This is a genomic window from Amycolatopsis taiwanensis DSM 45107 (assembly GCF_000519205.1).
Lineage (GTDB): Bacteria > Actinomycetota > Actinomycetes > Mycobacteriales > Pseudonocardiaceae > Amycolatopsis_E > Amycolatopsis_E taiwanensis.
Genome location: NZ_JAFB01000029.1, coordinates 1 through 55,804, shown reverse-complemented (window position 1 = coordinate 55,804; position 55,804 = coordinate 1). Strand labels below are relative to the sequence as shown.

Genomic DNA, 55,804 nt, shown 5'->3' with positions numbered 1-55,804 from the left:
GTTCACCGAAGGGCTTGAGTTCGCCGGTGACCGGTTGTACGAGAGCACCGGCCTGCAGGGCCGGTCCTCGCTGCGCGCCGGGCCGCCCGGGCAGCCACCCCAGGTCGATGTGTCGCTGCCGACGCCCTTGTTCGGCGAGGGCATCACCGTGATCGGGCCAAAGCTGTGGCAGCTGACCTGGCAGAACGGGGTCGCGATCGAGCGCGACAGCGCGACGCTTGCCGAGTTGCGGCGGGTCTCCTACCAGGGCGAGGGCTGGGGGCTGTGTCACCAGCCGGGGCGGCTGGTGATGAGCAATGGATCGGACCAGCTCACCTTCCGCGACCCGGTCACCTTCGCCTCGCAGGGCACCGTCACGTGCACGGCGACGGTCGGACCTTTTCGCAGCTCAACGAGCTCGAGTGTGTGGGCGAGGACGTTTATGCGAACGTTTGGCAGACCAACGAGATCCTCCGCATCGACCCGGGTTCCGGCACGGTCACCGGGCGGATCGACGCCTCGGGGCTGCTCACGCCGCAGCAGCGGCAGGATGCGGACGTGCTCAACGGCATCGCCGCGATCCCGGGCACGGACGAGTTCCTCGTCACCGGCAAGCTCTGGCCCACGATGTTCCGGGTCAAGTTCGTAACGGGGCAACTTGGGCAAGACCACGCATAACGCGACATGCGCGCCCGCGGTAACAGCAAACGACATTGGGAGGTAGGCCGCCGTCGTGATTGAGCGGCAGCCGACGACGGGTGTCACGGCCTGTCTACCCGCGCACGTTCGTTGAGGAACAGTGACGCAGACACCAATCACCCGTACACGCGCGGCGCGGTTAAGGCAAGATTGAGTCGTGGGGCGGAAGCGTAAATGGACACCGGAACCGGGTGCCGGCCGAGGGTGGCACCCGGCCGGCCCGCCACAGCGCCCGGTTCCGGCGGCGCATGATCCGTCCCGCCGCCCGCCACCGCCCTCGATGGACCCGGGTCAGGGCCGGACGTCGATGCGCCGGCCCGGGCCGGAACCGCGGCGAGCGGAGCCCTTCCCACCAAACGCCAGGTCCATGCCACCCCGTGGCGCGCGCCCGTATCCGCCGCCGTCACGCCGCACCGAGCCGCTCTACGAGCACTACGACACCAACGGCTACCCGCCGCAGCAGCCACGCGAAGAAAAGCGACCGCGCGAAGAAGAGACGCATTTCCACCGCAGCGAGGCCGCCGCCGGCGCGCTCCCGCGCATGCCGAAGAAGATCACGGTCACGCGAGTGGCCGCGTTGCGCGGCCGCCAACTCGGCGGCCGGGCGGTCAACGCGTTCCGCCGGGCGACCACGGCCGACGGCGCGGACCGTTCGGGGCTCACCAAGCTCACCTACGCGGTGATGCTGAACTACGCCAGCGACGCGGCCATGGCCGTGGCGCTGGCCAACACGCTGTTCTTCGCGGCGACCAGCGGCCAGGGCCGCGGGCGCGTCGCCCTCTACCTGCTCATCACCATCGCCCCGTTCGCGCTGGTCGCACCAGTCATCGGGCCGGCGCTGGACCGGATCCAGCGGGGCCGCCGGCTCGCCATGTGCGTCTCCTCGGTCGGCCAGGCGCTGATGGCCGTGATCATGGCGCTGCACTTCGACGACTGGGGCCTGTATCCGGCGGCGCTGGGCATGATGGTGCTGTCGAAGTCGTTCACCGTGCTGAAATCGGCGATCACGCCCAGAGTCGTGCCTCCCGAGATCACTCTGTCGAAGACCAACGCCCGGCTGACCGTGTTCGGGCTGGCCGCGGGCGGGGTGTTCGGGGCGCTCGCCAGCGGCGTGAGCTCGTTTGCCGGCTCGTCGGGCGCCCTCTGGTTCACCGCGCTGATCTGTGTCGCCGCCGCGTGGCAGTCGATGCGCATCCCCGCCTGGGTGGAGGTCACCGAGGGCGAGGTGCCGACGTCGCTGATGGCTCGGCCCGAGCCCGAGGCGAAGAAGCGGCGGCAGGTGCTGGGCCACGACGTCGTGGTTGCCTTGTGGGGCAACGGAACCGTCCGCGTGCTGACCGGCTTTTTGATGATGTTCGCCGCGTTCGCGGTCAAGGCGCAGGCCGAGGAAAGCGGGGACAGCCCGTTCGTTCAACTGGTGATGCTCGGCGCCATCGGTGCGGCGGCCGGAGCGGGCGGGTTCGTCGGCAACGCGCTCGGCTCGCGGCTGCAGTTCGGCCATCCCACCCAGGTGGTGCTGGCCGCGGTCGCCGCGGCCGTCGCGTCCACCATCCTCGCGGCGATCTTCGCCGGGATCGTCACCGCGGCCGTGGTCGGGCTGGTGGGCTCCACGGCGAGCGCGCTGGCGAAGGTCAGCCTGGACGCGGTCATCCAGGCGGACCTGCCGGAGGAATCGCGGGCGTCGGCGTTCGGGCGCTCGGAAACCGTGCTTCAGCTGGCCTGGTGCTTCGGCGGTGCGGTCGGCCTGCTGCTCCCGCCGGTCTACTGGGTCGGCTTCCTGGTGGTCTCGCTACTGCTGGTGATCGGGCTGGCGCAGACCTTCCAGGTGCAGCGCGGCGGTTCCCTGTTGCCCCGCCTGCGCGGTCGGTACCCAGCCCGCGCCGCCGAAGAGTAGTGCTCGTAGGGTTCTTCTCATGCGGCGAAGCGGGAAACTGTGGCGGGATCGTGGCGTGCTGGGCAGGAGGTCCTGGCGCGGGGTCCTGCTCCTCGCCGGCGCCACCCTCGCGTTGAGCGCATGCGCGCCCGCGGGCCCACCGGAGGTCACGTTCTACTCGGACGGGCACACGGTCAACGCCAAGCCGCTCGTCAACTGCGACGCCCTGGTGCGCGACTGCAGCAAGGACCCGAACGCCGCGGTCAACCTCAAGGTCCGGCCCGGCAAACCGGTGCAGGTGTCGGTGCCGGTGGAAGTCAGTGACACGCCATGGCTGGTGATCACCCAGTTCACCGACGCGAACGGCGCGCTGCAGGCCAAGCAGCAGTATTTCCCGCGCAACAGCAAGCTCGCCTACACCGCGACGCCGGACGCACCGGCCGACCAGATCGTCGTCGTCGAGGTCCAGCAACTCGGCGCCGCGTTCGCTGCGGACGCCTCGGGCAACCCGATTCTCGACGAGAGCGGCAACCCGCAACTTGTCGCGCGCGCCTACTGGTCGCTGCAGGTCCAGCCCGGCTGAGCGGTTTACGGGTCGAGGTCGCGGGCGATGGCGCGCAGGGCCTCGGCGATCGGCTTGCTGCTGCGGCGGTCCGGGTAACGCCCACGGCGCAGGTTCGGCTGCACCTTCATCTCCAACAGTTTGATCAAATCCTCGATCACACCGTGCAACTCCTCGGCGGGACGGCGGCGCGCCTCCGCCACCGACGGCGGGGCGTCGAGCAGCCGGACGGACAGCGCTTGCGGCCCGCGCCGGCCGTCGGCGACGCCGAACTCCAGCCGCTGACCTGCCTTGAGTGCCTCGACGCCCTGCGGTAGCGCGGTCTTGCGGATGTACACGTCCTCGCCACCGTCCTGGGTGACGAAACCGAACCCCTTTTCCGCGTCGTACCACTTGACCTTGCCGGTCGGCACTGCCCTCACCCAATTCCTTCACTCTGCTACACGACGAACGCGCCCTGGGCGTACCCAGGACGCGTGCCCTTCAGCCTATCCCGGTAGGCACCCTCGGGAGAAGTAGATACAGGATTTCTGACTGCGGTGCGCAGCCTTTCCGTTGCGGGCGGGGGTGGGTGACGGGTGGGGCTAACCTTTGTCTCATGGAAACATCGCCGAAGGCATACCTGCGTCAACCCTGGCTCATGCGGCTGGGCATAGGGGTGTTCGCCGTCGGTGTGCTCGCCGTGCTGACCGTGTTCATCATGTTCGCCGCGGGCCTGCGCGAGCTGCCGGTGTGGCTCAGCGCGGCCGCCGGGGTGGCCACGCCGCTGGGCCTGGTGCTGGGCTTCATCGCCCTGGTCCGCGAGCACCGGTCGCGCTGAGCGAGGTATCAGAGCCCGTTCGCCAGCCGCGTTTCCAGCCAGGCGGGGAACGCATCGAGGCTGTCGAAGACGACCTCGGCCCCGGCCGCGACGAGTTCGTCACGGCCGCACGGTCCGGTGGCGACGCCGACGGGAACGGCGTCCGCGGCCAGCGCGCCCCGGATGTCGCCGAGGTGGTCGCCCACGTAGACCACCGCGCCATGCTCCCGTAGCGCCACGGCCTTCTGGTGGGCCCACAACTCCCCGACCAACAGGTCGACCTCGAACTCGAGCGCCTTGACGTGCAGCGCGGCGTTCGGCGCGTACTTCCCGGTGACCACCAGCGTGCGGCCGCCTGCCCGGCGCACCGCCTCGAGCGCCGCGTGCGCGCCGGGCAGCGCCACCGTCCCGGCCACCACCATTTCCGGGTACAGCTCGCGAAACCGGGTCACCAGCTCGGGAATCCGTTCCTCGGGTGCGCCGCAGTCCCGCAGCACGTGATCCAGCGGCGGACCGAGGTTCGCCGCGAAGTGCTCGCCGTCCAGCGACAGCCCCGCCTCCACGCCGAGCGTGTTCAGCACCGCGGCCATGCCGGGCCGCGGATCGATGAGTGTCATGTCGAGGTCGAACCCGATCGTGATCGCCACGGCACCAAGGTATCGGGCTTTACAAAGTAACGGCTTGGGTCAAGCGTCTTGACATTGAGCGAGATGATGTCAAGCTCAGGTTCGTGACTGAGATCACCTTCTCGGAGCGAACGAAGGCGTCGTTGCGGGAAGCCCTGCTCGACGCGGCGGCGAACCTGCTCGCGACCCACGGCTACGCGGGGCTGCGGATGGCCGATGTCGCAGCGGCGGCCGGGGTGAGCCGGCAGACGGTCTACAACGAGTTCGGCACCAAGACCGACCTCGTGCAGGCCGTCACCCTGCGGACGACGTCGGAGTTCCTGGACGGCATCCACCGCCGACTGGAATCCGCCGGTGACCTGCTCACCGGCATCCGTTCCGCGGTCATCTACACGATCCGGCACGCCAGGGAGAACACGCTGGTGGCCTCGGCCCTGGGCACCCAGGCCGGGGAGGATCTGCTCCCCCTGCTCACCACGCGCGGTGAACCCGTGCTCACCGCGGCCACCAGCTTGGCCGCGATGCACTACCGGGAGTTGGTGCCCGGCCTCGACGCCGACGCCGCCGCGCTGCTCTCGGAGACCGTCGTCCGGTTGGCGCTGAGCCACCTGGTGCTGCAAACCCACACGGCCGCGGAAGCCGCGGACATGATCTGCGCCGCGGTCGCGCCCTTCCTCGCCCACCATCTGTCCAAAGTGGAGAACGCTGTTCAACAGGAGGACAAGTGACCGACACCCTGAGCCACCGCCGCACCGGCTTCACCTCCCTTCGAGAGGGCGGGCTGAACTGGGACTCGTTCCCGCTGCGCCTGTTCGTCAAGGGCAACCGCAAGTTCTGGAACCCGGCCGACATCGACTTCGGCGCGGACCCGGCGGGGTGGGAAAGTCTCACCGCGGAGGAGCAGCGTTCCGCGACCTACCTGTGCGCTCAGTTCATCGCCGGCGAGGAGGCCGTCACCCAGGACATCCAGCCGTTCATGAAGGCGATGGCGGCCGAGGGCCGGTTCGGTGACGAGATGTACCTGACCCAGTTCTGCTTCGAGGAGGCCAAGCACACCGAGGTGTTCCGCCGGTGGATGGACGCGGTCGGCCTGACCGGCGACCTCACGCCGTTCGTCTCCGAAAACCCGTACTACCGCAAGCTTTTCTACGAAGAGCTGCCCGAGTCGTTGAGCGTGCTGGAACGCGACCCGAGCCCGTTGAACCAGATCCGCGCGAGCGTCACCTACAACCACGTGATCGAAGGAAGCCTCGCGCTCACCGGGTACTACAGCTGGCAACTGATCTGCACCGAGAAGCAGATCATGCCGGGCATGCAGGAGCTGGTGCGGCGGATCGGTGACGACGAGCGCCGGCACATGGCCTGGGGAACGTTCACCTGCCGCCGCCACATCGCCGCCGACGACTCCCTCTGGGCTGCGGTCGAGCAGCGGATGGGCGAGTTGCTGCCGCAGGCGCTCGGCATGATCGAGTGGGTCCAGGACCAGTTCGAGGAACCGCCGTTCAGCCGCGACCCGCAGGAATTCATCACCTACGCCGCCGATCGCGCGAAGCGGCGCCTTGGTGCCATCGAGTCCGCGCGGGGCGTCCCGGTCGAGCGGATCGATCTTGACTACTCACCGGAACAGCTCGAGGACACCTTCGGAGAGGAAGACGCGAAGGCCTTCGCCGAAGCCGCGAGCTAGCTTTAGACTCGCCGTCGTCGACGCTGACGATTTCTCTGGGAGGCACCATGGCCGCCGCGCCCGCGGTTCCGAGCTACTCGTCGGGAACCTCGCAGGTGCCCCTGCTGGGAGACACGATCGGCGACAACTTCGACCGCACCGTGGCCGCCTTCGGCGACCGGGACGCGCTCGTGGACCGGCCGTCCGGGCGGCGGTGGACCTACCGGGAACTGGCGGCCGAGGTGGACGCGCTCGCGCTGGGGCTGCTCGAGGGCGGCATCGCCAAGGGCGACCGGGTCGGGATCTGGGCGCCGAACCGTGCGGAATGGACGCTCATCCAGTATGCCACCGCGAAGATCGGCGCCATCCTGGTCAACATCAACCCGGCCTACCGCTCGCACGAACTGGAATACGTGCTCAACCAGGCCGGCATCCGGTTGCTGGTGGCCGCGGACAAATTCAAGACCTCCGACTACGCCGGCATGATCGACGAAGTCCGGCCGCGCTGCCCGGATCTCACGCACGTGGTGCTGCTCGGCGGCGAGGAATGGAATTCGCTGCTACGGAACGGCCGCAACGGCGACGCCGAGCAGTTGGCCGGCATCGCCGTGACACTGAGCGCGGACGACCCGATAAACATCCAGTACACCTCGGGCACCACCGGGTTCCCCAAGGGCGCGACCCTGTCGCATCACAACATTCTCAACAACGGCTTCTTCGTCGGCGAGCTGTGCAATTACACCGAGGCCGACCGGATCTGCATTCCGGTGCCCTTCTACCACTGTTTCGGCATGGTCATGGGCAATCTCGCGGCGACCAGCCACGGTTCCTGCATGGTGATTCCGGCACCCGCGTTCGACCCGAAGGCGACGCTGCAGGCGGTGGCGGAGGAGCGGTGCACGGCGCTCTACGGCGTGCCAACGATGTTCATCGCGGAGCTCGCCGAGCCGGATTTCGACTCCTACGACCTGTCGTCGTTGCGGACCGGCATCATGGCCGGATCGCCGTGCCCGGTCGAGGTGATGAAGCAGGTCATCGAGCGGATGGGGATGGCCGAGGTGTCCATCTGCTACGGCATGACCGAGACTTCGCCGGTGTCCACCCAGACCCGCGCCGACGACTCCGTCGAACGCCGCGTGTCGACCGTCGGCCGGGTGGGACCGCACCTGGAGGTCAAGGTCGTCGACCCGGCGACCGGGCTCACCGTGCCCCGCGACACCCCGGGCGAGCTGTGCACCCGCGGATATTCGGTGATGCTCGGCTACTGGGAACAACCGGACAAGACCGCCGAAGTGATCGACGCCGCGCGGTGGATGCACACCGGAGACCTGGCCATGATGGACGGCGAGGGCTATGTGAACATCACCGGCCGGATCAAGGACATGGTGATCCGCGGCGGGGAGAACGTCTATCCGCGGGAGATCGAGGAATTCCTCTACACCCATCCCGACATTCTCGACGCCCAGGTGATCGGCGTGCCGGACGCGAAATACGGCGAAGAGCTCATGGCGTGGATCCGCATGCGGGCCGGCGCGACCCCGCTGACCGCCGAAGGCCTGCGCGCGTTCTGCTCCGGAAAGCTCGCGCACTACAAGATTCCGCGCTATGTGCACATCGTCGACGAGTTCCCGATGACGGTCACCGGAAAGATCCGCAAGGTGGAGATGCGCGAGCGTGCCGTCGAGTTGCTGGAGCTGGGTGACGTCGCCGGCATCCGGCATGCCTGAGCAAATTTGATCTTCGACGGTGGCGGCGGAGGGCTATCGTGAAGTCATGCGGATGTTCGTCGTCGATTCCTTCACTGGCAACGCGTTCCGGGGCAATCCGGCGGGTGTGGTGCTCCTCGACGCGCCGGCCGATGAAGCATGGATGCAGTCGGTAGCCGCCGAGCTGAAGCACTCGGAGACGGCGTTCGTGGAAACGGGCGGCGAAGGCCCGAAGCCGCTGCGCTGGTTCACCCCAACCGTCGAGGTCGACCTGTGCGGGCACGCCACCCTGGCCACCGGGCACGCGCTCGGCGGCGAGCAGATCTTCACCACGCGCAGCGGCGAGCTGCGCACCCGGGCGGAGAACGGCCGGGTCAGCATGGACTTTCCCGCCGACCCGCCGTCCACCGCCGAGGTGGACCTGGCGGCGGCGTTGCCCGGCGTCGGTGTCGAGGAACTCGTCCGCGGCCGGGACGACCTGCTGGCGGTGGTGGCCGACGCGGCCGAAGTACGCACGCTGAAGCCGGATCTGGACGCGATCGCCGGACTCCCCATGCGCGCCCTGATCGTCTCCGCGCCCGGCGACCGGCCCGGGATCGACTTCGTCAGCCGCGTGTTCGCGCCCGGGGTCGGCGTGCCCGAGGACCCGGTGACCGGATCCGCGCACTGCCTCCTCTCGCCGTACTGGTCCGCCCGGCTCGGCCGGCCGGAACTGACCGGTGAACAGGCTTCGCCGCGCGGTGGCGTGGTCGGGACCAGGCTCGAGGAGGGCCGGGTCACGCTGACGGGCCAGGCGGTGACCGTGTTGGAAGGCGAGTTGCTCGTCTGATGCGCCTTCTGTTGAACGTTATCTGGCTGGTGTTGTCGGGGTTCTGGATGGCGCTCGGCTATACCCTGGCCGGGGTCATCTGCTGCATCCTGATCATCACGATCCCGTTCGGCATCGCGTCGTTTCGGATCGCGAACTACGCGCTGTGGCCGTTCGGCCGCACCGTGGTGGACCGGCGCGATGCCGGCGCCGGCTCGTTGCTCGGCAACATCATCTGGCTCGTGTTCGCCGGGTTCTGGCTCGCCATCGGGCATGTGGTGACCGGGATCGCGCTCTGCGTCACGATCATCGGCATCCCGTTGGGCATCGCGAACTTCAAGATGATCCCGGTGTCCCTGCTCCCGCTCGGCCGGGAAATCGTGCGCGTCCCCTGACACCGCAACCCGTGTCCCCGCCCCAGGCACCCGAGTTCCCGCTCCAGACACCCGAGTTCCGGGTTCGGGCACCCGAGTTCCGGGTCCAGGCACCCGATTTCCCGCTCCAGGCACCCGAGTTCCGGGTTCGGGCATCCGTGTCGCCTGTTGGTTGAACCGAATCCCTGGGCCGCGAGCCCTGAACCCGGGACACAGCTTCCCGAACCGGGAACACAGCGGACTGAACCGGGAACATGGCGGACTGAACCGGGAACTCGGGCGCCTGAACCGGGGACACAGCGGCCTGAGGCGGGAAGTCGGTGGCCTGAGGCGGGGACACGGCAGGCTGGGCGGGGGCGGATTGGGCGGGCGTGGTTAGTCTTCGGGCTGCCACGGTAGGGGGACGACCAGGCAGGGACCGCCCGCGAACAGGCCGCCGTCGACGCCGAGCACCTTGCCGTCCGCGTACAGGAACGGCCCGTCGATCTGGGCGGGGTGGATGCCGAGCTGGTCGGCGATGACGCTGTGCCCGTGCACGATCCGCTCGCCCCCGAGCTGCGCGAGCAGCTCCTCGGCCACGTCCGGCCCGTCGGGACCGCGGAAGGCGTAGCGGGTGGTCATCCGCCGCCACACCTCCCACCACTCCTTGATGTCGTCGCCGGCCAGGATCTCGTGGACCGCCCGGTTGATCTGCCCGGCGTCCTCACCCCATCCGAGGTATTCGAGGGTGTCGGAATGCAGCAGCAGATGGTCCGCCGCGTGCGCCACCAGCGGCCGGGTGCTCAGCCATTCGACGTGCTCGAACGTGAGTTCGTCCTGGTCCTCCGGCTGCCCACCGTTGATCAGCCAGCTACGGGCGAAGCTGCGGGGCCCGAACCCTTCGGCCTCCCTGGGCACCTCGGCGTCGCCGAAGCGGTGCACGCCGAGCAGCAGGATCTCGTGGTTGCCGAGCAAGGTCCGCGCCGCGCCGCCGGCCTCGGCGGCCTGTTCCTCCAGGCGCATCACCAGCTCGATCACGCCGATCCCGTCCGGCCCGCGGTCCACGAAGTCGCCGAGGAACCACAGGTGCGCGTCGCCACCGCACCAGTCCCCGGCGTCGTCGACCAGCTCGCTCTCGCGCAGGGCCTCGACCAGCTCTTCCCGATGCCCGTGCACGTCACCAACGACATACGTTTGGACATCCACACCCCGACGATAGGCCCTGCTGGTCAGGCGAACGGGTCCTGGGTGTGCCCTACGAGGTCGGCGATGGAGTCGATCACCATCGTCGGCCGGTACGGGTAGCGGTCCACGGAGTCCTTGGTGGAGATTCCGGTGAGCACCAGGATGCTCTTGAGCCCGGCCTCGATCCCGGAGTGCACGTCGGTGTCCATCCGGTCGCCGATCATGACGGTGTGCTCCGAATGCGCGCCGAGCGTGTTCAGCGCCGAACGCATCATCAGCGGGTTCGGCTTGCCGACGAAGTAGGGCTGGCGCCCGGTGGCCCGCTCGATCAGGGCCGCTATCGACCCGGTGGCCGGCAGCAATCCCTCCAGGCTGGGGCCGGTGGCGTCCGGGTTGGTGGCGATGAACTTCGCCCCGCCCGCGATCAGCCGGATCGCCCTGGTGATCGCGGTGAAGCTGTAGGTACGGGTCTCGCCGAGCACGACGTAGTCCGGATCGGTGTCGGTGAGCACGTACCCGACCTCGTGCAGGGCGGTGGTCAGTCCCGCTTCGCCGATCACGAACGCCGAACCGTTCGGCCGCTGGCTGTCCAGGAACTTCGCGGTGGCCAGTGCCGAGGTCCAGATCCGGTCCTCCGGCACGTCGAGGCCCGTGCGGAGCAGCCGGGCGCGCAGGTCGCGCGGGGTGTAGATGGAGTTGTTCGTGAGTACGAGAAAACTCGTGCCGTGGGCGCGAAGTTCGGCGAGGAAGTCGTCGGCTCCGGGCACCAGGTGCTCCTCGTGCACCAGTACCCCGTCCATGTCCGTCAGATACGTCCACGTCATGTCCTGGGATTATCCGCGACGTGCAGCAGCTCCGGCGAGGGCATGGCTGGATGGACGGTGACCGTGATGGCCTTGACGGACAACCGGACCACCGTTCCCGGTTCCAGCCGCAGATCCGCGACGGCGGCCGGGGTGAGGTCCGCGGACAGCCCGGCCGCCCACCCGTCGCCCGCGGTGCGCAGCCGGATCACCGTGCCGTGCGGTTCGAGGGTGCCCACGACCGCCCGGAACGTGTTGCGCGGGCTACCGGGATGCCCGTCCTCGGCCGGATACACCGAGACCGCGCTCGGTGCGAACACCGCGACCGCCGGGCTGCCCGTTTCCATGTCCGGCGCGAGCATCCCGGCGACCAGGCTGCCGTCGTCGGTCCGCAACCCGTCCTCGGTCGCCGTGCCGGCTACCAGGTTGAGCCCGGCGATGCGCGCGGTGAACGCGGTGCGCGGAGCGGCGAGGACGTCCCGGGTCGGGCCGCGTTCCACGGCTTGCCCGTCGGCGAGCACCAGCACGTGGTCGGCCAATGCCAGGGCATCCAGCGGGTCGTGCGTGACCAGCACGGTCACGCGGTTGCCGGCCATCCCGAGCACCCGGCGCAGCAGCCCGCGGATCGCGGGCGCCGCGTCCACGTCGAGCGCCGCCAGCGGCTCGTCGAGCAGGAGCAGATCCGGGTCCGCGGCCAGCGCCCTGGCCACCGCGACCCGCTGTGCCTGCCCGCCGGAGAGCTGCGCCGGGCGGCGGTCGGCGAACTCGGCGGCGTCCACCTCGGTGAGCCAGTGGCGGGCGAGTTCACGGGCACGAGCGCGGCCGTGCCCCTTCGATCGCGGCGCGAAAGCCACGTTGTCCAAAACGGACAGATGCGGGAACAGCAGCGGATCCTGTGACAGCAGGCCGATCGCACGGGCGTGTGCCGGCAGGTCGTGGAGGCTGCGCTCACCGAGCCTGATGGTGGCGCGGCTCGGGCGCAGCAGCCCCGACAGGCAGCCGAGCAGGCTCGACTTGCCCGAACCATTGGGGCCCAGCACCGCCAGTACGCCACCGGCGGGCACGTCCAGGCTGACGTCCAGGTCGAAGTTTCCCCGCGACAGCTCGATCTCCGCGTGCAGACTCACCGTGCTCGCCTGCCAGTTCCCTTCAGACGCTTGGCGCCACCGGTCGTTTCGGCATCGACCACCGCGTCCACCGCCCGTGGCCGGGCCACTGCGATGACGACGACGGCGACCACGACGAGCAGCAACGCCACCGCGACCGCGCTGTCCACATCGGACTCCGACCGGGTGTAGACCTCCAACGGCAGGGTCCGGGTCACGCCCTGCAGGCTGCCCGCGAACGTGATCGTCGCGCCGAATTCGCCAAGCGCGCGGGCAAAGCTGAGCACGGCGCCGGAGCCGAGCGCCGGCAGCAGGAGCGGGACCGTCACCCGGCGGAAGACCGTCCACGGCCGGGCGCCCAGCGTCGAGGCGACGCGCTCATAGGCGTCGCCACCCCCGCGCAGGGCGCCTTCCAGGCTCACCACGAGGAACGGCATCGCGACGAAGGTCTGCGCGATCACCACCGCCGCGGTGGTGAAGGGAACCTGGATTCCCGCCGTGACCGTGAGGAGGTAACCGAGAAAGCCCTTTCTGCCCAGCAAATACAGCAGCGCGAGCCCGCCGACCACCGGCGGCAGCACGAGCGGCAGCAACACCACGGCGCGCAGCAGGCGAATGCCGGGTATCGCCGAGCGCGCGAGGACGACGGCCAGCGGTACGCCGAGCAGCACGCACACAACGGTGGACAACGCCGCCGTCTCCAGCGACAACCGCAGTGCCTGGAGCGAGGCGTCCGAGACGATCAGGCTGGGCAGCCGCCGCAGGTCCGTGCGGGTGAGCAGGCCCACCACCGGCAGCACCACGAGTGCCAGTGCCAGCGTGGCCGGCACCCACAGCGGCCACGGCACCCGCCGACCGTCATGGCGTGCCAAAGCCGGCCTTCACCAGTTCCTGCCTGCCCTGCGCGCTCAGCACGAACTGCTCGAACTGCCGCGCGAGGTCGGGCTGCGGGGCGTCCTTCACGACCGCGATCGGGTAGTTGTTCGTCGCCCCGGCGGCCTCGGGGAAGTCCACCTCGGTGACCTTGCCGCCCGCCGTGCCGGCGTCGGTGACGTAGACGAGCCCCGCGTCGGCGTCACCGGACGCGACCTTGGCCAGCACCTGCTTGACGTCCTGTTCCTCGCTGGCCGGCTTGAGCGTGACGCCGGTGTTCTGCTCCACCTTCTGAGTCGCCGCCCCGCACGGAACCTGCGGGGCACAGGTGACGACGACCAGCCCCGCCCTGGTCAGGTCCGCGAAACCCGCGATGCCCTTGGGGTTTCCGGGCGCGACCGCGATGGTGAGCCGGTTGGTGGCGAACACGGTCGGCGTGCCGTCGATCACCCCGCCCTGCACCGCCTTGTCCATGTTGGCCTGATCCGCCGAGGCGAACACGTCGGCCTTGGCACCGTTGCTCATCTGCTGCACGAGCGACGAGGAGCCGGCGAAGTTGTAGGTCACCGCGACCCCGGGGTGCTGGGCCTCGAACTCGGTCTTCAAGGCGTTGAAGGACTCCGTGAGTGACGCGGCGGCGAAGACGGTCAACGACTTCGAATCGGCGGAACCTCCCGCCGACCCGCACCCGGTACCCACCAGCGCCACCACGGCGAGTGCGGCCAGGACCTTCTTCATTGAGCTCCTCCCGGGGTTTCCACGACCACCTGCGTTGCCTTCACCACCGCGACGGCGAGCACCCCGGGCCGGAGCCCGAGCTCCCGCACCGCTTCGCTGCTCATGAGCGACACCACCCGGTGCGGACCGCACTGCAGCTCCACCTGGGCCATCACCTTGTCCGTGATCACCTCGGTGACCAGTCCGACCAGGCGGTTACGGGCGGACCGGCCGACGGCGGAGGGATCACCGGGCTCGGCGGCCTGTTCCCGGGCGAACGCGGCGAGTTCGGCGCCGTCGATGACCTTGCGGCCCGCCGAGTCGGTACCGGCGGTCAGCTGACCGGCCCGCACCCAGCGGCGGACGGTGTCGTCACTGACGCCGAGCAGCCCAGCGGCCTCAGATAACCGGAATTGCGGCATAACCGCGACATTATCTCCGCAACTGCGGAAAAGCCAGGCGCAGACGTGTTCTCGGTGACTGTGGCCGGAAGCCGGCTACCCGAGGATGTCTTGGCGCATCAACTCGATGATCTCGCGCTGATACCGTTCGATCGCCGCGCGCTCCGCCGGGGAGAACCTCACCAGTACCTTCTCGGTGGCGACCATGGCCGACTCGAACAGCGGCGCGTACTTCTCCTCGTCCACCGGCAGGATCTCGACCAGGACCTTTCGGCGGTCCTCGGTGTCGCGCACCCGGCGGACGAATCCCGCCCGCTCCAAGCGGTCGATCACGCCGGTGACCGCGCCCGTGGACAGGCCGGTGAGCTGGGCGATCCGGCCGGCGGTGAGCGGGCCCTCCGCGCGCGCGGCCAAATCCAGTGCCTTGTGGTCGGTGCCGGACAGGCCCATCTGGTCGGCGATCCGGGCGTGCCGCAGGACGGAGAGGGTGCTCATCTCGCGCCCGAGTTCACCGAACCGTTCCAGCTCCTCGGGTGACACGGAGTACCTTGGCTCATGCTCCGGCATCCCGGTTCCCTCCAAGAGCAGAAACACTAGCTGTCTAGAATATTCTAGTGATCGCACGGAGCCGGTCCTCCGAGCTAGGCTGGTGACAATGAGTGTGGTGAATCTCGGGCTTCCTCGCGTCAACCACGCACGCGACCTGGCCAGCACGCCACGGCCGGACAATCCCGCCCTGATCGACACCTTCGGGCGGGTGGCGACCGACCTGCGTGTTTCCCTGACCGACCGGTGCAACCTGCGGTGCACCTACTGCATGCCCGCCGAAGGGCTGCCGTGGCTGCCCCACGAGGACGTGCTCACCGACGACGAGCTGTTGCGCCTGCTCAGGATCGCGGTGGAGCGCCTCGGCATCACCGACATCCGGCTCACCGGCGGCGAGCCGCTGCTGCGCCGGGGCCTGGAGGAGCTGGTCGGCAAGATCTCCCGGCTGCAGCCCCGCCCCCGGCTTTCCATGACCACCAACGGAATCGGGCTCGCCAAGCGCGCGGCGGCGCTCAAGGCCGCGGGCCTGGACCGGATCAACGTCTCGCTGGACACCGTCGATCCCGAGACCTTCGCCCGGATCGCGCGCCGCGACCGGTTGTCACACGTGCTGGACGGGCTCGCCGCGGCCCGCACGGCCGGGCTAGACCCGGTGAAGGTGAACGCGGTCCTGCTGCGCGGCATCAACGAGCACGAGGCGCCGAGCCTGCTGCGGTTCTGCCTCGACCACGGCTACCACCTCCGCTTCATCGAGCAGATGCCGCTGGACGCCCAGCACGGCTGGAACCGTGCCGAGATGGTGACGGCGGAGGAGATCCTCTCCTGGCTGCGGGCGGAGTTCACGCTCACTCCCAGCCCGGACGCGCGGGGCGGTGCGCCCGCGGAACGGTGGCTGGTGGACGGCGGCCCCGGCGACGTGGGCGTGATCGCCTCGGTGACCCGGCCGTTCTGCGCGGCCTGCGACCGGACCCGGCTCACCGCCGACGGCGCGGTGCGCTCCTGCCTGTTCAGCAATGACGAGACGGACCTGCGCGGCCTGCTGCGCGGTGGCGCCGACGACGAGGAAGTGGCCAAGGTCTGGCGGATGACCATGTGGGGCAAGCTCGCCGGCCACGAGATCAACGACGCCGGGTTCGCGCAGCCGATCCGGCCGATGAGCGCGATCGGAGGGTAGCGCGCGTCATGATGCTCCCGGCTTCGGCGACGACAGAGCGCGCGCCACGATCGCGCACGGAGGGAAAGGACGCCGCTTGACCACGGTGTTGGTGCGGTACTTCGCGTCCGCGCGCGCTGCTTCCGGAGTCGATCAGGAGGTGCTCCAGCTGCCCGTCGGGGCATCGGTGTCCGAGGTGCTGGGGTTACTGCGGGAACGCCACCCGGACGCCCTTGGGCGCATTCTCGAAGCGGCCAGTTTTCTCGTTGACGGTATTGCTGTGCGCGACTATTCCCGTCCCCTTCCGGACGGTTCGGAACTCGACGTTCTGCCTCCTTTCGCCGGCGGTTGAGTGACCGAGTCGGGTGTCGCACCAACGGACCAACGGTGCGAAACCGACGTGACCCGCGCCTCACGAAGCGTGAAATATCTCGACTCGGATACGGGTCGGTAACGACGCGCTGACCAGCAGAAACACCCAAATCGTAGTAGGTTGCGTAATGTTACTGTGATGTAGGTCACAGGCAGAATAATTTCCGATCACGCTGTTCGTTACGTACCGTCGCTTCTCGGCTGGCCCCGACCGGCCACGGCAAGACCAGGATTCCAATGCGCCAATCCTGTCCGGCGGAATCCTGACCCGATACCCCGAGCGAAAGACGGCTTCCGGACAGGACGAGGGACCCGACCCCCGAGGCGCTGGAGGCCGAGAAGGTGGAATGTCCTACCGAGGCAAGCACCGCAAGATGTCCCCCGCCGCCCGCAACATCGCCCGCTTCGCCGTCGCGGGCATCGCAGTCGGCACCCCGCTGGCAATCGCTGCGACCCCCGCGCAGGCCTCCAGCGTGAACTGGGACGCCATCGCGCAGTGCGAGAGCGGTGGCAACTGGAGCACCAACACCGGCAACGGCTACTACGGTGGTCTGCAGTTCTCGCAGAGCACCTGGAAGGCCTACGGCGGTGTGGGCAGTCCGCAGAACGCGTCCCGCGAGGAGCAGATCGCCGTCGCCGAGCGCGTCCTGCAGAGCCAAGGCATCGGCGCCTGGCCGGTCTGCGGCAAGAAGGCCGGAGACAACGGAACCTTCACCGGTAGCAACACCAAGGGCTCGACTCCCAAGACCACGCAGAAGAGCACTCGTACCGAAGCTCCGCGCAAGGCGCCCGCAGCTACGAAGAAGGCACCCGCTCCCGCGCCGGCCAAGATCGCTGCGCCGTCGTCGAACCCGAACGGTGACTACACCGTCGTCGATGGCGACAGCCTGTCGAAGATCGCCGACAAGTTCGATGTCCAGGGTGGCTGGCAGCAGCTTCAGAAGCTGAACGGCCAGTACATTCCGGACGCCAACCTGATCCTCGTTGGCCAGACGATAGCAACCAAGTGACCTGCTGAAAGGCCACTCACGGTGTCCCCACTGCTTTCCCCCGGGCGGTGGGGACACCGTTGGAAAAAAGCAGCTTGAAACGCATGACCATGGGCGCGGTGGCTCAAACCACCGAGAAAGCGGTTGCAGCCCGACGAACAGCGCTCAGGGCGAGTTGACCCATTCGTCGGTGCCGTCGGCGAAATGCTGGTGCTTCCAGACCGGTAGCCGGGCCTTGACCTCGTCCACCAGCTCGGCACAGGTGGCGAACGCCTCGGCGCGATGATCCGCCGCCACCGCGCAGGCGAGCGCCACATCGCCGATCGCCAGCGCACCCAGGCGGTGGCTGACCGCCACGGCGCGCACCCCGGTGCGCCGGCCGGTGACCTCGGCGACCACCTGGGCGAGTACCTCCGAGGCCGTGGGATGCCCCTCGTAGAAGAGGTCCTGCACGGTCTTGCCGCCATCGTGGTCGCGCACCACTCCGCCGAAGGTCACGACCGCGCCCGCGGCCCGGTCCTCGACGAGCGCGGCGTGCGCTTCGACGGACAGCGGCTGATCGGTCACCTGCGCCAGCGCGATCCTGGCCGGGCCCACCGCCGGCACTTCCCCCACGCCGGCGAGCGCTGAAGCCGCGGACTCGGCGACGGTCGACGAAGCGGCCACGGATTCGGCGGCGGATTCGGCATCGTGTGCCGACGCGGCCGGCTCGGCAGCCGGCGGGCGCGGGTGGTCCTCACCAGCCAACTGGTCCACCGCATGCGCCAGCACCCCGTCCAGCACCCCCAGGCCGTCCCGCACCCCACCTCGCGACCCGGGCAGATTCACCACCAGGGTCCGGCCGGACACCCCGGCCAGTCCACGGGAAAGCACGGCCGTCGGCACCTTGGGCAACCCGGCCGTCCGGATCGCCTCGGCCAGGCCCGGCAGCTGGTGATCCAGGACCGCCGCCGTCTCGTCCGGAGTGCGGTCCGTCGGCGAGATCCCCGTGCCGCCGGTAGTGATGATGACGTCGACGTTGTCGTTCAGGCAGTCACGCAGCGCCTTGCCGACCGGCTCGCCGTCCGGCACGACCAGCGGTTCGCCTACGTCGAACGACCGCGCGGCCAGCCACTCCGCGATGATCGGGCCGGTCGTGTCGGCGTAGACGCCGGCCGCCGCACGATTCGAGGCGACGACCACGCGGGCGGTTCGTTTCATGAACGCTCCTGTGTCTTGCGGGACACCCGCACCCAGTCGGCCCCGGCGAGCAGGGCTTCGCCGGTCTCGCTCATCGGGCCTCCAGTATTTTGCGGGACACCCGCACCCGGTCGGCCCCGGCCGTTCAAGGTCGCACCCAGGTGCCGGTCTTCCCACCATCCTTGCGCGCCAAACGCACCTCGTCCAAGGTGGCGGCGGGGTCCACGGCCTTGATCATGTCGTGCAGGGTGAGCCCGGCGACGGCGACCGCGGTCAGCGCCTCCATCTCCACCCCGGTGCGATCGGTGGTGCGCGCGGTGGCCTCGATGCCCACTTCCGCCTCGCCCAGCGAGAACTCAACCTTCACGCTGGAGAGCGCGATCTGATGGCACAGCGGAATCAACTCCGGCACCCGCTTCGCACCCATGATCCCGGCGATCCGCGCGGTGGCGAGCGCGTCGCCCTTGGGCAGCCCGTTCGACGACAGCAGCCCGATCACCTCCGCGGTCGTCCGCACGACGCCGGTCGCCACGGCCGTCCGGTCCGTCGCCTGCTTTGCGGAAACATCGACCATGCGGGCAGCGCCGGTATGGTCGAGGTGGCTCAGTTCGGTCATGCCGTTCCTCCGCGGTTCACGCGCCACTGTGTCCGGTGGGGGCTTGCCCCCGCACTCCGGCCGGGGGCAAGCCCCCGGACTCCCTTGACCGTCTCGACGCGACGCTCCTTACCAGCATGCCTCACCCGCTCCGGCCGGGCGCACACTCAGCGGCCCGGACGAGGCGGTGTTTCAAAGTGCGCGCGATCGGATTTGGGTAGCCAGACCGTGACTCCCGCGTGGCCCTTGCTTTCCGAGGTTGGCGGCCTGCCTCCCCAAATCCGGGGCCTCCGGCGCGCGCGCCCGTGGTCACCTCGGGCGGAAACACGGACTTTGACACACGCTCTAGGCCTCACGCCTGCGCGGTGGACCGGCGGACCGCGGCCTTGATCGCCTCGGCCACCGCCGGGGCGACCGCCGAGTCGAACACGCTCGGCACGATGAACGACGCGTTCAGCCGGTCGTCCACCACGTCCGCGATCGCGTTCGCGGCGGCGATGAGCATCTCGTCGTCGATCTCGGTCGCCTGTGCGTCCAGCAGGCCCCGGAACACCCCGGGGAAGGCGAGCACGTTGTTGATCTGGTTCGGGTAGTCGCTGCGCCCGGTGGCCACCACGGCGGCGTGCCGCTGCGCCTCCAGCGGGTCGATCTCCGGATCCGGGTTGGCCAGCGCGAACACCACCGGGTCCTTGGCCATGGTCGCGACCTGCTCGGCACCGAACAGGTTCGGCGCCGACACGCCGATGAACACATCCGCACCGACCAGCGCATCGTGCAGGGTGCCGGACAGGTTTTCCCTGTTGGTGTTCTCCGCCAGCCAGCGCAGGTTGTCATCCAGATTGGACCGTCCGTTGTGGACGATCCCGTCGATGTCGGCGGCGATCACGTCGCCCGGCTTCTTGTGCAGCAGCAGGCGGATGATCGCCGAACCGGCGGCGCCGGCCCCGCTCACCACGATCTTGCAGTCCTCGATCTTCTTGTCGACCACGCGCAGTGCGTTACGCAGTGCGGCCAGTACGACGATCGCGGTGCCGTGCTGGTCGTCGTGGAAGACCGGGATGTCCAGTTGCTCGCGCAGCCGCGCCTCGATCTCGAAACAGCGGGGCGCGGCGATGTCCTCCAGGTTGATCCCGGCGTAGACCGGCGCGAGCGCCTTGACGATCCGGATGATCTCCTCGGTGTCCTGCGTGTCCAGGCACACCGGCCAGGCGTCGACGTCGGCGAACTTCTTGAACAGGGCCGCCTTGCCCTCCATCACCGGCAGCGCGGCGGCCGGGCCGATGTTGCCCAGCCCCAGCACGGCCGAGCCGTCGGTCACGACGGCGACCGTGTTGCGTTTGATCGTCAGCCGGCGGGCGTCGGCCGGGTTGGCGGCGATGGCCTGACAGACGCGGGCCACGCCGGGGGTGTAGGCACGGGAGAGGTCGTCACGGTTTTTCAGCTGTACCTTCGGCGCGATCGAGATCTTGCCGCCCAGGTGCATCAGGAACGTACGGTCGGAGACCTTGCGGACCCGCACACCGGGAAGCGCGTCGAGCGCCTTCGTGATGTCCTCGACGTGATCCGCGTTGGAGACGTTCGCGGTGATGTCCACCACGATCGCGTCGGCGTGCGATTCAACCACGTCGAAGGCGGTGAGCACGCCGCCGACATTGCCGACGGCGGTGGTCAGGTCGCCCGCGGCACTGGCCGACGGGGGCGCCTCGACGCGGACGGTGATCGAATAGCCAGGGCCGGGAACCGGCACTTCGTCACCCCTTTACTTGTTGATCTCGGTCTCGGGGTGCACGTAGGGCACTGATTCGAGGGGGAAGGTCACGTCCCCGAACGGGGAAAGCGCGCCCTGCCGATCCGCGGCCAGCTCGCTCACCGGATGCGCACCGTCCCCGGCCTCCGGCCAGGTCGGGTCGACTCCCGCCTTCTTCTTGTTGTTGTGACCCTTTGCCACAGCGTCCTCCGTCTCCTGCTCGGGATGCCCGCACCCCAGCCGGTGCCTACGTCGCACAAGTCTGCCTCAACCCGCTGAGAAGCTCGTGGCCAGGGAGGTATTCTCACCTGTGATGCCCGCGACCTCCCTGGCGGACTGGCTGCGCTCGAAGTCCGACGACGAGCTGGCCGCGTTGCTGGCGGCCCGGCGCGACCTGGCCACCCCACCACCCGCCACCAGCATGGTGCTGGCCACCCGGGCGGGCAGCGCCGGTTCGACGGCTCGCGCGCTCGAAGACCTCGACACCTTCACGCTGGCCGTGTTGGACGCGCTGCTGCTCACCGACGCCGACACCGAAGCGGTGCCCGCGGACGCGGTCGCGGCGCTGCTCGGGGCCGATCCGGCACCCGCGCTGGACCGGCTGCGGGCCCGGGCGATCGCCTGGGGAGACGACGACGCGCTCCGGGTGGTGCCGGTGGTGCGGGACCTCCTCGGCCCGTTCCCCGCCGGTCTGGGCGCCTCGGTGCCCGAACTCGCCGGCGCCGATCTCGAATCGATCGGCGAGGACGAGCGTGCCGTGCTGCACACCCTGGCGGCGGGCCCGCCCATCGGCCGGACGCGAGACGCGAACAGCACGATGACGCTGGCGGAGGCGACCACCCCGATCCAGCGGTTGCTGGCGCGCGGGCTGCTGGTCCGGCGCGACGAGGGGACCGTGGAACTGCCGCGCGAGCTGGGCATCGCGTTGCGGGGCGGGCGGTCCTGCTCACCCGGTGCGCTGGCCGAACCCGAACTGCCCACCACCCCACCTCAACCCTCCACAGTGGACACCGCGGGTGCCGGCGAGGCGATGGAGTTCCTGCGCCAGACCGAGGCCCTGCTCGCCCTGTGGTCCGCGGAACCGCCGCCGGTCCTCAAGGCCGGCGGGCTCGGTGTCCGGGAACTGCGCAGGCTGGCCCGTGAACTCGAAGTCGACGACAGGCGCGCGGCGCTGCTCGTCGAGCTCGCCGCCGGCGCGGGCCTGGTCGCCGACAGCCAGACGACCACCCCCGAATGGGTGCCCACCACCCTGACCGACTCGTGGCTGGCCTCGGCGCCGGGGCAGCGCTGGCTCACCATCGCCCAAGCCTGGCTCGACCTGCCGCGGCTACCCGGGCTGGCCGGGCAGCGGGACGCCAAGGACCGAGTGATGGCGCCGCTGTCCGAAGAGCTGCGCCGCCCGCTGGCGCCGGTCGCCCGGCGGCGGGTGCTGGACGCGCTCGCCGACCTCCCGCCCGGCGTGGGGATCCGCGACACCGAGGACCTGGTCGCGGTGCTGGCCTGGCGCGCCCCGCGCCGCGGCGGCCGGCTGCGGGACGAAACCGTGCGCCAGACGATCGCCGAGGCGGCAGTGCTCGGGGTGACCGCACTGGGCGCCGTGACCACCGCGACGAGGGCGCTGCTCGCGGACGACCGCGGCGGGGCACTCGCCTCGATGGTGGACGCCATGCCGAAGCCCATCGACCACATCCTGGTTCAGGCGGACCTGACGGTGATCGCGCCCGGCCCGATGGAGCCGGAGCTCGCCACGGACGTCAAGGCCGTGGCGGACCTGGAGTCCGCGGGGCACGCCACGGTCTACCGCGTCACCGAGGATTCCGTGCGCCGCGCCCTCGACGCGGGGCGCACCGCGGACGAGCTGCACGAGCTGTTCCGCACCCGCTCGGCGACCGGCGTGCCGCAGTCGCTGAGCTACCTGATCGACGACGTGGCCCGGCGGCACGGCCGGTTGCGGGGCGGGGCGGCCGCGTCGTTCCTGCGCTGTGACGACGAGGTCCTGCTGGCCGAGGTGCTGGGCGGCCCGGTGGCGGCCGAATACGAACTGCGCCGGATCGCCCCCACCGTGGCGGTGAGCCCGCTGCCGCTGGCCGAGGTCCTGGACGGGCTGCGCGCCGCCGGTTTCGCCCCCGCCGCCGAAGGTCCGGACGGACGGGTGCTCGACCTGCGGCCGAGCGGGCGGCGCATCCCGGCCAGGGCACGCGCCACGCGGCGGGCGGCGACCGAGCCACCGGTCGATCCGGAGCAGGTGACCGCGGTGCTCGCGCACCTGCGCGCCGGGGACCGGGCGGCCACCAGCCGCAAGGGCGCGGAGGTCCGGTTACCCGGTGGCGGCGGTGGTTCGGACACCGCGGCGACCATGGCGCTGCTGGCCAGGGCGAGCCGGGAACAGCGCGAGGTGTGGATCGGTTACGTCGACTCGCACGGCACCGCCACCCAGCGCGTGATCACGCCCGCGCACGTCGGCGGCGGCGTCCTGATGAGCACCGACGACCAGCGCTACCCCTTGCACCGCATTACCTCGGCCGCGCTCGTCGAAGACTAGAGACTGTTTGAAGGGCGAACGCCCCGACCCGTGAGGGCGAGATTGCTTACGAGGTCGAGTTATCCCTGACGAGCGTGCTCGTTGTCGGGCTGGGTCACGACGTTGGCAGCCTCGGCTCGACGAAATCGTCGATCTTGCTCGCGATGTCGCACATCTCGTCGGTGGTGCCGCGCACAGTTGTGGCGTTGATGTCGACCCGGCCTGAACCAACGGCGACGGCTGCGAAGCAGGAATACTTAGCACCATTGTTCTTGAGTATTACTGCCTTACGGCCTGCGGTCGACATCGTATCCGTGCGCTGCGCGCCCTCCTTGACAACGACATCCTTGAGCCCTTGCGCGGGACGTACCGTGATGCTGAACGTCACCCCGCCCGTGCCTTCCACGTTGGTCGCCTGTTTGCTCCACTGACAGGCACTCGTTCCAGTGCCACCCATTTCGCCTTGATCAAGATGGGGCTCGGTGCCAGGCACGACCTGTTGCGCTTCGACGTCGGTGAGGAGGGTGCAGGCGTTGAGTCCGGTCAGGCCGTTCGTGGCGCCGGACGACGGAGACGAACTCACACTTGATGCAGCAGTTCGACCACTTGTCGGTGTTGCCTGACCTGTCTTGCTGCTGGTGCAGGCGGCGGCCGCCAATGCGGCGGCAACTATGACTGTGGTGAGGGCTGCGGTACGCACCGTGTCCTCCGCGTCGGGGTCTGTTACTTGAGCTTCCGAACAGTAGCGTGCTCGTTGTCTTCGTATGCCTGCTTGGCCTTGTTAAGGGCTTGTCGGACCTCGTCGAAGACCGTACGAAGCTGCTCAACCACCGCATCGGCGGACTGACCTCCCCCAGTTCCGCCTTTCTGGACGTGTGCAGCGACAGTCTTCGCGTATGCGCTGCTCCCCAGCTCCGGCGCCTGAGCCACCCTCCCCACGTTATCGGTCAGCTGCGCTATATGGCGATCACACTGGTTCAGCGCGTTGATCAGGATGTCGAAGCCCTCCGGCGTGATCCGGACCTGTCCGGACGCTGCCGCGTTCTTGAGGCCCTCGGCGGCTTGCTTGGCCTGGGTAATCGCCTGGTCGCTGATGCCAGCGGAGACGGCGTCGGCTGCCGCCGTGAGCCAGCCGGGCGCTGCACCTACCACTGCACCGACCGCTGCACCTGCCGTACCGGAGGTTGAGGTGTCGAATGCCATGACTTCCCCTCCGACTGTTGTGTTGGGTTTGAAGGTAGCAGCGGCGGGACGCGACTGTGCGCAGTTCACCGTGATTGAGCGCGGTCTCGGCCACGTTTTGCGCGCCCATCAAACACCAACTAAAAGGCCATCGGCCATGTGGAGCTGCAGAGTTACGTCGAGAACCGGGCTCAGCGCCGGGCAGGTCGGTAAAATGTCTACCGGCTACCACAAGATGCCCAGCACGTTCACCGGCAATTGCCACGACGCTGAACGGCGCGGTGAACAAGTCGCAGAGCGCGTAGGAGGACGACGCGGCGGATTCTGCGCGCGGTTTCTTCACCAGCCTGCGGAAGTGGTCGGACGGCAACGCGCAGAACGCGCGGCTGGCGAAGGATCACATCGAGCGCAGGCCCTTGAGGACACGGGCCATGAACTCGCGGGAAGACCGATCGCCGAAGCTCAGGCCGGGCTGGTGGATCATCACGAGCCCGAGGCTGTCCATGTCGCTGACCAGCACCTTCACCACGTTCAACGGCAGCGTCAGATAGGCCGCGATCTCCGCGATCGACCGGGTCGCCACACAGCACAGGTCGCAGATCCGCCGGTGCTGCGCGGAAACCGCGCCCTCGTACCGGCGCCCCTGGGCACTGGTGGAAACCAGCGCTTCCAGCGCGAGCTCGTAGTCGGGGCGGGTGCGACCGCGGGTGCGTGCGTAGGGCCGCATCAACATGCGACGCCGGCCCGTGCCGGAGGCGGCGGCCGGTGCGGCGTGCCGGGACGCCGCCGATCCCGCCGGAGCGACCGATCCCGTGCCGAACACCGGGCGCGGCGGCACCGGCTCGGCGGGCGGCACGTCCGGAGGCATCGGGGTGCTCGCCTGCCTCGCCGGGCCGTACCGGCCCGGCCCGGGCATGCGCACCGGCAGCATCACCGCCGAGGAGTTCAGCACGAACTTCGACGGCGAATCGATGCCCTCACGATCCATTCCCTGGTGCAGGGCTTCCCACGGGTCCACCGACGCGCTGTCGGGCCCCATTGACGACTTGTCCCTCATCGATCGTTACCTACGTACCCCGCCCTGGAGCTGGCTTCGCAGCTCCGGCGTCATCTGCTGCCCGACCCGGTCCACCAGCATGGTCATCTCGTAGGCCACGGTGCCGATGTCGGAGTGCGGTGAGGCCAGCACCGCGAGGCTGGAGCCGTCGCTGATCGACATCAGGAACAGGTAGCCCTTCTCCATCTCGACCACGGTCTGGTTCACCGCGCCCGCCTCGAAACAGCGCGCCGCCCCCTGAGTCAGGCTGATCAGCCCGGACGCCACGGCGGACAACTGGTCCGCCCGGTCCTTCGGCAGCCCCTCGGAGCTGGCGAGAAGCAGCCCGTCCGCGGACACCACCACGGCGTGGGCCGCCCCAGGCACTCTGCGGACGAAATCGGTGATCAGCCAGCCGAAGCTGCCCGACGAGTATGCCGGCGCCGTCACTGTCCCCTCCTCGCCGATCGGATCGTCGTCCCGGTCGCTGCCAGGGTATTCCCAACGGCGGCGTTGTCGACCCACTGTGCTTGGTGATGTGTCCCATTCACCCCAACGGCCGTACTGTTTTCCAACGGACGCACGGGGGTCGAGCTGCCTCGATCAACCGGGCTGGAGCGCGGTATCGCGCGAGATGGCGTGTTGCACCACGGAGATCAGGACCTGCTTGGCCGACTCGCGCTCCCGCGCATCGCAGGCGATGATCGGGACCGAGTCCGAGATGGTCAGCGCGTCCCGGACGTCGTCGATCTGGTGGTGCAGCAGCCGGTCGAAGCAGTTGATCGCCACGATGTAGGGCAGGCTCCGGTTCTCGAAGAAGTCGATCGAGGGAAACGCGTCCGACAACCGGCGCGTGTCGACCAGCACCACCGCGCCGATGGCGCCCAGCGCCAGGTCGTCCCACATGAACCAGAACCGATGCTGGCCCGGCGTGCCGAAGACGTACAGCACCAGGTCGTCGTCGAGCGAGATCCGGCCGAAGTCCATGGCCACCGTGGTGGTCGCCTTGTTCGGGGTGGCGGAAATGTCGTCGACCGAGACGCTCGCCTCGGTCATCTGCGCCTCCGTGGTGAGCGGGTCGATTTCCGAGACCGCGGTGACGAGCGTCGTCTTGCCTGCGCCGAAGCCGCCCGCCACCACGATCTTTGCCGACTGGGTCGGACCGCTGGCCGCCGACGTGTTCGCGTCGGAGTCAAATTCTCCGAAGCCCACTGAGCACCCTCTCCATGAATTCGATACTGGGTCGGTCGCCGACCACGGAGGTCGCGGAGTGCACCAGCACGAGACCGAGACCGGCCACGTCCCCGATGAGCACCCGCACCACCCCGAGTGGCAACCGAAGATACGCGGCCACTTCTGCCACCGAGCGCGTGTCCAGGCACAGGCTGCAGATCGACCGGTGCTCGGGAACCCGCACGCGGCCGATGGCACGGCCGCGCTCGCTGGTGGACACCAACGCCTCGATGGCGAGTTCCCGACTCGGCCTGGTCCGCCCGCCGGTCCGGAAGTACGGCCGGACCAGCCCGGAGGACTCGGCCGGCACCGGCGGCGGCGCCTGGGCCGGCACCGGTCTGACGCTGGGCATGCTCGGGTGGCTGGGCGGCCCCGCGTTGTCCCCGAACAGTTCCGACGCGGGCCCGGACAGCAGCCGGTCGCCGAAGTCGGTCACGCGGTAGTCGCCGGGGCCGGACTGCCCGACCGGACGGGCCGGGTGCTCCTCGTGCGTCACCTGCTCTCGTCGCGACCGCCATTCCCGGTCCACCCGCTCCCGGAAAGTGGTCCATTCCTCGTCGGCCAGCGGGTTTCGCCGCCCCTGCGCACCGGGGGAGTTCAGCCCCGCCCCGTCCCCATCCACGTGCGTCGGATGTCCCGCGTCCACTTGGCGTTCCTCCGTGCCAGGCGCGCTACTCGCGCGCCGCCCCCTGTAACTGGGCCCGCAGTTCCGGCGTCAACTGCTGGCCGACTCGTTCCACGAGCAGTGTCATCTCGTACACGACGAGACCGATGTCACTGTCCGGTGCACCCAGCACCGCGAGGCACGAGCCGTCGGAAACCGACATCAGGAACAGAAACCCGTTGGCCATCTCGACCACGGTCTGCGCCACCGGTCCACCGTCGAACACCTTCGAGGCGCCCTTGGCCAGGCTCGTCAGCCCCGAGGCGACGGCCGCCAACTGATCCGCACGGTCCTTGGGCAACCCACTGGACGAGGCCAGCAGCAGCCCATCCGCGGAAACCACCACGGCATGTGCGGCACCGGGCACCCGGTGCACGAAATCCGTGATGAGCCAAGCGAAACCGTTCTGCGCGGAAGTGGGCTTCTTGCTCCCCGACTGCGCCGCACCCGCCCGTGTCACTCGTCACTCCTTACTGCGGCCTGACGGTGAAGAGGATTCCCCACCGTTGACCGTAACCCCGTTGTCTGCCTTGCCTTCACGCACCGCGTGCCGGCCAGAGGTGAAACCACGCTGGAAACTCACCATGCGGTCACGTGCCGCCGTGGCCGAACGCGCGATGGCACTGCGCCCCGGTTGCCCCGTCGTCCGGTCGACGAACGAGTCCGGCTCGCCGCTGGAGATCGAGCCGGGCACGAGGTAGGCGTTCGGCACGCGCTTGGGCAGTCCGGCCGTGGTGATCACCTCCGGCTTCGAGTCCAGCAACGCCTGCGCGGCCCGCCAGCCCGCGTCCGCCGCGCTGCTCCAGTCGTCCTTTCCGGGCGCGCCGGCCGTCGCCGCCACTTCGGGTTCCGGCTCGCTTTCCGCAGCGGCTTCCGGTTCCGGCGTGACGTCGGCGGTCTCCTGGGCCATCGCGGTGGCCTCGGGCTCGATGCCGTCGGCGGCTCCCTGCGACTCCGTGAGGTCGGCCTCGATCGCGTTTTCGGCTTCCGCGGCGAACCAGCGGGAAACGACCGACTGGTAGATCGGCAGGCGCCGGGTCGGGGCGTCGTCCTCGGCCAGCGCGGACAGGGTGGACAGCTCGGCCGGCTCCGGGGCGGCGGGTTGCTCAGGCGCCAACGCGGGTTCCCGCTTCGGGAGCTCGGGCGCGCTGAAGGTGCCGGCCCCGTTGGCGGTGCCATTGGCCGTGTGCGGTGCGCTCGAGGACGACCTGCCCTGGCTCAGGTACGCGGCCTTCGACGAGCCGGCGACCAGATCGTCCAAAGTCATCGGCTGCGCGAGCGGCTGAAGCCCCCCGGCCGCGGACCGCTCGGCCGTCGAGGGCGGACGCGGGCGCTGCGCGGGAACCTCCGGCATGGGCTCCGGTTCACCGTCGGCGGCGGACGGCCAGGAGATCTCCGCGGCGGAGGGCGGGGGCGGCGGGGCCGGTTCGGACACCGGGCCCAGCAACTCGGCGGGCACCACGATCCGGGCGATCACGCCACCCTCGATGTCCTCGTTCTCCCGCAGCCGTACCTCGATGCCGTGCCGGCGGGCCAGCCGCGCGACCACGTACAGACCCATCCGGCGGGTCACCGAGACGTCCAGATCCGGCGGCTCGGCCAGCCGCTGGTTCGCCTCGGCGATCTTCTCCTCGCTCATGCCCACACCGCGGTCGGTGATCTGGACGGCCAGCGCGTGCCGCCTGGTCACCACCGCGCGCACGCTCACCTTGGTCTCCGGCTCGGAGAAATACGTCGCGTTGTCGAGCAGTTCGGCGAGCAGGTGCACCAGGTCGTGCACGGTGAGCCCGCGGACCGCGACATCCGGGATGACGCCCACTTCGACCCGCGCGTACTGCTCGATTTCCGAGACCGCCGCGCCGATCACGTCGGCCGCGGACACCGGCTTCGGCACCGACTTGGCCAGCCCCGCACCGGAGAGCACCAGCAGGCTTTCGCCGTTGCGGCGCAACCGGGTCGCGAGGTGGTCCAGTTCGAACAGGCTCGCGAGGTGGTCCGGGTCCTGCTCGTCGGCCTCCAGGCGGTCGATCACGCCGAGCTGGCGCTCGACCAGCCGCTGCGAGCGCCGGGACAGGTTGACGAAGATGCCGTTGACGTTCTCCCGCAACAGAGCCTGCTCGGCGGCCATCTTGATGGCCTGCTCGTGCACCACGTCGAAGGACCGGGCCACCTCGCCGATCTCCTCGCGAGTGGTGACCGGCACCGGCTCGACGGCGCTCTTCGACGCGGCGACCGGATCGGGGTCCTGCAGGATCTTGTGCACCGCTTCGGGCAGCTGTGTGTGTGCGATGTGCAGCGCGCTACGCCGCAGCACTCGCAGCGGCTTGAGCAGCATCTGCGCCACCAGGGCGCTCAGCAGCAGCGCGACGGCCAGCGCTCCCAGCACGATGAAGATGTCACGCCATGCCGCGGCGGAGGCTTGGTCGGCCAGCTCGTTGGACCGGGTACGAAGCTCGCCGAGCAGGTTCGTCTCGACCGAACGCAGCTTCTCCAGGTTGACGGCGCTGTTGGCGACGAGCTCGGCCTGGCTGATGTTCGGCGCCGAGCCGGCGGCGGCGTGCGCCAGTGCCGTGGCGGCCAGCCGGGCCCGTCCGTCCACCTCGGTACCGCTCACCGTGTCCGTGAAACTCTGGAGTTCGCCGGGGGTGGCGTAGGACCGGAACAGATCCAGCGCCGCAACCGTCTGGTACTGGGCTGCCCTGATGTCGTCGAGCAGGACGTTGGAGAACGAATTACGCAGCGCGGCGATCTCCAGCGCGGCGTCCTCGCCGACCATGGCCTCCTTGGCCTCGCTGATCGCCTGCAGGATGGTGCCCTGGCGCATCAGCTCGTGGTCGGGCACCGACGAGGTCACTTCCCGGCCCAGCTGGACCAGCGAATGGAGGATCGAGCTGTAGGCGGTGAACGCGGCCAGCTCGGGATAGGGTGGCGTGTTCACCGACGCCCGCAGCGCCGTCAACGCGTCCAGACCTTGCAGGCCCTGCTCGTAACGCTGGGCGCTGTCGGGGTTCTCGCCCTCGAACCGCGACGTTTCGGCGCGCAGCGCGTCCACCGCCCGGTCCACCTGCGCCATCTGGTTGGTCAGGGCGCCCTGAACCCGTGGATCATTCGGGTTGATGATCTTGGCGATGGCCTCGGTACGTTCGCCCTGCAGTAGCTGCACCACGTCGGTCACCTTGCTGGCGAGGTCGACCTGGGTGGCGGTCTGCTTGAACTGGTTGGCCCGGCTGAGTTCGTCGGATACCCGCAGGCCGCCGAGAATCAGCGCGGTCAGTGTCGGAATCGCCAACACCAATCCCAGTTTTGAACGAAGCTTCCAGTTTCGTAAGCTCAGCCTGGAGCTCGTGGATGAAGTGCCCGTTACGCTCGAGGTGTCATCGTTCGGCACCGTTGTACCCACCGTCGTTCCCCGCCAGCATTCGGCTTACCTGGTTTGCCGGTGCAGAGGGTAGCGAAGAGGCAGTGAAGATGTAACCCTTCCTGGGTAAAGCCGTCAATAAGCCACCCCGGGAAACGTCCTGACCTGAGCAAATACCCAGGCGCCGACCAGGAGAGAATACTGACGGTGAACCTTTGATCAACAAAGTACGTCACTTTGGTTCGATCCAGCAGGAGGCGAGAAGTGCCGACCATGCTCGAAGTCAGTGGGCTCGACCACCGCTTCGGCGACCATCAAGCCGTTCGTGAAGTGTCGTTCACGGTCGAAACCGGGCAGCTGGCGTGCCTGGTCGGCCCGTCGGGATGCGGCAAGTCGACCCTGCTGCGCTGCATCGCCGGGCTGATCGCCCCGAGCGCGGGCACGGTGCGCCTGCACGGCGACGCGGTGACCGGCGTGCCCGCGGACCTCGCCGTGGTTTTCCAGGATTACAGCCGGTCGCTGTTCCCCTGGTTGTCCGTGGCGGGCAACGTCGAGTTCCCGTTGCGATCGGCCGGGCTGTCCCGCGACGAACGCCGCGGGCGGGCGCAGGAGGCACTCGACTGGGTCGGGCTCGGCGACGTCGGGCGGAAGTTCCCGTGGCAGCTTTCGGGCGGGATGCAGCAGCGCGTGTCGATCGCCCGGGCGCTGGCCAGCCGGCCGGCCCTGCTGCTGATGGACGAGCCGTTCGCCTCGGTCGACGCGCAGACCCGGTTCGAGCTGGAGGATCTGCTGCGCCGCGTGCAGCGGGACCAGCAGAGCACGATTTTGCTGGTCACCCATGACATCGACGAGAGCGTCTATCTGGGCGACCGCGTGCTGGTGCTGTCCCCCTCGCCGGCGTCGATCGTCGCCGACCTGACGATCGACCTGCCCGCCGACCGCGACCAGATCACCACCCGCGAGTCGGCCCGGTTCGTCGCGCTGCGTGGCGAAATCGCGCGCCTGCTGCGGAGTCCCGCGCAAGGCGCGGCCGAACAGGATCTCTCCGAACGCGAACTGGCCGAACAAGACCTGGCCTCCTCCCTCGCCACCTCAGCGGATGCGGCTGGGCGACCCACCAGCGTTACCGACGGTCGTCGGTAGGCGATGGATCACCGGCCCGACAGCGAATAACTGAGGACCGCGATCCAGAGCAGTTCGAACAGGACGGCGAGGATGCCACAGACCAGGCCCGCCACGGCCATACCGCGGCCGCTTCCGTTCTTCGTGTTGGCGGTGTTGAGACCGACCCCGGACAAGATCACCGCGACCACCCCGAGGATGAACCCGATCTGAAACAGGTACCACCCGAACACGAGGCCGACGATGCCGGTGACCATGCCCCCGATCACGATCCGTTTGGTGACCTGCGGCTGGTAGGGGCCCTGAGGCAGGTGCGGCTGATAAGGCGGTTGCGGCATCGGAACGAGCGCCCTTCTCAACGGAGGTGGACCTTGAGCCGGCCACCCTTGATCGTGTTACGTAGCGGAGTCGAGTTTTCCGAACAGTGGCGACGTTTTGCTGGAACTGCCAAAAGAAGAACGATCGGAGGCTGGCATGACGACGGTGCGGGACGCGGTACGGGCGCTGATGCGGCAGTGGGGCCTGACCACGGTGTTCGGCAATCCCGGTAGTACCGAACTGGGCTTCCTCGCCGACTGGCCGGACGATTTCCGGTACGTGCTCGGCCTGCAGGAGTCGTCCGTGGTCGCGATGGCCGACGCGTTCGCCCAGCTGACTTCGAACGCGGCGATGGTGAATCTCCATTCCTCCGGCGGGACCGGGCACGGACTGGGCAGCGTCGTCACCGCCTTCCACAACCGGGCGCCGCTGGTCGTGCTCGCCGGCCAGCAATCGCGGTCGCTGCTGCCCCATGATCCGTTCCTGGGCGTGCTCGACCCGACCGAGTTGCCCCGCCCCTACGTCAAATGGAGCTACCAGCCCGCCCGGGCCGTGGACGTGCCCGCCGCGTTCGCACGCGCGTACCACCTCGCCGTCCAGCCGCCGAGCGGCCCGGTCTTCCTGTTCGTTCCCGCCGACGACTGGGAACAGCCCGCCGAGGTCCCGCCGGCCGCGCCGCGGGTCGCACCGTTCGCCGCCGATGCCGGCGCGCTGGCCAAGGTGGCGGCCGCCCTGGACGCCAGCGCCCGGCCCGCGCTGGTGGTCGGCGCGGCGGTGGACGCCGACCACGCCGTGTCCGAAGTCGTCGAGCTGGCGGAGAAAGCGCTTACCGCGGTGTGGGCCGCACCGTTCGCCGCCCGCAGCTCGTTTCCGGAGAACCACCCGCTGTTCGCCGGTTTCCTGCCCCCGAACCGCTCGGGCGTGGCCGCCGCGCTCGCGGGCCACGACTGTGTCGTGGTACTGGGCGCCCCCGCCTTCACCTACCACGTCACCTCCCCCGAGGACGGCCCCGCGTTCCCGCCGCTGCATGTGCTCAGCGACGACCCCCAGGTCCTGGCCAGGGCACCGCAGGCCGCAGGCGTGCTCGCACCGGCGAAGAGCGCCGCCGAAACCTTGACCAGACTCCTCGGCCGGACTTCTCGCCCGGCCCCGGAACCACGAACCCCGCCGCCCGCTGCCGGGCCGCCGGGAACCGGCGAACCACTGTCGGCGGCGTTCGTCTACCGGACGCTCGACGACCTGCTCCCGGAGAACGCGCTCGTCGTCGAAGAGGCTCCCACGCACCGGCCCGACCTGCAGGCGCAGCTGCCGATCGTGCCACCACGCGGGTTTCTCACGATGGCGAGCGGGGTCCTCGGCTACGGGCTCCCGGCGGCGGTGGGCGCCGCGCTCGCCCAGCCCACCCGCCCGGTGGTCGCTGTCCTCGGCGACGGCTCGAGCATGTACGGCATCCAGGCGCTGTGGACGGCCGCACGCCAGCAGACGGCCGTCGTCTTCGTGATCCTCGACAACGGGGGATACGGCGCCGTACGCAAGCATTCCGTGCGCAGCGGAGCCGGCAAGGTGCCCGGCATCGAACTCGGTGGTCTCGACTTCACGGCTCTCGCCCGGGGCATGGGCTGCGACGCTCAGCGTGTGGAAACGGCGGAGGAGCTCCGCTCGGCCTTGACCGCCGCACTGGCCTCCCCGGCGCCAACGCTCCTGCACGTCCCAGTGAGCTAGCTCTGACCGGCCGAGCCGCACGGCGTGCTGATACCCGTGTGCGCTTAGGCGACGCAGACGCTTCTTGCCGTAAACCTGGCCACGCTGTGTGACCGATGTCTTGAGCGACCTGCGGTTCGCGGATGACGCACAGTAGCCGTTGGTACGCGGCTGTCGACTCGGGGTATAGTTTGTTGCGAAGCTGGCCGGTCCGCGGACACGGCTGGAAGTGAGCCGGGGAACGTGCCCGATGGAATCGGGACCCCCGGCTTCGCGCTATCCGGGATCCACGATCGTCACGTCGACGACGTGGGCATCGCTGATGATCTTCCATGGGCCGCGGTCATCATGGTGATGGGCGGCCACGTACGCTGAGGCCAGCCAGTCTGCTGGCCAAAGCAGCGGCAACGACTTCGGCCCGTGGTCGATGCGGAGCGCGGCCGTGATCTGCCGAGACTGCCGGAGCCGGTCGCAGGTCCGGCGGTCATGCCGGTCGCCACCGGACCGGCTCTCAATGACGACCCGGTGCGCGTGCTCGACGTGTTCGAGCCGAGGGAGCAACTCGCACAGCAGCGCGCGGCGGGCAGCCTCCTGTCCGGTGTTGCTCGTGCTCGTGGTGAGCAGGATCGCGCCATACAGCGACGCGTTGGCGATGGCCTCGGCGATGAGGAGCCGGCGGCCTGGCCGTTCCGTGCGAAAGTGCAGCGGCTCGTCGGGGTCGAGCTGCAACGCGGCGAGCGCGTCGACGAGCTTCGGTTGCTCCGCTGGTGAACTGAGCACCGCGGCGAGGACGTACAGCCGACGGCCGTCGGCGAGCCGGGCGCCGGCCTCGTCAATGTACGCGGTGATCTGATCGCTCATCCCGTGAACAGTAGCGAGCCGATTACGTTGAGGAGTTGGTGACCGCGGCGTCGCACTCGTGAGCCCTCGGCCGGTTAACAGCGATGAACAATGCCCGGCTTCGGCTACCAGTAATTGCCAGCTTTCAGTCGAGGCGGTCGGCGCGGAACCCGGGGTGCCAGGCCAGTGCGCGTCGCTCCACATAGGACAGTAGGGTGTTCAGCGCGTACCCGAGCAGGCTCACCAGTACGATCCACGCCCAGGTCTCCGGCAGCAGCGACGAACCCAGCGCGTCGGTCATCCGGAAGCCGATCCCGCTGGTGCTGCCCATCAGCTCCGACACGACCATCAGGATGATCGCGATCGACAGAGCCAGGCGCATCCCGGCGAAGACCTTGGGCGCCGCCGCGGGCAGAACCACCCCGAACACCCAGCGTGGACCGCGAATGCGGAACGCGCGCGAGGTCTCGATCTTGACCTCGTCCAGTGACCGGGCGCCGTCGATGGTGTTGAGGAGGATCGGCCAGAGGGTGCCCCACAAGATGGTCGCGAGCTCCGCCCGCGGCCCGATGCCGAAGATCACCAGGAAGGCCGGCACCAGCAACGTCGCCGGCACCGAGCGGAAGAAGAAGAACGTCGCCGACACATAGTCGGTGAGCACCGGCGAGCGCCCGAGGGCCAGTCCGATGGGGACACCCACCGCGACCGCGATCAGCCAGCCGAGCAACAGCCTGCCCAGGCTGGGCAGCACATCGGCGGTGAACGCGCCGTCGGCGAACCAGGCATGCCCGGCGGCCTCGGCGATCCGCAGCGGAGTGGGGAAGTACGGGTGCGCGACGCTCGCGGTTATCCACTGCCAGACCAACAGAAACGCGATGAACACCAGCCAGCGGCGAAGAATGGGAAGCGCTTTCACACCGCGCCTCCGACCGCTGCCCAGCCCAGCCACCGCCGCTGCGCCCCCAGCAGCCCCATGTTCACCAGGTAGCCGATCAAGCCGGTGAACACAATGGACGCGAACACCACGTCCATCTGCAGCTGCGTGGTCCCGTAGAGATAGACGAAATGCCCGATGCCGATCTGGGCGGTGAGGAACTCGGTGCTCACCAGCACGATCAACGCCACCGCCGCGGACAGCCGGATCCCGGTCAGCACGAAGGGCGCCACAGCCGGGAGGATCACGGAGAAGAACAACCTGCGCGGCGGGGTCCGGAACACCCGAGCGGTCTCCAGCAGCTGCCGGTCGATTTCACCCACCGCATACACCGTGTTGAACAGGATGGGCCAGGTGGAGGCGAACGCGGCCAGCGAGATCTTCGTCTGCGCGCCGCTGCCCAGCACCAGGATCGCCAACGGGATCAGCGCGACCGTGGGCAGTGGCCGCAGGAACTCGATGACCGGGCCGATGACCAGCCGCAGCGGGCGGATGCTGCCCAGCAACATGCCGAGCGGCACGGCGATGACCGCGGCGAACACGAGCGCGATGACCCACGACAGCAGCGTGGACGCCGCGTCGGGCAGGAACCGAGCGTCGGCGAACAACCCGAAAAACCTCGCCAGCACTTCCGATGCCGGCGGAAGCACGCCGGCCGCGACCAGGCCCGAACGGCCGGCCGCCTCCCAGATCAGCAGGAAGGCGACCAGTCCGATCAGGCGACGAAACCCGCTCACACTAGTTCCTTCGCGAGCAAAACGCCGCGGATTGCCGCGGCCGGACACAACTGCAACTCACGCCTGCGGTGTCGGCACGGTGAGCTTGGTGGCATCGAGTTGCGCCTCCAGCCCACCGTATGCCTGCATCAGGGTGATGACCCGCTGGAGCTGCGTGGCATTCAGCGACGTCGGATAGGTGTCGATGTTGAGCAGGGCGGCGGTCGCCTGGTCGACACCGGTCAGGTCGGCCAGAACGTCGGACAGCTTGGCCCGGTCGGCCGCGTCGGTCTGGGCCGGGATCATCGCGCGCTGGAAGGCCGCCACCGTCTTCGGGTTCGCATCGATGAACTTGGTCATCGCGATGTAGCCGGTCTGCGGCATGTTCGCGGTCGACCCGGCCACGATCTTCAGCACCGGCACCAGCCCCTCCTTCTGCTCGGCGCGGGTCAGGAACGGCTCGACCTCGACCCCGGCGTCGAGCTGGCCACTGACGATCGCGGCGGGGATGTCCGGGAACTTGATCGGCAGGTAGTGCGGCGAGTCGGGCGGAACGTCGTTGTCCTTCAACGTCGCGCGGACCAACAGTTCGGCGATCGACCCGGCCTGCTGGATGCCGATCTTCTTGCCGATCAGGTCCCGCGCGCTGACGATGCCGGAATCCCGCTTCGCCACCAGGACCACGGAGTTCTCGTTCGCCGTGTTGCCGTCCACCACGATCTTCGCGTCGAGCGTGTTCTGCGCGACGGCCTGGAAGAACGAGACGTAGTTGACGACCGCGAAGTCCATCTCCCCGTTCTGCAGCGGCGCGAACGCCTGCGGGCCGGCGGCCAACGGCTTGAGCGTGACCTCCAGGCCCTCGCGCGTGAAGTAGCCGGACTTCTCGGCGAGCTTGCTCGGCGCGCTTCCCTGGCTGGACAGGACGCCCACGGTGATCTTGTTCTTCTCCACACCCGCCGCGGAAGGCGCGCCCGACGAGTTGCTTCCGCTGGAACCGTTGAGCACGCTGCAGCCGGCCGAAGCGGCGAGCGGTCCGGCGACGGCCGCCCCAAGTGCCAGCCGCACGAAGGCGCGGCGGGTCGTGGCCGCGCTTGCGTTCATGGTCATAGACGACGCTCCCGGAAAGATGATTCCGCTATTCTGCGTAACGAGTCGACTACTGAATGTGCAGGTCGCAAACCATCCTACCTATAAACAAAAGGGGTGAATATCCGACCTGTGATCGAGATCGCTCGTAACTTGCCAGCGCCAGGGCACGCGAGCAAGGTTTTCGAACCCTATTCCCGCCTATCGGAAAACAGCATCCGGTCGCCGAGCGCGAATACGCCGTAGAGGCCATTCCGCGGTCGGCTAGCCGGTGGAACGGTCGTCGCGCTCCCGTGCTCGGGCGAACCCGTACTGCAAACTGGCCATCCGGCGGCGCACGTCCTCCGGATCGAGCCGGAGAGTCCGTGGATCGATCGGCGCCGGGGCCGCGCCGTTGGGGCCGGGCGGGTACTCAAGGTCTTCTTCCGCCGGCCATTCCGGCGCCGCCTGGGGCTGCCGGAACGGCGAGTGCTCGCCCGTGCGGAACCACTGGGACAGCACCTCCTGGTACGCCGGCATCCGCTCGGTCGGCTGGTCGTCGTCGAGCGGGTGCCGCGGCGGGTCGTCGTCCTCGTCGGGCCACTCCGGCGGCGGCACGTCCCGCACCGGCGCCCGCCGGGTCGATTCCGGGATCGCCGGCAAGGCCAGCGTTTGCTCCGCCACCGGTTCGGGCTCGGGTTCGGGTTCGGGCTCCGGCTCGACCGGGATCGGGGCGGGAGCCGGCGGTGGCAGCGGCACGACCAGCTCGGTCGGTACCACGACGACGGCCTCCAGCCCACCGCTGTCGGCCGCGCTCAGCCGGACCCGGATGTCGTGGCGCCGCGCGAGGGTCGCCACGACGAACAGCCCCATCCGGCGGGAAACCTCCACGTCCACGGCCGGCGGCTCGGCCAGCCTGCCGTTCACGCGGCGGATCTCCGGTTCGGGCATGCCCGCACCGGAGTCGGTGATGTGCACCTCCCAGGAGCCGTCCGGCGCGATCGCGCTGACCACCGTGACCGTGGTCTCGACCGGCGAATACAGCGTCGCGTTCTCCAACAACTCGGAGATCACGTGCACGAGGTCACCGCATGCGTCGCCGCGTACCGCCAGCTCCGGCGCCGGGGTGAGCTCGATGCGCTGGTAGTGCTCGACCTCCGACAGCGCGGCGCCGATGATCTCCTCGGCCGCCGCCGGGTCTGCCGGCGTCTCGTCGGGATCCTGTCCGGCCAGCACCAGCAGGTTCTCGCTGTTGCGCCGCATCCGGGTCGCCAGGTGGTCCAGTTCGAACAGTCCGCCGAGAGTCTCCGGGTCCTGCTCCTCGGCCTCCATCCGGTCCAGCACCGTCAGCTGGCGTTCGACCAGTCGCTGGGTGCGGCGGGAAAGGTTGACGAACATCGCGTTGATGTTCTCCCGCAGGAGCGCCTGATCACCGGCCAGTCGCACGGCCTCGCTGTGCACGACGTCGAAGGCGCGTGCCACCTGGCCCAGTTCCTCGCGGGTGAACACGGGCACCGGGGCCACCCCGCGATGGGCCGCGACCTCCGGGTGCGGATCGGCGAGGATGTCCTCGACCGCGGCGGGCAGGCGATGCTCGGCGACCTCCAGCGCGCTCCGGCGCAACACGCGCAGGGGGCGCAGCAGCGACCGCGCGATGATCACCGCCAGCACCGCGCACAGCACCAGCACGCCGAGCACGATGCCGGCGTTGGTGATCGCGGAGCGGCGCGCGCCGGTGGCCAGCGTGTCGGCTCGCTCCTGGGTCAGGGCCTGCAACGCCTGCTGCACGCGGTAAGCCTGGTTGGTCGTGTAAGTGGCGGCGGTGTCCCACTGCTGCGGGTCCAGACCGCTCAGGCTCTGCCCGTTCTCCGCACGGGAGACCGCCGCCTCGAAGGTGTTGTTGCCCTGATCGACCAGCAGCCCGATCACGGTGTCGTCGTACATCCGCTGCTGGTCCGGGGTGGCGAACTTCTTGAAGTCGTTGCGCGCGGCGGTCAACTCGGCGTCGGCGCCGAGGAGCGCGCGCAGCACGTCGCCGCCCAGTTTGCGCTGTTCCAGGGCTTCGGCGAGCAGTGCCCGCTTGACCGACATCTGGTCCTTGACCCGCGCCAGCGCGTTCGCGGCGAGCCGCAGCCGGGTCAGCTCCGGGTTGGTGACGTCGGCGACGGCCTGGTCCGACAGGTCGAGCAGGCCGGAGATCAGTTCACTGTACGAGCGCAGCACCGAGTCGGCCGGCAGGCTCGAATGTTCACTCGAGAACCGCAGGCCGGTCAGCACGTCCAGGCGGGCCGTGGTCGCTGCCAGCCCGGTGACCCCGTTGGGAGACAGGCGGCCGCGATCGGCGTCGAACTCCTTGCTGAAATCGCCGATGGCGGCGTCTACCCGGCCACGCTGGCTCCGCAGCTCGGCCAGATCGCCCTGCCGGTTGTGGGCGACGTATCGCACGGTGAGGTCGCGCTCGCGCTGCAGTTCGTGGATGACCGCGTTGACCTTGTCGTCCACCCGCCCGTGCGCGGCCAGTTGGGCGAGCCCGGTGGCCTGGTCCAGGTCCTCCCGCACCTTGAGGCTGATCAGCGACAGCACGGTGATCGTCGGGATGAGCAGCACCACGATCAGCTTCGTCCGCAGTCGCCAGTTCCGCAGGCGCCAGCGGCCGCGCGGGCGCACGCCGGGTCGGCTCCCCACGGCGTCAGCGCCGTCCGATCGCTCGCGCTGACGGGCCAACTCGGTTCCTTCTCTGGCTTCAGGGGCGGCTGGGGGCTTGCCCCCCAGTACGGATGGTCACCGGCGACGAGTCGCTAACCTACTAGAGCCGTGCTGGAACGTGGCACGGCTGCGGTCCATCGCCGATGGTATTGGCATCGGGCTCCTAAGCTTTACCCAGGTTGAATTCTTCCGTCCGCTCGGCAGGGGGCGCGTGATGCGAGGGGTGGCGATCTTACTGGTCGCTACCTTTTGTCTGGTTACCGGCTGCAATTACCTGGCCGCATCGCCCAAGGCCGGCGACCGGATCGTCCCCGAACGCTCGACTCTGCGCGTCGGCGTCGGAAATCGGATCGACACCGCGCCCCTGCGGATCGCGGTCGCCGACGGCTCGTTCACGCGAGCCGGTCTGCACATCGAGCTCGTGCCACTGAAGTCCGATGCGGACGCCCTGCGCGGGCTGGCCAGCGGCAACGTCGACGTGGCCTTCGCGACAGACGTCGCCTTCTTCACCGCCGCCGCCTCCGGTACCGCGCTGCAGTTCCAGGCGGAGGCTTACACCTCTGCGCCGTTCACGATGGCGCTGGTGACCCTTCCCGATTCCCCCTACACCAAACTCACCGCGAAGAAATCGCCGAGAATCGCCGTCGACGAGCTCAACGGGCTGAGCGTGCTCGCCGTGCGCTCGATGTTCGCGGCCGCCGGTGGCGACCCCGACCGGATCAGGTTCGTGCAGTACCCGTTCGAAGGGATGCAAGCCGCCCTGCGGGACGGCTCCGTGGACGCGGCACTGATGATCGAATGGTTCATCACCCAGGCGCAGCAGAGTCTCGGCGCCCGCATCCTCGCCGACTCCTCGCACGGCGCGATGATGAACCTCCCGATGACCGGCTACGCGTCCAGCGGGCTGTTCGCCCAGGTCAATCCGCGCACCCTGGCCCTTTTCCGGCAGGTGCTCACCGCCGGCCAGCAACGCGCGTCCGATCCGACCGTGATCCGGCGGGCCCTGCCCCAGCTCGCCGGGATCGACGACGCGACCGCTGATCAGGTCGCGCTCGGCGAGTATCCGACGTCGCTGTCCGGGACCCGGCTGCAGCGGGTCGCCGATCTCATGCACAGCTCGGGCATGCTGGCCGACCGCCTCGACGTGCAGTCGCTGCTGCCCAAGCCCGTTCCCTGACCGGCAGCGGCCGATCCCGCAAGATCGGAGAAGACGGCCCCGCCCGGCTTTTCTACGCTTCACACCAGGTGTGTTCCGGGCGTGTGTCGGAGGGACATGGACGAGCTCGCAGCCGGCGCGATGAACCGCGGTGACGAAGTCGCGTTCACGACGTTGGTCGAGCGGCATCGCCGCGAGTTGCGGGCGCATTGCTATCGGATGCTCGGGTCGCTGGAGGATGCCGAAGACCTGGTACAGGAAACGTTCCTGCGGGCGTGGCGAAGTCGTGCCGGGTTCTCGGGCGCCTCGACGGTGCGGGTGTGGTTGTACCGGATCGCGACCAACGCCTGTCTGGACGTGCTCGCGTATCGCCGTCGCCGGGCACTGCCGTACGAGCTGTCCCGGCCCGCTGATCCGGATGTCCAGCTGCCGCCGGTGGCGGAACCGGTGTGGCTGCAACCCTTTCCCGACCGGTTGTTGGAGCCGATCGCTCCGTCCGAGCAGGGGCCCGATGCCGCGGTCGTGGCCAGGGAGACGATCGAGCTGACGTTCGTGGCCACGCTACAGACGTTGCCGGCACGGCAGCGCGCGGTGCTGGTGCTGCGTGACGTGCTGGGTTGGTCGTCGGCCGAAGTGGCGAGTGCCCTCGACACCAGCGTGCCGGCCACCAACAGCGCGCTGCAGCGCGCCCGGGCGACACTCAGGACACGGCTTGGCCGGAACCGGACGGACTGGTCGCGGCCCGTCGCCTCACCCGCCCGGGAACGGGAGGTTCTCGCCCGGTTCATGGCCGCCCTGGAACGCGCGGACGCGACCGCGATCGCGGAACTGCTGGTGGCGGACGCGCGAGGCTCGATGCCGCCCTACCCGATGTGGTACGAGGGACGAGACACCCTGCACACCACCCTCGCCCGTGGGTTTGACCTCTTCGGCGGGTTCAAGGTGCTGGCGACGCGGGCCAACCGCGGGCCGGCCGTCGCGCTCTACCGTCGTCGGATCGACGCGCCCACCTCAGCGCCGTTCGAGGCGGTGGGGATCAGTGTCCTGCAGGTCGAACCCGCGGGTCTGACCGAGATGACCTCGTTCATGGACCCGAACCTGTTCGCCCGCTTCGCGCTCCCAGAAGCCCTTCCAGCCGGCTAGGGAAACCTCGACCGATGAGTTCGCCCGCCTCGCTCGTCTGAATCAAAGGGGGTCTGGGGGCTTGCCCCCAGTTGGGGGTGTGGGGGCGGAGCCCCCGCAAAGCAGAGCGTCTGGGGGCTTGCCCCCAGTCGGGGTGTCGGGGCGGAGCCCCCGCAAAGCAGAGTAGCGCCCATCCGGGTGCACGAAGACGGGAGTGGACCAATGATCGAGACAACTTCAGGCTCGGGGCCGCGTTTGCTGTACTCGGCGACGATGTCGCTGGACGGTTTCATCGCCGGGCCGGGCGGGGACCAGTCGTGGATGACCCGGTATCTCGGCCCGAATCCCGTGGCGGACGAACTGGTCGACGACATCGGCGCCCTGTTGGTCGGCGCCCGCACCTTCACCGGGGATGACCCGAACCGCGGCACCGACAAGGAAGGCGCGTTCAGCGGGCAATGGCACGGGCCCCAGATCGTGCTCACCCACCGTCCCCCGGCCGATCCGCCCGAGGGGGTGCGCTTCATCGATGATCTCGCGGAGGCGGTCAGTGCCGCCAAATCCGCGGCGGGCACGAAGAAATACGTGAACGTCCTGGGCGCCAGCATCGGGCGGCAATGCCTCGAAGCCGGCCTGCTCGACGAGATACTCGTTCTCATCGCGCCCGTGCTGCTGGGCGACGGCGTACGCCTGTTCGACCACCCTGGCGGCAACACCGTCGCCCTCGAACGCATCGCCGTCTCCCACGCGCCCCTGGCGACCAACGTTTGGTATCGCGTCGAACGCTGAGCGCTGCCCTCGTTACACCTGGGGAGCCTTGCCCGACCCGGCCGGAAGCCCGGTCTCCAAGAGGGAAAATCCCAGTTCCGCGGCCGCCACCGCGGCCGGGTAGGCATCCTCGGCGGACATTCCTTCCGCGATCATCTCGTGGTTGTCGCGGGCGAGCGTCCACTGCACGGCGACGATCTGTGCGGCGGCAAGACGCGCGATGCGTGGCGGGAAGCCGTTCGTGCCGGTCAATTCCCGCGCCAGTGCGTGTTCGGCACCTTCGTTGAACTGCAGGATGCGGGCCGTGAGGGAGGGCGTATCGAAGATCATCCGGTACAGGGCGAGGATCTCCGGCACGTCGTTCAGGCCGGTTATCGGATCACGGCGACGCAGCCCGTCGAGGAAATGCGCACGCAGCGCCGCCAGCGGAGACTGCCCCTCCGGCCGGGTCCGGACCACGTCGCCGGCTTCGGTCTCGTGGTCGGAGAACCGGTGGATCACCAGGTCTTCCTTGGTGCGGAAGTAGGCGAACAGCGTGCGGCGCGAGACCTCGGCGGCTTCCGCGATCTCGGTGATCGAGACCCGGTCGAACCCGCGATCGGTGAACAGGGCGATCGCCGCGTTCGAGATGGCCTCGTGGGTCCGCTGTTTCTTCCGCTCACGCAGGCTCACCGGGCTAGGCTACACTCAGGTCGAATTTGCACTCAGTATACCTTTGGGAGGTGAAATGCGGATTTGGCTGGTTACCGGCGCCTCACGTGGGTTGGGGTCGGCGCTCGTTGGCGCGGTGCTTGCACGAGGGGACGCCGTGGTAGCCACGGCCCGGGTTCCCGAGCAAATCGCCGCTGCGCTGCCCGGATACGAGGAACGGCTGCTCAGATGCCGCCTCGATGTCACCGATCCGGACACCGTGCGGGCGAGTGTGGCCGCGGCGATCGAGCGGTTCGGCCGGATCGATGTGCTGGTCAACAATGCCGGGCGCGGACTCTTCGGGGCCGTCGAGGAAACCTCTGTCGGCGAGGCTAAGACCCTGTTCGAGACCAACGTTTTCGGGGTGTTGTCGGTCACGAACGCGGTGCTGCCGGTGATGCGCGCCCAGCGGTCGGGTCACGTGCTGATGATGAGTTCGATGGGTGGGTTCGCCTCCGGGGCGGGATTCGGCGTCTACGCGGCGAGCAAGTTCGCGGTCGAGGGACTGGCCGAAGCGTTGCGTGAGGAGCTTGCGCCGTTGGGGATCACGGTCACGATCGTCGAACCCGGGGTGTTCGAGACCGAGTTCGCATCGGTCAGTTCGGCGCAGGCCGGCCGTTGCATCGACGACTATCACCAGGCGAGCGACACGCTCGCCGATCAGGTCGACGACGAACCGGCGGGTGACCCGGCGTGGGCGGCCGGCCAGATCGTTGCCGTCACAGCACGGGCCAATCCGCCGTTGCGGGTGCCACTGGGCAGCGACGCCGTCGCCCGCATCCGTGGCAAGCTCACCACCGTGGCGGCGGAATTGGCCGATCTCGCCGGTACGGCGACATCGGCCTGAACGCGCGCATACCCGTCGGGAGGGCCGTATAAAGGAAGACGTGACCGATGGCCCATTGATCGTCCAGTCCGACAAGACCGTCCTCCTCGAGGTCGACCATGCCTTGGCGGACGACGCCCGGATCGCGATCGCGCCGTTCGCCGAACTGGAGCGCGCGCCCGAACACGTGCACACCTACCGGGTCACGCCGCTGGCACTGTGGAACGCGCGCGCCGCCGGGCACGACGCCGAGCAGGTCGTCGACGCGCTGACCCGGTACTCGCGCTTCCCCGTGCCGCAGCCGCTGCTGATCGACATCGTCGACACGATGGGCCGGTTCGGCCGCCTGCAGATCACCAACCATCCCGCCCACGGCCTGGTGATGGCCACCACCGACCGCGCGGTGCTGGAAGAGGTGTTGCGCAACAAGAAGATCAACCCGATGCTCGGCGCGCGGATCGACGACGACACCGTGGTCGTGTTCCCGTCCGAGCGCGGCCGGCTCAAGCAGGCGCTGCTGAAGGCCGGCTGGCCGGCGGAGGACCTCGCGGGCTACGTCGACGGCGAAGCGCACCCGATCTCGCTGGCGGAGAACGGCTGGGCCCTGCGGGACTATCAGCGTCAGGCCGCGGACGCGTTCTGGGCCGGCGGCTCCGGCGTGGTGGTGCTGCCCTGCGGCGCGGGCAAGACGCTGGTGGGCGCCGCCGCGATGGCTCGCGCGCAGGCGACCACGTTGATCCTGGTGACCAACACGGTGGCGGGGCGGCAGTGGAAGCGTGAACTGCTGGCCAGGACCTCGCTCACCGAGGAGGAGATCGGCGAGTACTCCGGGGAGAAGAAGGAAATCCGCCCGGTCACGATCGCCACCTACCAGGTGATCACCCGCAAGACCAAGGGCGTCTACCGGCACCTGGAATTGTTCGATTCGCGGGACTGGGGCCTGGTGGTCTACGACGAGGTTCACCTGCTGCCCGCCCCGGTGTTCCGCATGACGGCCGACCTGCAGTCCCGCCGCCGGCTCGGCCTCACCGCGACGCTGGTGCGCGAGGACGGCCGCGAGGGTGACGTCTTCTCCCTGATCGGCCCCAAGCGGTTCGACGTGCCCTGGCGGGACATCGAGGCGCAGGGGTGGATCGCGCCGGCCGAATGCATCGAGGTGCGGGTGACGCTCACCGACGCCGAGCGCCTGCGCTACGCCACCGCCGAGCCCGACGAGAAGTACAAGCTGGCCTCCACGGCGCGGACCAAGACCCCGGTCATCCGGTCCATTGTGGACAAGCACGCCGGTGAGCCGACGCTGGTGATCGGCGCGTATCTGGAGCAGCTCGACGAGCTGGGCGCCGAGCTGGACGCGCCGGTGATCCAGGGGTCGACCCCGAACAAGGAGCGCGAAGCGCTGTTCGACGCGTTCCGCCGTGGCGAGATCGGCCGGCTGGTGGTGTCCAAGGTGGCCAACTTCTCCATCGACCTGCCGGAGGCCTCGGTGGCGATCCAGGTCTCCGGCACGTTCGGTTCCCGGCAGGAGGAGGCACAGCGCCTCGGCCGGCTCCTGCGGCCGAAGGAGGACGGCCGCCAGGCGCATTTCTACTCGATCGTCGCGCGGGACACACTGGACACCGATTACGCCGCCCACCGCCAGCGCTTCCTCGCTGAGCAGGGCTACGCCTACACCATCCGCGACGCCGAGGCCTACCTCTAACCTCCCACACTCCCGTCGCGCGTGTCCCACCTTCCGGTCGCGCGAGTCCCACACTCCCGTCGCGCGAGTCCCACCTTCCGGTAGACGGGAATGTGGGACTCACACGACGGGAAGGTGGGACTCGCGACGGTGCCGGTATCGGCGCGCGAGCAAGCCAAAAATGTCGTACCCTCGAACTAGTGTTCGTACTCGTTGGTGACCCCGGACCCACGAGAGGTACAGATGACGATTGCTGCTTCGCCCCAGCAGGCACTGCCGGGCCTGGATCTGCCGGCAGGCCGCTGGCACGGCCCGATCTGGGTGTCCGACGGGCCGTTGCCGGAGCCGGGCTGGTTCCGTGACCGCATCGCCGAGTTCGACCGCGCCCGCCGCGCCGAGCCGGCCGAACCGGCGCTGTGGCCGGTACTGATTCCGCAGGACCCGCGCTTCCTCCATGGCGCGAGCTGGCTGGACGACCGGGGCCGGCTCGCCCCGGCCGTGCACAAGATCGACGAGGTGGACGTCGGGGAAACGCTGGCCAGCTGGTGGGACCCGTTCTGCTGCACCGCGGGCGTCGGCTGCCTGCGCCCGTACGGCGCCAACTTTCCCGGGCTGGCACGGAAATCGTCGTTACGGGTGGACCCGCGCGCCGAAGCCGGCAACACGGGCTCCATCCTCGCGCGCCGCGGCACCTACCGGCTCGGCCTGGTGCCGGCGCAGCGCCCGGCGGACGTGCCGGCCGTACTCGGCTGGGCCGGCATGCTCAAGTCCACCGACCGGGTCGAAGCGATCTCGGCCGTGTTGCGCAGCTGGGAGGATCGCTTCGGCGCGACCCTGATCGTGCTCGGCTTCGACGAGCTCGAACTGTCCGTGGCGGCCCCGCCCCGCAGCCAGGGACGGGCCCTGGTGCTGGCCGCGGAACATCGGGCGTTCAGCGTACGCAGTTTTTCCGGCCAACCGGGTAACCTCCGCGAGTACGCCGGTGGCCTGGTGCACCGTCGCCACTGGCGGTTCTCGTGGGATTGAGGTGGTGCTATCCACGAAATCCGGATCGGCACCTCGGGCTGGCGATACCCGGCGTGGCGGGGCCGGTTCTACCCGAAGGGCCTGGCACAGCGCCGCGAGCTGGAGTACCTCTCGCGGAGGGTGAATTCGGCCGAAATCAACGGCTCGTTCTACTCGCTGCAGCGCCCGGAGCTGTATCGGGCCTGGTTCCAGGAGACGCCCGACGATTTCCTGTTCGCGGTGAAGGGCGGACGCTACATCACACACATGAAGCGGTTGCGCGACGTGGCAACTCCGCTGGCGAACTTCTTCGCGTCCGGGGTGCTTGCGCTGGGCCACAAGCTCGGCCCGGTCCTGTGGCAGCTGCCGCCTAACTTCGCCTTCGAACCGCGCAAACTCTGCGAGTTCTTCGAGTTGCTGCCACGAAGCACCGCGGCGGCGGCGACGCTCGCCGCCCGGCACGACGACAAACTGAAGGGAGAAGCGTGCCTCGAGGCCGACCCGGATCGTCCGCTGCGCCATGCCGTGGAAGTCCGGCACCCGAGCTTCTCGGCGCCGGACTGCCCAAAACTGCTTCGGGACAACAATGTCGCGCTCGTCATCTCCGATTCGGCGGGCACGTGGGTTGCACTCGAAGAGGTCACCTCGGACTTCGTCTACATTCGACTGCACGGTGCCGAGGAGCTGTACACGAGTGGTTACGGCGACGATGCGTTGGACCGCTGGGCGGAAAAGATCAGGCGCTGGGCGCGCAAAGACGACGTCTACGTGTACTTCGACAACGACGTCGAGGTGAGAGCACCGGTCGACGCCATCTCACTGGCCGAACGCCTGGGCACGCTCACGCCCTGAGAGCCGGGCAGCTTCGCGATGCCATCCGCACCGCCGCGCAAACCACTCCAACAGTCTCTAACCGCTCTGCGCCTGCGCGTAGTGCTTGCCCTCCGCGAACTCTTCCACCAACTTCCCGCAGAACGCGGCCAGATCGGCCGGTTTACGGCTGCTGACCAGCCCGTTGTCCACCACGACGTGCTCGTCCACCCACTCCGCACCGGCGTTGCGGAGGTCGGTCCGCAGGCTCGGCCAGGAGGTCATCCGGCGGCCACGCACCACGTCGGCCTCGATCAGCGTCCACGGCCCGTGGCAGATCACCGCCACCGGCTTCTGCTGCTGGAAGAACCCACGGGCGAACCCCACCGCGTCCGGGCTGGTTCGCAGGAGGTCGGGGTTGGCCACGCCACCCGGAAGCACCAGCGCGTCGTAGTCGTCCGGCGAAACTTCGGTCACGACCTTGTCCACCGGGAAGGTGTCGGCCTTGTCGAGATGATCGAACGCCTGCACGGTGCCGGGCTTCGTGGATACCAGTTCCGGCCGGCCACCGGCTTCCTTGACCGCCTTCCACGGCTCGGTCAGCTCAACCTGCTCGGCGCCCTCCGGCGCCACCATGAAGGCCACCCGCTTGCCGCTCAAGTCCTTGGCCACGATCCACTCCTTTCCTCGTGCGATCGCTCCCCATTGAGCTACCCGGTGACCGGCCCGCCCGAAACCCCGCGTCAGGGCGCCACGGCGGGGGCCGGCATCCGCGGGATGGTGGAGTTCGGATCAACGCCGCCGAACGCGAGTCCGATGGCGAAGCCGGCGACTTCCTCCAGTTGACGCGCACGATCCAGGGTGCCCAACACGGCGGGCGAACCGCCGGCGTCCCGGACGAGTTCCCCGGCGACCCGCAGGGCCCGCGGGTCGTCACCGCACATCGGGACCGTCACGGGGCTTCCGCCCTGGTCTGTCCACTGGCTGGAGGGCACCAGGTGGAATGCCTTCACGACGTGCGCCCCCGGGGCCAACTCGGCGATACGCTGCGCGGCCGCCACCCCCGCGGGAGTGAGCAGGACGCCGACCCCATGTTCCACCGCGTTGGTCGGGTCGATCAACGGTGTTCCGGCAAGCGTTCCTTCGTCGGCTCCCGCACTACGGAGCACGTCTTCGACGCCGTCCCACAGCACAGCCAGCAGGACAGCGTCACGTTCGGTCACCGCTTCACGCGGCGTGCCCGCACGTGCCGAAGATCCCAGCTTCTCGGCGAGGGCGAGTGCCTTCGCCTCCGATCGCCCGCCGACCACGAGTTCGTGTCCGGCACGGGACCAGGCCTCGCCCAGTGCCGCGGCCATCGTTCCCGTACCCAGAATGCCGATTCGCATAGCCCGTTCCTTCGGTTCGAGTGGTTGATCCGCGGCTACGGTAGGGAAAGTGATACGCACCAACCGGTACGCGACGGAAAGCCGATGCTGGTAGCGATGAGCGCCGACGGAAACCATTGCGAGGAACTGATCGCGGACTGTCGTCTGCGAGCGGCGACCGACTTGTTCGCCCATACCTGGGATCCGGTGGTGCTCGCCGCCCTCAGCGAGGGCGCGCGGCGGCGGCACGAGCTGCGTGCCGCGATCGGCGGCATGAGCGACAAGGTGCTGACCGAAGCGCTGCGCCGCCTCCTCGCCAACGGGCTCATCCACCGTCGCGCCTACGCCGAGGCCCCTCCGCGGGTCGAATACGGGCTGACCGGACTCGGCGAGAGCCTGGTGAACGGCCCGCTGATGGCGCTCGGCAATTGGGTGCGCGTACATGGCGACGAACTCCTCGACGCCCAGGAACGCGCGGCTAGCATCGCTAGGGAAGCTATCCGTAGCAAATCACCCTTGCTCCAAAACGAGGCAGGGGACGGGAGGCGGCGTTAGGCGGGCCGCGCGGCTTACGCTGGCGGAATGATCGTCTACGCCATCCCGTTGCACGACCGGTTCCGCGGCATCGCCGTCCGGGAGGGTGTGCTGCTCCATGGTCCGGCCGGCTGGGGCGAGTTCTGCCCGTTCGCGGACTACTCCGACGCCGAGAGCGCGCCCTGGCTGGCGGCTGCCGTCGAGGCGAGCGAGCGGGGCTGGCCGGAGCCGGTGCGGGATCGGGTGGAGGTGAACACGACGGTGCCCGTGGTCTCGCCCGACCGCGCGCACGAACTGGTCGCGGCATCCGGATGCCGGACCGCGAAGGTGAAGGTCGCCGACCCCCGCTCGTCGCTGGCCGAGGACTGCGAGCGGCTCGCCGCGGTGCGTGCGGCGCTGGGCGGCGGCGGCGCGATCCGGGTGGACGCGAACGCGGTCTGGGACGTGGACACGGCCGTGTCCGCCATCCGCGAGCTGGACCGGGCCGCGGGCGGGCTGGAATACGTCGAGCAGCCGTGCCGGTCGCTGGACGAGCTCGCGGCCGTGCGGCGGCGGGTGGACGTCCGGATCGCGGCGGACGAGTCGATCCGGCGGGCCGAGGATCCGGTGAAGGTGGCCGTGGCCGGGGCGGCGGACATCGCGGTGATCAAGGTGTCCCCGCTGGGCGGGGTGCGGCGGGCGCTGGAGGTCGCCGAGGCATCCGGCCTGCCGTGCGTGGTGTCGTCCGCCGTGGAAACCAGCGTCGGGCTGGCCGCCGGGCTGGCGCTGGCCGGCGCCCTGCCCACCCTGGACTTCGCCTGCGGCCTGGGCACGAGGTCCCTGCTGGCCGGCGACGTCACCAGCGACTCGCTGTCCCCTGTGGACGGTTTCCTGCCGGTCCCGCGCCGCGCGCCGGAGCCGGACCTCGCCGAGGCCGTGGCGGCCGACGAGAAGACCCGGGCCGCCTGGGAGGAGCGGCTGGCCCGGGTCCATCGGTTGTAACTGACTACGCCACGGCTTCGTCGGCGTCGCGGTCGGGACCGCTGGCGCGGACGGGCAGGGTTTCGAAGGCCGCGGGCGGCTCGCGCCACGGCAGGGTCGGCCCGCCCTCGCCGGCCGCCCGGATCGCCCGCCAGACCCGTTGTGGACTTGCCGGCATGTCGACATGCCGCACCCCGAGGTGCTTCAGCGCGTCGACCACCGCGTTCTGCACGGCCGGCGTGGAGCCGATCGTGGCGGACTCGCCGATCCCCTTGGCGCCCAACGGGTTCCGCGGGGTCGGCGTCTCGGTGTTGACCGCCTCCAGGTCCGGCAGGTCCGCCGCCGACGGGATCAGGTAGTCGGCGAACGTCGCGGTGATCGGGTTGCCGTCGGCGTCGTACGACGCCTGCTCCCACAGCGCCTGCGCGATCCCCTGCACCGCGCCGCCGTGCTGCTGGCCGCGCACGATCAGCGGGTTGAGCACGCGGCCGCAGTCGTCGACCGCGACGTGCCGCAGCGGCCGCACGAACCCGGTCTCGGTGTCCACCTCCACCACGGAGACATGCGCGCCGAACGGGAAAGTCGCGCCGACCGGCTTGAAGTCCGCCTCCTCGACCAGCGGTCGGCCCTCCTCCTCCGCCGCCTGCGCGAGCTGGCCCCAGGTCAACCCGGCGTTCGGCACGCCGGCCACGCCGAGTTGGCCGTCTTCGGTGAGCACGATGTCGTCGACGGACGCCTCCAGCCGGTTCGCGGCCAGTTCCTTCGCCCGGCGCAGCACCAGTTCCGCGGCCTCGCGCACCGCACTGCCGCCGAGCTGCAACGACCGCGAGCCGCCGGTGCCACCGCCGCGCGGGACCTCCGCGGTGTCGGACTGGCGGAAGTCCACCGACTCCAGCGGAACGCCCAGCAGATCCGCCACGATCATGGCGAAGGACGTCGGGTGGCCCTGGCCGTGCCCGGAGGTGCCGACCTTGATCGAGGCGCGTCCCTCGGTGTCCACCTGCACCGACGCATACTCGCCCGCGCCGCCGCCGGTGATCTCGACGTACGCGCTGACGCCGATGCCGAGCAGCACGGTCTCGCCGGCCTCGATCCGGCGGGCCTGCTCGGCGCGCAGGTCGCCGTACCCGGCCAGCCGCAGCGCTTCGGTGAGTGGCTTGTCGTAGTCGCCGTTGTCGTAGCTGGCGCCGGTCAGCGTGGTGTAGGGGAACTGGTCCGGCCGAAGGAAGTTGCGGCGCCGGATCTCCGCCGGGTCGAGGTCGAGCTCGGCGGCGGCGAGATCCATCATGCGTTCCAGCATGGCGGCCGCCTCGGGCCGCCCGGCGCCCCGGAACGCGCCGGTGGGCGTCGTGTTGGTCAGCACCACCAGGCCGTCGTAGGCCAGCTGCGGAATGTTGTACACGCCCTGGGCCATGATCCGCGTCGGGCCATCCGCGAGGGCGCCGCCGAATCCGGCATACGCGCCCGCGTCGCCGATCACGCGGCAGCGCAGGCCGACGATCGTGCCGTCGGTGCGCAGGCCCAGCTCGGCGTATTGCACCTGGGCACGGCCCTGCGGCATCGCCTGCATGTTCTCCGAGCGCGTCTCGGTCCACTTCACCGGGCGCCCGAACCGCCGCGCCGCCTCGATCGCCACCGCGTGCTCGGCGACGATGCCGACCTTGCCGCCGAACGCGCCGCCGACGTGCGGCGCGATCACACGAATCCGGTCCCGGTCCCAGCCGAACACCTTGGCGACCGCGCCCTGGAACGCGTGCGGCATCTGCGTGGAGACGTAGATCGTCACGTCGAAGTCGGATTCGCCTTCGGCGGCGGGGACGACGGCGATCGCGTTGCCCTCCATGGGCGCGACCGCGACCCGCTGGTTCTCGATGCGCGCCCGCACCACGACGTCCGCGCCGTCGAGCACGGTGGCACCGGCCTCGTCCCGCTGCCCGCCGGCGACGTTGGATTCCATCGCACTGAACTGCACCGGCGCATCCGGTTCGAGCGCTTCCTCCATGTCGACCGCGACGGGCAGAGGCTCGTAGTCGACGTCCACCAGTTCCAGCGCGTCCACGACCGCGGTGACGGACTCGCCGATCACGGCGGCCACGGGTTCGCCCGCGAACCGCACCCGGTCGGTGGTCAGCACCTGTCTCGCACACGCCGGGTTGACCTCGATGAACACCGGCAGCGCCGGCAGATCGAGATCCGCCCCGGTGTAGACGGCCACGACACCCGGGGCCTTCGCGGCCTCCGCCGTGTCGATCCCGTTGACCAGGGCGTGTGCGAACGGTGACCGCACGAAGCCCACGTAGAGCGCGCCGTCGAGGCGAAGGTTGTCGACGTAAGTTCCGCGGCCCCGCAACAGGTCTGGGTCCTCGACCCGACGAACCTCGGTGCCCAGCAGAGATCCCGGCATGACCACGACTCTATAGATCCCCGTCCGGCGAATCCAAGGTGTCCAGCGACACCACGACCCCTACTGCCCGGGATTGGTTCAGGGTCGGGGTCGGGGCAGTTCCCGATGTGCGGCGGGCCCGCGCTGCCGATCATGGAGTCATGACAACTCCCACGGAAACCCGGAAACTTCGACGCAGCACCACCAACCGGATGCTCGCGGGCGTGTGCGGCGGCTGGGCCCGGCTGCTGGGCGTGGACGCCACGATCCTGCGGATCGTCTTCGTCGCCGCCACGATCTTGGGGATCGGCACGCCGGTCCTGCTCTACGCCGCCTGCTGGATCCTCATGCCCGAAGAGGACAGCGCATAACGCGTCAGTTGGCGGATCATTCTGGCCATTCGTCGTCACGGCGCCGCCGGACGGAACTCACCGAGTCAAGGTGATCCGCTCGAGCGTTCTCGCCCAGGGAGCCGGCGCCGGCCTTGATGGCCGCGCGCCGCCGCTGGAGAGTGCGCTCGTGCTCCTTGTGGATGGCCTTGTAGCCTTCGGCAATCAATCGTTGCAGCAGCTTGCCGCGGTGTTCCCGCAATTCCGGCCAGACGCGGGGCAGCCTCGTCGAGAGCGACGGCTACCTCGTCGACCTCGGTAATGACGTGACGCGGACGAGTCGTGGGCACATGCCAAGTGTGGCACCGACCAGGTCGGTGCTACACGGATGTTTTCCCTGAACACGAAGGGAGCTTGGTGCGGCGTCACCGGCGCCGTGCCGGTTCCGGCAGCCGCCGCGACCATTCGGCCAGCGCCGCCCCGGCGCCGGTGAGCACGATGTGCCCGATGAACTGCCCGGCGAACCCGCCCGGCAACCAGCCGAGCACACCGGTCCAGCCGTGGTCGAGCACCAACCGGATCACGCCCTGCACGCCGAATGCCAGCAGGATCATCCCGAGAACCAGCCACACGTACTTCATTTCCACACCCTTCCGTTTTATGGTGCGAACGAACCATAACACTTTTTTGGTACAGTCGAACCACAAAGGTTTGAAGACGGGAGGGCCGATGCCCCGGCAGGTGGACCACGACGCACGCCGCCGCCAGATCGCGGAAGCGGTGTGGCGGCTGGCCACGCGAGGCGGGCTGGAGGACGTCAGCCTGCGGCAGGTCGCCGCCGAAGCCGGTGTCTCCGCCCGTCTGCTGCAGTACTACTTCGGCACGCGTGACCAATTGCTGCTCGGCGCTCTGGAGATCCTCAATGCCGACGCCGAGCGGCGCGCCCGCGAGCGCCTCGTACATCTCGACGGGACCGGTGACATGCGCGCCATCGTCCGTGGCGTACTGCTGGAAATGCTGCCGCTGGACGAGGAACGGCACAGTCGCTACCTGGTGCACGTGGCGTTTTTCGTGCGCTTCCTGGCCGACGAGGACCTCGCGAAGGCCGTCCGCGACGGTCCCCGCGCCCTCGAAGATCTCGTCACCGATCTCATCCGGCAGGGCCAGGAACTCGGCCGCGCACGGCCGGACATCGACGCACGCGCCGAGGCCGCGTTTCTCCTCGCGGGAGCCGAGGGGCTGCAGGCATCGATGCTGCTCGGCCAGCGCACGCCGGACGACGCAGTGGCCCTGCTGGACCACCAGATCGACCGGATTTTCCCGGAAAAACAAACGAGGCGCCCTGCGTGAGCAGAGCGCCTCGCGTGTGTCGGCTTAGCCGGCTGGACTCCGTCAGAAGTCCATGCCACCCATGCCACCGTCGGCGCCACCCGGAGCGGCCGGGGCGGCCTTCTCCGGCTTGTCGGCGACAACGGCCTCGGTGGTCAGGAACAGCGCCGCGATGGACGCGGCGTTCTGCAGCGCGGAGCGAGTGACCTTCGTCGGGTCCGGCACGCCGGCCGCGAGCAGGTCCTCGTACTCACCGGTGGCGGCGTTGAGGCCGTGGCCGGCGGGCAGGGTCTTGACCTTCTCCACCACGACGCCGCCTTCGAGGCCGGCGTTGACCGCGATCTGCTTGAGCGGAGCCTCGACCGCGACCTTGACGATGTTGGCACCGGTGGCCTCGTCGCCGGTCAGCTTGAGGCTGTCGAACGCGATCTGCGCGGCCTGCAGCAGGGCCACGCCACCACCGGCGACGATGCCCTCCTCGACGGCGGCCTTCGCGTTCCGCACCGCGTCCTCGATGCGGTGCTTGCGCTCCTTGAGCTCGACCTCGGTGGCGGCACCGGCCTTGATGACGGCCACGCCACCGGCCAGCTTCGCCAGCCGCTCCTGCAGCTTCTCCCGGTCGTAGTCCGAGTCGGAGTTCTCGATCTCGGCACGGATCTGGTTGACCCGGCCCTGGATCTGCTCCGCGTCACCGGCACCCTCGACGATGGTCGTCTC

Annotated in this window: 59 protein-coding genes and 1 pseudogene (1 of these 60 cut by a window edge); 26 read left to right on the top strand and 34 right to left on the bottom strand. The window is 69.3% G+C overall.

Going from position 1 to position 55,804, the window contains the following annotated elements; genetic code table 11:
• The 3 genes and pseudogenes from A3CU_RS46215 to A3CU_RS0123085 form a co-directional block, all read left to right on the top strand.
• A pseudogene (locus tag A3CU_RS46215) lies at positions 1-657 on the top strand (glutaminyl-peptide cyclotransferase); it begins 71 nt to the left of the window's first position.
• Positions 658-835: 178 nt separating this feature from the next.
• Positions 836-2,572 (top strand): MFS transporter, encoded by a 1,737-nt coding sequence (locus A3CU_RS0123090; RefSeq protein ID WP_027944303.1) that lies wholly within the window; start codon positions 836-838, stop codon positions 2,570-2,572.
• 19 nt (positions 2,573-2,591) lie between these two features.
• On the top strand, positions 2,592-3,134 hold the full coding sequence (locus tag A3CU_RS0123085; RefSeq protein WP_052372016.1) for a DUF2771 family protein: 543 nt from the start codon (positions 2,592-2,594) through the stop codon (positions 3,132-3,134).
• 5 nt (positions 3,135-3,139) lie between these two features.
• Here the strand turns inward: A3CU_RS0123085 and A3CU_RS0123080 are convergent, their stop codons facing one another.
• Positions 3,140-3,526, bottom strand: coding sequence for a cold-shock protein (locus tag A3CU_RS0123080; protein ID WP_027944301.1), 387 nt, complete (start codon positions 3,524-3,526; stop codon positions 3,140-3,142).
• A gap of 185 nt (positions 3,527-3,711) precedes the next feature.
• Between A3CU_RS0123080 and A3CU_RS0123075 the strand changes: the two genes are divergently transcribed.
• Positions 3,712-3,933, top strand: coding sequence for a hypothetical protein (locus A3CU_RS0123075; protein ID WP_027944300.1), 222 nt, complete (start codon positions 3,712-3,714; stop codon positions 3,931-3,933).
• A gap of 8 nt (positions 3,934-3,941) precedes the next feature.
• Here A3CU_RS0123075 and A3CU_RS0123070 read toward each other — a convergent pair whose 3' ends face one another.
• Positions 3,942-4,559 (bottom strand): HAD family hydrolase, encoded by a 618-nt coding sequence (locus A3CU_RS0123070; protein WP_027944299.1) that lies wholly within the window; start codon positions 4,557-4,559, stop codon positions 3,942-3,944.
• A gap of 83 nt (positions 4,560-4,642) precedes the next feature.
• On the opposite strand from A3CU_RS0123070, the gene A3CU_RS0123065 reads away from it, so the two are divergent.
• From A3CU_RS0123065 to A3CU_RS0123045, 5 genes are read left to right on the top strand one after another with little or no spacing between them, the layout of a single operon-like run.
• A complete protein-coding gene (locus A3CU_RS0123065) occupies positions 4,643-5,266 on the top strand; it encodes a TetR/AcrR family transcriptional regulator (RefSeq protein ID WP_027944298.1) in 624 nt (207 codons plus the stop codon).
• Positions 5,263-6,222 carry a R2-like ligand-binding oxidase gene (locus A3CU_RS0123060; protein WP_027944297.1) on the top strand — a complete coding sequence of 320 codons (960 nt, stop codon included), beginning with the start codon at positions 5,263-5,265 and terminating at the stop codon, positions 6,220-6,222. The genes A3CU_RS0123065 and A3CU_RS0123060 overlap by 4 nt, the downstream gene beginning before the upstream one ends.
• A 47-nt stretch (positions 6,223-6,269) precedes the next feature.
• Positions 6,270-7,928 (top strand): AMP-binding protein, encoded by a 1,659-nt coding sequence (locus A3CU_RS0123055; RefSeq protein WP_027944296.1) that lies wholly within the window; start codon positions 6,270-6,272, stop codon positions 7,926-7,928.
• 46 nt (positions 7,929-7,974) lie between these two features.
• Positions 7,975-8,736, top strand: a complete 762-nt coding sequence (locus A3CU_RS0123050; RefSeq protein WP_027944295.1) for a PhzF family phenazine biosynthesis protein — start codon at positions 7,975-7,977, stop codon at positions 8,734-8,736.
• Positions 8,736-9,110 carry a YccF domain-containing protein gene (locus A3CU_RS0123045; RefSeq protein ID WP_027944294.1) on the top strand — a complete coding sequence of 125 codons (375 nt, stop codon included), beginning with the start codon at positions 8,736-8,738 and terminating at the stop codon, positions 9,108-9,110. Before A3CU_RS0123050 ends, A3CU_RS0123045 begins: the two co-directional genes overlap by 1 nt.
• 354 nt (positions 9,111-9,464) lie before the next feature.
• Here the strand turns inward: A3CU_RS0123045 and A3CU_RS0123040 are convergent, their stop codons facing one another.
• The 7 genes from A3CU_RS0123040 to A3CU_RS0123010 all read right to left on the bottom strand — a co-directional run bounded on the left by A3CU_RS0123040 (position 9,465) and on the right by A3CU_RS0123010 (position 14,720).
• Positions 9,465-10,274 carry a metallophosphoesterase family protein gene (locus A3CU_RS0123040; RefSeq protein ID WP_027944293.1) on the bottom strand — a complete coding sequence of 270 codons (810 nt, stop codon included), beginning with the start codon at positions 10,272-10,274 and terminating at the stop codon, positions 9,465-9,467.
• Between the two features lie 23 nt (positions 10,275-10,297).
• The gene (locus tag A3CU_RS0123035; RefSeq protein ID WP_052372014.1) at positions 10,298-11,077 is read right to left on the bottom strand and encodes an HAD-IIA family hydrolase; all 780 of its coding nucleotides are present in this window, start codon (positions 11,075-11,077) and stop codon (positions 10,298-10,300) included.
• On the bottom strand, positions 11,074-12,183 hold the full coding sequence (locus tag A3CU_RS46210; RefSeq protein WP_052372013.1) for a sulfate/molybdate ABC transporter ATP-binding protein: 1,110 nt from the start codon (positions 12,181-12,183) through the stop codon (positions 11,074-11,076). The genes A3CU_RS0123035 and A3CU_RS46210 overlap by 4 nt, the downstream gene beginning before the upstream one ends.
• Positions 12,180-13,010, bottom strand: a complete 831-nt coding sequence (locus A3CU_RS46205; RefSeq protein ID WP_084143617.1) for an ABC transporter permease — start codon at positions 13,008-13,010, stop codon at positions 12,180-12,182. Before A3CU_RS46205 ends, A3CU_RS46210 begins: the two co-directional genes overlap by 4 nt.
• A 10-nt stretch (positions 13,011-13,020) precedes the next feature.
• Positions 13,021-13,773 (bottom strand): molybdate ABC transporter substrate-binding protein, encoded by a 753-nt coding sequence (modA, locus tag A3CU_RS0123020; protein ID WP_027944291.1) that lies wholly within the window; start codon positions 13,771-13,773, stop codon positions 13,021-13,023.
• A complete protein-coding gene (locus A3CU_RS0123015) occupies positions 13,770-14,174 on the bottom strand; it encodes a TOBE domain-containing protein (protein WP_027944290.1) in 405 nt (134 codons plus the stop codon). Before A3CU_RS0123015 ends, modA begins: the two co-directional genes overlap by 4 nt.
• A gap of 75 nt (positions 14,175-14,249) precedes the next feature.
• Positions 14,250-14,720, bottom strand: a complete 471-nt coding sequence (locus A3CU_RS0123010) for a MarR family winged helix-turn-helix transcriptional regulator (RefSeq protein ID WP_043842198.1) — start codon at positions 14,718-14,720, stop codon at positions 14,250-14,252.
• 88 nt (positions 14,721-14,808) lie between these two features.
• Between A3CU_RS0123010 and moaA the strand changes: the two genes are divergently transcribed.
• From moaA to A3CU_RS0122995, 3 genes are all read left to right on the top strand, one after another.
• A complete protein-coding gene (moaA, locus tag A3CU_RS0123005; protein WP_027944288.1) occupies positions 14,809-15,873 on the top strand; it encodes a GTP 3',8-cyclase MoaA in 1,065 nt (354 codons plus the stop codon).
• A 76-nt stretch (positions 15,874-15,949) separates the two neighbouring features.
• Positions 15,950-16,204 (top strand): MoaD/ThiS family protein, encoded by a 255-nt coding sequence (locus A3CU_RS0123000; RefSeq protein ID WP_052372012.1) that lies wholly within the window; start codon positions 15,950-15,952, stop codon positions 16,202-16,204.
• 367 nt (positions 16,205-16,571) lie between these two features.
• On the top strand, positions 16,572-17,234 hold the full coding sequence (locus A3CU_RS0122995; RefSeq protein WP_027944286.1) for a LysM peptidoglycan-binding domain-containing protein: 663 nt from the start codon (positions 16,572-16,574) through the stop codon (positions 17,232-17,234).
• Between the two features lie 144 nt (positions 17,235-17,378).
• On the opposite strand, the gene A3CU_RS0122990 is transcribed toward A3CU_RS0122995, so the two are convergent.
• The 4 genes from A3CU_RS0122990 to A3CU_RS0122975 all read right to left on the bottom strand — a co-directional run bounded on the left by A3CU_RS0122990 (position 17,379) and on the right by A3CU_RS0122975 (position 20,935).
• A complete protein-coding gene (locus A3CU_RS0122990; RefSeq protein WP_027944285.1) occupies positions 17,379-18,413 on the bottom strand; it encodes a molybdenum cofactor biosynthesis protein MoaE in 1,035 nt (344 codons plus the stop codon).
• Between the two features lie 124 nt (positions 18,414-18,537).
• Entirely contained in the window at positions 18,538-19,008 is a 471-nt protein-coding gene (moaC, locus tag A3CU_RS0122985) for a cyclic pyranopterin monophosphate synthase MoaC (protein ID WP_027944284.1), read from the bottom strand.
• Between the two features lie 331 nt (positions 19,009-19,339).
• Positions 19,340-20,734, bottom strand: a complete 1,395-nt coding sequence (locus A3CU_RS0122980; protein ID WP_027944283.1) for an NAD-dependent malic enzyme — start codon at positions 20,732-20,734, stop codon at positions 19,340-19,342.
• Between the two features lie 12 nt (positions 20,735-20,746).
• Positions 20,747-20,935 carry a hypothetical protein gene (locus A3CU_RS0122975; RefSeq protein WP_027944282.1) on the bottom strand — a complete coding sequence of 63 codons (189 nt, stop codon included), beginning with the start codon at positions 20,933-20,935 and terminating at the stop codon, positions 20,747-20,749.
• Between the two features lie 112 nt (positions 20,936-21,047).
• Here A3CU_RS0122975 and A3CU_RS0122970 point away from each other — a divergent pair, with 112 nt between their 5' ends.
• Complete coding sequence (locus A3CU_RS0122970) at positions 21,048-23,276, top strand: helicase-associated domain-containing protein (RefSeq protein WP_027944281.1); 2,229 nt, start codon at positions 21,048-21,050, stop codon at positions 23,274-23,276.
• Between the two features lie 94 nt (positions 23,277-23,370).
• Here A3CU_RS0122970 and A3CU_RS0122965 read toward each other — a convergent pair whose 3' ends face one another.
• From A3CU_RS0122965 to A3CU_RS0122930, 8 genes are all read right to left on the bottom strand, one after another.
• A complete protein-coding gene (locus A3CU_RS0122965) occupies positions 23,371-23,955 on the bottom strand; it encodes a DUF3558 family protein (protein WP_169739677.1) in 585 nt (194 codons plus the stop codon).
• A gap of 23 nt (positions 23,956-23,978) precedes the next feature.
• Positions 23,979-24,458: a hypothetical protein gene (locus A3CU_RS46200; RefSeq protein WP_156960510.1), complete on the bottom strand. Its 480-nt coding sequence runs from the start codon at positions 24,456-24,458 to the stop codon at positions 23,979-23,981.
• A gap of 376 nt (positions 24,459-24,834) precedes the next feature.
• Positions 24,835-25,494, bottom strand: a complete 660-nt coding sequence (locus A3CU_RS53575; protein WP_027944279.1) for a DUF742 domain-containing protein — start codon at positions 25,492-25,494, stop codon at positions 24,835-24,837.
• 6 nt (positions 25,495-25,500) lie between these two features.
• The gene (locus A3CU_RS0122950) at positions 25,501-25,923 is read right to left on the bottom strand and encodes a roadblock/LC7 domain-containing protein (RefSeq protein ID WP_027944278.1); all 423 of its coding nucleotides are present in this window, start codon (positions 25,921-25,923) and stop codon (positions 25,501-25,503) included.
• 153 nt (positions 25,924-26,076) lie between these two features.
• Positions 26,077-26,685, bottom strand: coding sequence for a GTP-binding protein (locus tag A3CU_RS0122945; protein WP_027944277.1), 609 nt, complete (start codon positions 26,683-26,685; stop codon positions 26,077-26,079).
• Entirely contained in the window at positions 26,666-27,352 is a 687-nt protein-coding gene (locus A3CU_RS0122940) for a DUF742 domain-containing protein (protein WP_027944276.1), read from the bottom strand. Before A3CU_RS0122940 ends, A3CU_RS0122945 begins: the two co-directional genes overlap by 20 nt.
• 25 nt (positions 27,353-27,377) lie before the next feature.
• Positions 27,378-27,830 carry a roadblock/LC7 domain-containing protein gene (locus tag A3CU_RS0122935; RefSeq protein ID WP_027944275.1) on the bottom strand — a complete coding sequence of 151 codons (453 nt, stop codon included), beginning with the start codon at positions 27,828-27,830 and terminating at the stop codon, positions 27,378-27,380.
• Between the two features lie 3 nt (positions 27,831-27,833).
• On the bottom strand, positions 27,834-30,662 hold the full coding sequence (locus A3CU_RS0122930; protein ID WP_245617276.1) for a sensor histidine kinase: 2,829 nt from the start codon (positions 30,660-30,662) through the stop codon (positions 27,834-27,836).
• 339 nt (positions 30,663-31,001) lie between these two features.
• On the opposite strand from A3CU_RS0122930, the gene A3CU_RS46190 reads away from it, so the two are divergent.
• Positions 31,002-31,871 (top strand): ABC transporter ATP-binding protein, encoded by an 870-nt coding sequence (locus A3CU_RS46190; protein ID WP_211246490.1) that lies wholly within the window; start codon positions 31,002-31,004, stop codon positions 31,869-31,871.
• 8 nt (positions 31,872-31,879) lie between these two features.
• On the opposite strand, the gene A3CU_RS46185 is transcribed toward A3CU_RS46190, so the two are convergent.
• Positions 31,880-32,188 (bottom strand): DUF4190 domain-containing protein, encoded by a 309-nt coding sequence (locus tag A3CU_RS46185; protein WP_052372009.1) that lies wholly within the window; start codon positions 32,186-32,188, stop codon positions 31,880-31,882.
• 136 nt (positions 32,189-32,324) lie between these two features.
• Between A3CU_RS46185 and mdlC the strand changes: the two genes are divergently transcribed.
• Positions 32,325-33,890 (top strand): benzoylformate decarboxylase, encoded by a 1,566-nt coding sequence (mdlC, locus tag A3CU_RS0122915; protein ID WP_027944273.1) that lies wholly within the window; start codon positions 32,325-32,327, stop codon positions 33,888-33,890.
• Positions 33,891-34,145: 255 nt separating this feature from the next.
• On the opposite strand, the gene A3CU_RS49975 is transcribed toward mdlC, so the two are convergent.
• The 5 genes from A3CU_RS49975 to A3CU_RS0122890 form a co-directional block, all read right to left on the bottom strand.
• Entirely contained in the window at positions 34,146-34,730 is a 585-nt protein-coding gene (locus A3CU_RS49975) for a hypothetical protein (RefSeq protein ID WP_052372008.1), read from the bottom strand.
• 124 nt (positions 34,731-34,854) lie between these two features.
• Positions 34,855-35,625 carry an ABC transporter permease gene (locus A3CU_RS0122905; RefSeq protein WP_052372007.1) on the bottom strand — a complete coding sequence of 257 codons (771 nt, stop codon included), beginning with the start codon at positions 35,623-35,625 and terminating at the stop codon, positions 34,855-34,857.
• Positions 35,622-36,380 (bottom strand): ABC transporter permease, encoded by a 759-nt coding sequence (locus tag A3CU_RS0122900; RefSeq protein WP_156960509.1) that lies wholly within the window; start codon positions 36,378-36,380, stop codon positions 35,622-35,624. Before A3CU_RS0122900 ends, A3CU_RS0122905 begins: the two co-directional genes overlap by 4 nt.
• A gap of 57 nt (positions 36,381-36,437) precedes the next feature.
• Positions 36,438-37,466: an ABC transporter substrate-binding protein gene (locus A3CU_RS46175; protein WP_052372006.1), complete on the bottom strand. Its 1,029-nt coding sequence runs from the start codon at positions 37,464-37,466 to the stop codon at positions 36,438-36,440.
• A gap of 243 nt (positions 37,467-37,709) precedes the next feature.
• Positions 37,710-40,148, bottom strand: a complete 2,439-nt coding sequence (locus A3CU_RS0122890; protein ID WP_027944270.1) for a sensor histidine kinase — start codon at positions 40,146-40,148, stop codon at positions 37,710-37,712.
• A 196-nt stretch (positions 40,149-40,344) separates the two neighbouring features.
• On the opposite strand from A3CU_RS0122890, the gene A3CU_RS0122885 reads away from it, so the two are divergent.
• From A3CU_RS0122885 to A3CU_RS0122875, 3 genes are all read left to right on the top strand, one after another.
• Complete coding sequence (locus A3CU_RS0122885; protein ID WP_027944269.1) at positions 40,345-41,307, top strand: ABC transporter substrate-binding protein; 963 nt, start codon at positions 40,345-40,347, stop codon at positions 41,305-41,307.
• A 96-nt stretch (positions 41,308-41,403) separates the two neighbouring features.
• Complete coding sequence (locus A3CU_RS0122880; RefSeq protein ID WP_027944268.1) at positions 41,404-42,429, top strand: sigma-70 family RNA polymerase sigma factor; 1,026 nt, start codon at positions 41,404-41,406, stop codon at positions 42,427-42,429.
• Between the two features lie 201 nt (positions 42,430-42,630).
• Entirely contained in the window at positions 42,631-43,197 is a 567-nt protein-coding gene (locus A3CU_RS0122875) for a dihydrofolate reductase family protein (protein WP_027944267.1), read from the top strand.
• Between the two features lie 12 nt (positions 43,198-43,209).
• Here the strand turns inward: A3CU_RS0122875 and A3CU_RS0122870 are convergent, their stop codons facing one another.
• The gene (locus A3CU_RS0122870) at positions 43,210-43,848 is read right to left on the bottom strand and encodes a TetR/AcrR family transcriptional regulator (RefSeq protein WP_027944266.1); all 639 of its coding nucleotides are present in this window, start codon (positions 43,846-43,848) and stop codon (positions 43,210-43,212) included.
• A gap of 55 nt (positions 43,849-43,903) precedes the next feature.
• Here A3CU_RS0122870 and A3CU_RS0122865 point away from each other — a divergent pair, with 55 nt between their 5' ends.
• From A3CU_RS0122865 to A3CU_RS0122850, 4 genes are all read left to right on the top strand, one after another.
• On the top strand, positions 43,904-44,713 hold the full coding sequence (locus A3CU_RS0122865) for an SDR family NAD(P)-dependent oxidoreductase (protein WP_027944265.1): 810 nt from the start codon (positions 43,904-43,906) through the stop codon (positions 44,711-44,713).
• 40 nt (positions 44,714-44,753) lie between these two features.
• A complete protein-coding gene (locus A3CU_RS0122860; RefSeq protein ID WP_027944264.1) occupies positions 44,754-46,391 on the top strand; it encodes a DNA repair helicase XPB in 1,638 nt (545 codons plus the stop codon).
• Between the two features lie 222 nt (positions 46,392-46,613).
• On the top strand, positions 46,614-47,396 hold the full coding sequence (locus A3CU_RS0122855) for a DUF4253 domain-containing protein (protein ID WP_027944263.1): 783 nt from the start codon (positions 46,614-46,616) through the stop codon (positions 47,394-47,396).
• A gap of 24 nt (positions 47,397-47,420) precedes the next feature.
• The gene (locus A3CU_RS0122850) at positions 47,421-48,227 is read left to right on the top strand and encodes a DUF72 domain-containing protein (protein WP_027944262.1); all 807 of its coding nucleotides are present in this window, start codon (positions 47,421-47,423) and stop codon (positions 48,225-48,227) included.
• A 57-nt stretch (positions 48,228-48,284) separates the two neighbouring features.
• Here A3CU_RS0122850 and A3CU_RS0122845 read toward each other — a convergent pair whose 3' ends face one another.
• Positions 48,285-48,857, bottom strand: a complete 573-nt coding sequence (locus tag A3CU_RS0122845) for a type 1 glutamine amidotransferase domain-containing protein (RefSeq protein ID WP_027944261.1) — start codon at positions 48,855-48,857, stop codon at positions 48,285-48,287.
• A gap of 71 nt (positions 48,858-48,928) precedes the next feature.
• The gene (locus A3CU_RS0122840) at positions 48,929-49,573 is read right to left on the bottom strand and encodes an NADPH-dependent F420 reductase (protein WP_027944260.1); all 645 of its coding nucleotides are present in this window, start codon (positions 49,571-49,573) and stop codon (positions 48,929-48,931) included.
• A gap of 84 nt (positions 49,574-49,657) precedes the next feature.
• On the opposite strand from A3CU_RS0122840, the gene A3CU_RS46170 reads away from it, so the two are divergent.
• Both A3CU_RS46170 and A3CU_RS0122830 read left to right on the top strand, forming a co-directional pair.
• A complete protein-coding gene (locus A3CU_RS46170; protein ID WP_342668925.1) occupies positions 49,658-50,107 on the top strand; it encodes a winged helix-turn-helix transcriptional regulator in 450 nt (149 codons plus the stop codon).
• A 27-nt stretch (positions 50,108-50,134) separates the two neighbouring features.
• Entirely contained in the window at positions 50,135-51,067 is a 933-nt protein-coding gene (locus tag A3CU_RS0122830) for an o-succinylbenzoate synthase (RefSeq protein ID WP_027944259.1), read from the top strand.
• Positions 51,068-51,071: 4 nt separating this feature from the next.
• Here A3CU_RS0122830 and A3CU_RS0122825 read toward each other — a convergent pair whose 3' ends face one another.
• A complete protein-coding gene (locus A3CU_RS0122825) occupies positions 51,072-53,450 on the bottom strand; it encodes a xanthine dehydrogenase family protein molybdopterin-binding subunit (protein WP_027944258.1) in 2,379 nt (792 codons plus the stop codon).
• A 140-nt stretch (positions 53,451-53,590) separates the two neighbouring features.
• On the opposite strand from A3CU_RS0122825, the gene A3CU_RS0122820 reads away from it, so the two are divergent.
• Positions 53,591-53,800: a PspC domain-containing protein gene (locus A3CU_RS0122820; protein WP_027944257.1), complete on the top strand. Its 210-nt coding sequence runs from the start codon at positions 53,591-53,593 to the stop codon at positions 53,798-53,800.
• Positions 53,801-53,816: 16 nt separating this feature from the next.
• Here the strand turns inward: A3CU_RS0122820 and A3CU_RS0122815 are convergent, their stop codons facing one another.
• Positions 53,817-54,020 (bottom strand): hypothetical protein, encoded by a 204-nt coding sequence (locus tag A3CU_RS0122815; protein WP_027944256.1) that lies wholly within the window; start codon positions 54,018-54,020, stop codon positions 53,817-53,819.
• A 163-nt stretch (positions 54,021-54,183) separates the two neighbouring features.
• A complete protein-coding gene (locus A3CU_RS0122810) occupies positions 54,184-54,399 on the bottom strand; it encodes a hypothetical protein (protein WP_027944255.1) in 216 nt (71 codons plus the stop codon).
• A gap of 88 nt (positions 54,400-54,487) precedes the next feature.
• Here A3CU_RS0122810 and A3CU_RS0122805 point away from each other — a divergent pair, with 88 nt between their 5' ends.
• On the top strand, positions 54,488-55,108 hold the full coding sequence (locus tag A3CU_RS0122805) for a TetR/AcrR family transcriptional regulator (protein ID WP_027944254.1): 621 nt from the start codon (positions 54,488-54,490) through the stop codon (positions 55,106-55,108).
• Between the two features lie 42 nt (positions 55,109-55,150).
• On the opposite strand, the gene A3CU_RS0122800 is transcribed toward A3CU_RS0122805, so the two are convergent.
• Positions 55,151-55,804: TCP-1/cpn60 chaperonin family protein (locus A3CU_RS0122800; protein ID WP_027944253.1), on the bottom strand; the 654-nt coding region annotated here is incomplete at its 5' end.

Coding starts and splice junctions, on each gene's coding strand:
- moaC (WP_027944284.1), bottom strand. CDS start 19,008: ATGACCGAACTGAGCCACCTCGACCATACCGGCGCTGCCCGCATGGTC.
- A3CU_RS46200 (WP_156960510.1), bottom strand. CDS start 24,458: ATGGCATTCGACACCTCAACCTCCGGTACGGCAGGTGCAGCGGTCGGT.
- A3CU_RS0123055 (WP_027944296.1), top strand. CDS start 6,270: ATGGCCGCCGCGCCCGCGGTTCCGAGCTACTCGTCGGGAACCTCGCAG.
- A3CU_RS46190 (WP_211246490.1), top strand. CDS start 31,002: ATGCTCGAAGTCAGTGGGCTCGACCACCGCTTCGGCGACCATCAAGCC.
- A3CU_RS0122840 (WP_027944260.1), bottom strand. CDS start 49,573: ATGCGAATCGGCATTCTGGGTACGGGAACGATGGCCGCGGCACTGGGC.
- A3CU_RS0122825 (WP_027944258.1), bottom strand. CDS start 53,450: ATGCCGGGATCTCTGCTGGGCACCGAGGTTCGTCGGGTCGAGGACCCA.
- A3CU_RS0122855 (WP_027944263.1), top strand. CDS start 46,614: ATGACGATTGCTGCTTCGCCCCAGCAGGCACTGCCGGGCCTGGATCTG.
- A3CU_RS46175 (WP_052372006.1), bottom strand. CDS start 37,466: ATGACCATGAACGCAAGCGCGGCCACGACCCGCCGCGCCTTCGTGCGG.
- A3CU_RS46170 (WP_342668925.1), top strand. CDS start 49,658: ATGCTGGTAGCGATGAGCGCCGACGGAAACCATTGCGAGGAACTGATC.
- A3CU_RS0122875 (WP_027944267.1), top strand. CDS start 42,631: ATGATCGAGACAACTTCAGGCTCGGGGCCGCGTTTGCTGTACTCGGCG.
- A3CU_RS0122810 (WP_027944255.1), bottom strand. CDS start 54,399: ATGAAGTACGTGTGGCTGGTTCTCGGGATGATCCTGCTGGCATTCGGC.
- A3CU_RS0122885 (WP_027944269.1), top strand. CDS start 40,345: ATGCGAGGGGTGGCGATCTTACTGGTCGCTACCTTTTGTCTGGTTACC.
- A3CU_RS0123045 (WP_027944294.1), top strand. CDS start 8,736: ATGCGCCTTCTGTTGAACGTTATCTGGCTGGTGTTGTCGGGGTTCTGG.
- A3CU_RS0123050 (WP_027944295.1), top strand. CDS start 7,975: ATGCGGATGTTCGTCGTCGATTCCTTCACTGGCAACGCGTTCCGGGGC.
- A3CU_RS0122970 (WP_027944281.1), top strand. CDS start 21,048: ATGCCCGCGACCTCCCTGGCGGACTGGCTGCGCTCGAAGTCCGACGAC.
- mdlC (WP_027944273.1), top strand. CDS start 32,325: ATGACGACGGTGCGGGACGCGGTACGGGCGCTGATGCGGCAGTGGGGC.
- A3CU_RS0122880 (WP_027944268.1), top strand. CDS start 41,404: ATGGACGAGCTCGCAGCCGGCGCGATGAACCGCGGTGACGAAGTCGCG.
- A3CU_RS0122865 (WP_027944265.1), top strand. CDS start 43,904: ATGCGGATTTGGCTGGTTACCGGCGCCTCACGTGGGTTGGGGTCGGCG.
- A3CU_RS0123015 (WP_027944290.1), bottom strand. CDS start 14,174: ATGCCGCAATTCCGGTTATCTGAGGCCGCTGGGCTGCTCGGCGTCAGT.
- A3CU_RS0122830 (WP_027944259.1), top strand. CDS start 50,135: ATGATCGTCTACGCCATCCCGTTGCACGACCGGTTCCGCGGCATCGCC.
- moaA (WP_027944288.1), top strand. CDS start 14,809: ATGAGTGTGGTGAATCTCGGGCTTCCTCGCGTCAACCACGCACGCGAC.
- A3CU_RS46185 (WP_052372009.1), bottom strand. CDS start 32,188: ATGCCGCAACCGCCTTATCAGCCGCACCTGCCTCAGGGCCCCTACCAG.
- modA (WP_027944291.1), bottom strand. CDS start 13,773: ATGAAGAAGGTCCTGGCCGCACTCGCCGTGGTGGCGCTGGTGGGTACC.
- A3CU_RS49975 (WP_052372008.1), bottom strand. CDS start 34,730: ATGAGCGATCAGATCACCGCGTACATTGACGAGGCCGGCGCCCGGCTC.
- A3CU_RS0122805 (WP_027944254.1), top strand. CDS start 54,488: ATGCCCCGGCAGGTGGACCACGACGCACGCCGCCGCCAGATCGCGGAA.
- A3CU_RS0123010 (WP_043842198.1), bottom strand. CDS start 14,720: ATGCCGGAGCATGAGCCAAGGTACTCCGTGTCACCCGAGGAGCTGGAA.
- A3CU_RS0123075 (WP_027944300.1), top strand. CDS start 3,712: ATGGAAACATCGCCGAAGGCATACCTGCGTCAACCCTGGCTCATGCGG.
- A3CU_RS0122820 (WP_027944257.1), top strand. CDS start 53,591: ATGACAACTCCCACGGAAACCCGGAAACTTCGACGCAGCACCACCAAC.
- A3CU_RS53575 (WP_027944279.1), bottom strand. CDS start 25,494: ATGAGGGACAAGTCGTCAATGGGGCCCGACAGCGCGTCGGTGGACCCG.
- A3CU_RS0122995 (WP_027944286.1), top strand. CDS start 16,572: ATGTCCTACCGAGGCAAGCACCGCAAGATGTCCCCCGCCGCCCGCAAC.
- A3CU_RS0122990 (WP_027944285.1), bottom strand. CDS start 18,413: ATGAAACGAACCGCCCGCGTGGTCGTCGCCTCGAATCGTGCGGCGGCC.
- A3CU_RS0123035 (WP_052372014.1), bottom strand. CDS start 11,077: ATGACGTGGACGTATCTGACGGACATGGACGGGGTACTGGTGCACGAG.
- A3CU_RS0123085 (WP_052372016.1), top strand. CDS start 2,592: ATGCGGCGAAGCGGGAAACTGTGGCGGGATCGTGGCGTGCTGGGCAGG.